The organism is Pseudomonas sp. Je.1.5.c (assembly GCF_051129895.1).
Classification (GTDB): Bacteria; Pseudomonadota; Gammaproteobacteria; order Pseudomonadales; family Pseudomonadaceae; genus Aquipseudomonas; species Aquipseudomonas urmiensis.
On record NZ_JBCPSP010000011.1, the window covers coordinates 57,138 to 114,808 of the forward strand.

General features: G+C 65.3%; 19 protein-coding genes (2 of these 19 cut by a window edge). 9 read left to right on the forward strand and 10 right to left on the reverse strand.

Annotation, left to right across the window (positions count from 1 at the left end; genetic code table 11):
• The 3 genes in view from AAZU54_RS11365 to AAZU54_RS11375 are tightly spaced (at most 3 nt apart) and all read left to right on the forward strand, a layout consistent with a single transcriptional unit that may run on beyond the window.
• On the forward strand, window positions 1-14 hold the final stretch of the coding sequence (locus tag AAZU54_RS11365; protein WP_186555687.1) for an efflux RND transporter periplasmic adaptor subunit. Its footprint begins 1,165 nt before the window's first position; only the last 14 of its 1,179 coding nucleotides appear in the window; its start codon lies beyond the left edge, outside the window; its stop codon occupies window positions 12-14.
• Window positions 15-1,979: a MacB family efflux pump subunit gene (locus AAZU54_RS11370; RefSeq protein WP_434727162.1), complete on the forward strand. Its 1,965-nt coding sequence runs from the start codon at window positions 15-17 to the stop codon at window positions 1,977-1,979.
• A 3-nt stretch (window positions 1,980-1,982) separates the two neighbouring features.
• Window positions 1,983-3,395, forward strand: coding sequence for an efflux transporter outer membrane subunit (locus AAZU54_RS11375; RefSeq protein ID WP_434727163.1), 1,413 nt, complete (start codon window positions 1,983-1,985; stop codon window positions 3,393-3,395).
• 27 nt (window positions 3,396-3,422) lie between these two features.
• Here AAZU54_RS11375 and pvdP read toward each other — a convergent pair whose 3' ends face one another.
• Window positions 3,423-5,051 carry a pyoverdine maturation tyrosinase PvdP gene (gene pvdP, locus AAZU54_RS11380; RefSeq protein WP_186555684.1) on the reverse strand — a complete coding sequence of 543 codons (1,629 nt, stop codon included), beginning with the start codon at window positions 5,049-5,051 and terminating at the stop codon, window positions 3,423-3,425.
• A gap of 222 nt (window positions 5,052-5,273) precedes the next feature.
• Between pvdP and pvdM the strand changes: the two genes are divergently transcribed.
• The 5 genes from pvdM (at window position 5,274) to AAZU54_RS11405 (ending at window position 13,098) form a co-directional block, all read left to right on the forward strand.
• Window positions 5,274-6,617, forward strand: coding sequence for a pyoverdine-tailoring dipeptidase-like protein PvdM (gene pvdM, locus AAZU54_RS11385; protein WP_186555683.1), 1,344 nt, complete (start codon window positions 5,274-5,276; stop codon window positions 6,615-6,617).
• Window positions 6,618-6,631: 14 nt separating this feature from the next.
• The gene (gene pvdN, locus AAZU54_RS11390) at window positions 6,632-7,918 is read left to right on the forward strand and encodes a pyoverdine-tailoring periplasmic protein PvdN (protein WP_434727164.1); all 1,287 of its coding nucleotides are present in this window, start codon (window positions 6,632-6,634) and stop codon (window positions 7,916-7,918) included.
• Between the two features lie 47 nt (window positions 7,919-7,965).
• The gene (gene pvdO / locus AAZU54_RS11395; protein ID WP_434727165.1) at window positions 7,966-8,865 is read left to right on the forward strand and encodes a dihydropyoverdine dehydrogenase; all 900 of its coding nucleotides are present in this window, start codon (window positions 7,966-7,968) and stop codon (window positions 8,863-8,865) included.
• Between the two features lie 34 nt (window positions 8,866-8,899).
• Window positions 8,900-10,558 (forward strand): cyclic peptide export ABC transporter, encoded by a 1,659-nt coding sequence (locus tag AAZU54_RS11400; RefSeq protein WP_186555680.1) that lies wholly within the window; start codon window positions 8,900-8,902, stop codon window positions 10,556-10,558.
• An 89-nt stretch (window positions 10,559-10,647) separates the two neighbouring features.
• Window positions 10,648-13,098 (forward strand): TonB-dependent siderophore receptor, encoded by a 2,451-nt coding sequence (locus AAZU54_RS11405; RefSeq protein ID WP_434727166.1) that lies wholly within the window; start codon window positions 10,648-10,650, stop codon window positions 13,096-13,098.
• 72 nt (window positions 13,099-13,170) lie between these two features.
• Here AAZU54_RS11405 and AAZU54_RS11410 read toward each other — a convergent pair whose 3' ends face one another.
• The 7 genes from AAZU54_RS11410 to AAZU54_RS11440 all read right to left on the reverse strand — a co-directional run bounded on the left by AAZU54_RS11410 (window position 13,171) and on the right by AAZU54_RS11440 (window position 55,296).
• A complete protein-coding gene (locus tag AAZU54_RS11410; RefSeq protein ID WP_434727167.1) occupies window positions 13,171-14,127 on the reverse strand; it encodes an alpha/beta hydrolase in 957 nt (318 codons plus the stop codon).
• A 60-nt stretch (window positions 14,128-14,187) separates the two neighbouring features.
• Window positions 14,188-24,591 (reverse strand): amino acid adenylation domain-containing protein, encoded by a 10,404-nt coding sequence (locus AAZU54_RS11415; protein ID WP_434727168.1) that lies wholly within the window; start codon window positions 24,589-24,591, stop codon window positions 14,188-14,190.
• A 170-nt stretch (window positions 24,592-24,761) separates the two neighbouring features.
• Window positions 24,762-32,648: an amino acid adenylation domain-containing protein gene (locus AAZU54_RS11420; protein WP_434727169.1), complete on the reverse strand. Its 7,887-nt coding sequence runs from the start codon at window positions 32,646-32,648 to the stop codon at window positions 24,762-24,764.
• Between the two features lie 2 nt (window positions 32,649-32,650).
• On the reverse strand, window positions 32,651-39,187 hold the full coding sequence (locus AAZU54_RS11425) for an amino acid adenylation domain-containing protein (RefSeq protein WP_434727170.1): 6,537 nt from the start codon (window positions 39,185-39,187) through the stop codon (window positions 32,651-32,653).
• Between the two features lie 165 nt (window positions 39,188-39,352).
• Window positions 39,353-40,336: a TauD/TfdA family dioxygenase gene (locus tag AAZU54_RS11430; protein ID WP_434727171.1), complete on the reverse strand. Its 984-nt coding sequence runs from the start codon at window positions 40,334-40,336 to the stop codon at window positions 39,353-39,355.
• 112 nt (window positions 40,337-40,448) lie between these two features.
• A complete protein-coding gene (locus tag AAZU54_RS11435) occupies window positions 40,449-41,849 on the reverse strand; it encodes an aspartate aminotransferase family protein (RefSeq protein WP_186555673.1) in 1,401 nt (466 codons plus the stop codon).
• Window positions 41,850-42,342: 493 nt separating this feature from the next.
• Window positions 42,343-55,296 (reverse strand): non-ribosomal peptide synthetase, encoded by a 12,954-nt coding sequence (locus AAZU54_RS11440; RefSeq protein ID WP_434727172.1) that lies wholly within the window; start codon window positions 55,294-55,296, stop codon window positions 42,343-42,345.
• Window positions 55,297-55,613: 317 nt separating this feature from the next.
• On the opposite strand from AAZU54_RS11440, the gene AAZU54_RS11445 reads away from it, so the two are divergent.
• Window positions 55,614-56,141, forward strand: a complete 528-nt coding sequence (locus tag AAZU54_RS11445) for an RNA polymerase factor sigma-70 (protein ID WP_186555671.1) — start codon at window positions 55,614-55,616, stop codon at window positions 56,139-56,141.
• 88 nt (window positions 56,142-56,229) lie between these two features.
• Here AAZU54_RS11445 and AAZU54_RS11450 read toward each other — a convergent pair whose 3' ends face one another.
• Together AAZU54_RS11450 and AAZU54_RS11455 are read right to left on the reverse strand one after the other, a co-directional pair.
• Window positions 56,230-57,243 carry a GNAT family N-acetyltransferase gene (locus AAZU54_RS11450; protein WP_434727173.1) on the reverse strand — a complete coding sequence of 338 codons (1,014 nt, stop codon included), beginning with the start codon at window positions 57,241-57,243 and terminating at the stop codon, window positions 56,230-56,232.
• 63 nt (window positions 57,244-57,306) lie between these two features.
• Window positions 57,307-57,671 carry the 3' portion of a substrate-binding periplasmic protein gene (locus AAZU54_RS11455; protein WP_392465284.1) on the reverse strand. It continues 436 nt past the right edge of the window, so 365 of the gene's 801 nt are visible here — the last part of the coding sequence; its start codon lies off the right edge, out of view; its stop codon occupies window positions 57,307-57,309.

A 57,671-nucleotide genomic window follows, 5' to 3' on the forward strand; every position in this document is an offset into this window, starting at 1 on the left:
CCAGTGGAGGATAAATGTCAATTCCCCTGATCGAGCTGAGCGACATCCGCAAATCCTATGGCGGCCTCGACACCCCCACCGTCGAGGTGCTGCGCGGGGTCAGCCTGAGCATCTACCCTGGCGAGTTCGTCGCCATTGTCGGTGCGTCCGGCTCCGGCAAGTCGACTCTGATGAACATCCTCGGCTGCCTCGACCGACCCACCAGCGGCAACTATCGCTTTGCCGGCAAGGATGTTGCCGAGCTGGGCAGCGACGCGTTGGCCTGGCTCAGGCGCGAAGCCTTCGGCTTCGTGTTCCAGGGCTATCACCTGATCCCCTCGGGATCAGCCCAGGAAAACGTCGAGATGCCAGCCATCTATGCCGGCATCCCACCTGCCCAACGCCACAGCCGAGCCAGCGTCCTGCTCGAGCGCCTGGGCCTGGCCAGCCGCACCGGCAACCGCCCCCACCAGCTCTCCGGCGGCCAGCAACAGCGCGTGTCGATTGCCCGGGCCTTGATGAACGGCGGCCACATCATCCTCGCCGACGAACCCACCGGCGCCCTGGACAGCCAGAGCGGCGCCGAAGTCATGGCCCTGCTGGACGAATTGGCCAGCCAAGGCCATGTGATCATCCTGATCACCCACGACCGCGAGGTGGCGGCCCGTGCACACCGGGTGATCGAGATCCGAGACGGCCTGATGCTCAGTGATTCGGCCGCAGATCGGCTGCCCGGCGCGCGTCACCCCGGCCTGCAAGCGCAGGAGCTACGCCAGCGCCTGGACCGCGGCGCCACCTTGCGCGGTGCCTGGAAGGGCGAACTGCTCGAAGCCCTGCAAGCCGCCTGGCGGGTGATGTGGATCAACCGCTTTCGCACCGCCCTGACCCTGCTCGGCATCGTCATCGGCGTTGCCTCGGTGGTGGTGATGCTGGCCGTCGGCGAAGGCAGCAAGCGCCAAGTCATGGCGCAAATGGCCGCGTTCGGCTCGAACATCCTCTACCTCAATGGCGCACCGGCCACCCTGCGCGAGCCCGCCGGCACCATCACCCTGGACGATGTCGCCGCCATCGGGGAACTGCCCCAGGTCAAGCACATCATGCCGGTCACCGGCGAGAAGATGATGGTCCGCCACGGCAACAACAGCCAGCAGTTCTACGTGGGGGGCAACAACACCTGGTTTCCCGAGATCTTCAACTGGCCGGTGGTCGAGGGCGCTTTCTTCAGCGAAGCCGACGAAGCCAGCGGCGCCGCTGTTGCAGTGATCGGGCAGAAAGTCCGGGAAAAAATGCTCGACCCCCAGGCCAACCCGCTGGGTCAGTACCTGCTGATCGGTAACGTGCCGTTCCAGGTGGTCGGCATTCTCGCCGGCAAGGGCGCCAGCTCCGGCGACCAGGATAGTGACGGGCGAATCGTCATACCCTACTCGTCGGCGGCCATGCGCCTGTTGGGTCATCGTGACCCGGACTACATCACCATCGCAGCAGCCGACTCCAGCCGGGTAAGCGAAACCGAGCGCGCCATCGATCACCTGCTGCGCCAGCGCCACCACGGCAAGCACGACTTCGAACTGACCAACGACGCCGCCCTGATCCAGGCCGAGGCCCGTACCCAGAACAGCCTGTCGCTGATGCTCGGCGCGATTGCCGCCATCTCCCTGCTGGTGGGCGGGATCGGCGTGATGAACATCATGCTCATGACGGTGCGCGAACGCACCCGCGAGATCGGTATCCGCATGGCCACCGGCGCACGTCAGCGCGACATCTTGCGCCAGTTCCTCAGTGAGGCGGTGATGCTGTCGATGGTCGGCGGCGTGACCGGTATCGTCCTGGCGCTGAGCGTCGGCGCCGGCCTGATGCTGGCCGGCATCCCGGTGGCGTTCGCCCTGCCCTCGATCCTCGGCGCCTTTGCCTGCGCCGTGATTACCGGCGTGCTGTTCGGTTTCATGCCTGCCCGCAAGGCCGCCCGCCTCGACCCGGTCAAAGCCCTTACCAGCGAATAACCTATGACATTGCCAAGCCGCATCAGTCTGCTGACCCTAAGCCTGTCCCTGGCCGCCTGCAACAGCCCCCCTGCCCCCAGCGCCGCCATCGAGCCGCCCGCCACCTGGCAGGCGGCAACTGACCAGACGGCACGCGGGTTTGCCGATGCCCAGTGGTGGCAAGCCTTTGCCAGTAGCGAGCTGGATCAGCTGATCGAACGCGCCCGGCGTGACAGTCACGACCTGGCAGCCGCCGCCGCCAGGGTGCGGCAAGCCCAAGCGCGGGCGACGATCGCCGGCGCACCGCTGCTGCCAGAACTGCAAGCGGGCCTGGACAGCAGCCGCCAACACCTGCTGCATGGCCAAGGCTACGAACAGCTCGATGTCGATAGCAGCGAACGCACCAGCACCTCGTTCGATGCCCGCCTGAGCGCCAGCTACGAGATCGACTTCTGGGGCGGTGTACGCGCCGCCCGCGACAGCGCGCTGCGTAGCCTCGACGCCAGCCGTTTCGATCGCCAGACCGTCGAGTTGACCCTGCTCAGCTCGGTTGCCAACAGCTACCTGAGCACCCTGGCGCTGCAGGAGCAACTGCGCATCGCCCGGCTGAACCTGGACAACGCGCGCAACGTCCTGCGCTTGGTCCAAGCGCGGCACAATTCAGGCTCGGCCACCCGCCTGGAACTTGCCCAGCAGCGTAGCCTGGTGGCGGCACAAGAACGCCAACTGCCCCTGTTGGAGCAACAGTGGCAAGACAGCCGCGTCACCCTGGCCACCTTGCTCGGCCAACCGGTTCAGCAGCTGGGGCAAAGCCAAGGGTCGATCAACGCGCTGCGCTGGCCCCGAATCGGCAGCGGCGTGCCCAGCGAGTTGCTGGCGCGGCGCCCGGATATCGCCGCCGCCGAAGCGCGCCTGGCCGCTGCCAGCGCCAATGTGCAGGTCGCCAGGGCAGCCATGCTGCCCAAGCTGACCTTGGGTGCAGACCTGGGCAGCGGCGCACGAACCCTGGTCGATGTCTTCAGCAGCCCCTACTACACCTTGACCGCCGGTCTTGCCGCACCCATTTTCAACAACGGCCGGCTGCGCGCTTCGCATCAATTGGCGCAGGCCGAGCAAGCAGAGCTGCTCGAAGACTATCGCGCCAGCATTGTCGCCGCCTTCGCCGATGTGGAAAAAGCCCTCAATGCCACCCATGGCGTCGAGCGCCAGAGGCAGTGGCAGGATCAAGAAGTGGAGCAATCGCGCATTGCCTTCGACCTGGCCCAGCAGCGTTACGCCGCCGGCGCCGAAACCCTGCTGACGGTGCTGGAAAGCCAACGCACCCTGTATCAGGCCCAGGACCAGCAGGCGCAGTTGCAGCTGAGCCAACTGCAGGCCAGCGTGGCCCTGTACAAAGCCCTCGGCGGCGGCTGGCAGGCCGCCCAGGCGCCACGCTAGCGCGCCTATCGGTGGCTGTCGCCTGGGTCAGAGCGAGCGTTGCCTGACCTTCAGGTGCCGCGCATACCAAGGACGGCGCGGCACCTTGCGCAGCAGGCCGTCAAAGCGCTCTTCGTCGGCGTAGATGATGCGCAGGGCCAGCTTCATGGTTTCCGGGTCCATCTCCACGCTGCGCCCTGGGCGCAAGCCCGGGACGCTGCTGCAGCCATGGGTGTCGGGCCCCAACCAGGGATCGGCCACCTGTACCCAGCGCCCCGCGGCGAACCAAGGCACGCCATTGACCTGCACGCGCACCACCTCACCCGGGTGGAAACGTTCATGGGCGCGAAACCAGTCCTCGATGCGATCGTCGATCCAGCCATGGAAGCGCCAAAACACCGGATTCACATGCGACGAGAACGGGTCGCCAAGAAAGTCGTTTTCGGCGCCGTACCAGCGCCCTGCGAAATCATCCGGCGTGCGCGCCATCGGCACCGGCATGCCGTTGACCGGGTCGCGCGGCACCGAAGCCCAGCGCATGTGCAACCAGTCATGCAAACCAAGCTCAAGCTCCGAGCCGAACTGCCCCAAGGTCAGTTTGGACAAGTATTGAGGGTCCGAGTAACGCGACTCCCAGACCTCGAAGTTGCCGTGAAAGGTCTCGGCGCTCTTGATGTCCCTGACCCACTGGGTGTACTCGTCATCGTCCGAGGCCAGCCAGGTCGGGGGCAAGGCATTGCCATCCTGGTTGTCGAAGTAACGCGCGAACCCCTGTCGATCACGCTCAAGCTCAGGCTGGGGTAGCGGGAACCGGGTCCATGACGGCAGGTCCTGGATGGCCCGCGCCGCGCCGAGCATGTGCCGGTGCATGAACAGGAAATCTTCCCCCGAGCCATTGCGGTCTTTATGCCGACCACGGGCGTCGCGCTCGCGCTCACGTGGCCCCGGCTGCCAACCCAGGCCACGTAGCGCCTGATGCTTATCCTTGGCCAGCTTGTGCCACTTGTCTCGCGATGCATGCCATAGCTGGTGGAACAGTCGATGCTCAGGCGTGATCAGCCACTCGACCAGTGATGCAGACAGCGCCGTGCGCTCGCGCGCCTCGGGAAACACCTGCTTGCTGGCCAGGAAGCGGTTGTCCTGCTCGGGCAACGCCAGTGGCCGATCCAGGCGCAGGATCCGCCCATTGAGGGTCGCCGGGCCGGCATTGCCGAACTCACCCCAGACCTCATCCAGCACCACCTGACACTCATAGCGTGGCAGCTGCCCCCCATCGTCGAGGGCAAACAAGCGCCAGCGCAGGGTCCCCGGCTTGTCTGCAGGCAGGTCACCGACGACCCGGTAGCGCGGCTGCTGGTCACTGCGCAAGCGCTCGGGCGTGTCCAGGAAGCCACGAATGGCCCGGCCGCGCTGGGCAACATCGAGAAACAACTCCAACGGCTGATGCTCAAGACCCTCAAGGCCTGCATCGCTGCCCTTCAAGGTCCAGCGCCAGATCCCGCGCAAGGTATCACCCAATTGCTGACCCGGCGTATCGGCAAGCTCCACGACCGCCTCGCCGGCTGTTTCGGGAAACTCATCATCAGCTGTGAGCTGGCGCTGCGCGTACCACGCTCCAGGTACCGCAACACCTGCCAGCGCCACACTTGCGATGAAGCCTCGTCGGGAAATCGTCATTGAACTACCTGTGCCAGTCGTTATGGCCGCAAGCACGGCCCATCGAAGGCTAAAACGTTGTGCGCAGGGGAAAATTTAACCCTGCCCGACCTCTGCGCAGGCGCACGCGAACACTGCCCCCAGCCCACCGCCGAGCGCTAAATTTCTTGCCTTTGCGCTCGTTCTCTCCAGGTAGCAATGGCCTCGAGCCCGAACCTCTGCGGCGAACCTACTGAGACCGAGATGACGACACCACGCTGGAAAAAAGCCCTGTACATCAGCCTGGCCACTACCCTGACCGTAAGTGCCGGGCTTGCCGCCTGGTACTACCTGGACAAGGACGGTTACCCCAAGGAGGTGGTGCGCCAGGCCAATGATCTGCAGGAACGGATTATTTCGTTTGATAGCCACATCACCCTGCCGCTGAGCTTCGGCACCGAAGGCAATGAAGCCGACCAGGACGGGCCGGGGCGCTTCGACCTGGTCAAGGCCGCCCGTGGGCGACTGTCCGGCGCCGCACTGACGATCTTCGCCTGGCCGGAATCCTGGACCGGCAACAATGGCCCGCACCGCCCTACCGACGGTTTTGTCGACGCCGCCCGGCACACCCAGGAGGTACGCTACAACGCCATCACCGCCATGGTCCGCGACTTCCCCAACCAGGTTGGCATCGCCTATACCCCGCAGGACATGCGCCGGCTGCATGGCGAAGGCAAGTTCGCGGTATTCATCAGCATGCTCAATGCCTACGCCCTGGGCGATGACATCGACCTGCTGGACAAGTGGGCCGCACGCGGTGTGCGCATGTTCGGCTTCAGCTATGTCGGCAACAACAGCTGGGCCGACTCTTCGCGCCCGCTGCCGTTTTTCAATGACACCGTCGACGCGCTGGGAGGCCTGTCCCCCCTGGGTCGCCAGGCGGTTCAACGGCTCAATGACCTGGGCGTGATCATCGATGTGTCACAGATGTCGGACCAGGCCCTGAGCCAGGTCGCCCAGCTCAGCCGCGCCCCGCTGGTGGCCTCGCACTCGGCGCCCAGGGCCGCGGTGGATATCCCACGCAACCTCAGCGACAAGGACATGCAGCTGATCAAGGACAGCGGCGGCGTGGTGCAAATCGTCGCCTTCGGCACTTACCTGAAGCCGCTGAGCGAAAAATCCCAGGATCGGCTCAATGCCCTGCGGGCACGCTTCAGCCTGCCGCCATTGCCTAACCAGGCCTACGCACTGATGCCCGGCGACCCGATCATCGCCGGCTGGCCGGAGCAGAAAGTCGGCGAGTATGCCGAAGCGCTGTACGCCATCCTCGATGAGGAACCGCAGGCAACGCTCAAGGACTATGGCGACGCCATCGACTACGCGGTGCGCAAGATCGGTATCGACCATGTCGGCCTCAGCTCCGACTTCAACGAAGGTGGCGGGATCGCCGGCTGGAACGATGCCAGCCAGGCACGCAACGTCACCGCGGAGCTGATCGCCCGGGGCTACTCGGAGGCCGACATCACCAAGCTCTGGGGTGGCAACTTCCTGAGGGTCTGGGAGCAGGTGCAACACGCTGCCCGTCCGACCACCACCTCCTCCCGTTGAACTGCGAGCCTTGCATGAACGATCGCCGTACTTTTCTCAAGCATGCCGGACTGCTGGCGGCCAGCTTGCCCTTGGCCAGCCAGTTGCTGGGCTCGGCCCAGGCCACCCCAAGGCCAACCACCGGCAGCGACCCGTGGGCCGCTTTTCGCCAGCTGTTCGACCTCGACCCTGACTACGCCCACTTCGCCAATTTCCTCATCACCTCACACCCCAAGCCTGTGCGCGAGGCCATCGAGGGCTACCGGGCCAAGCTCGATCGCCACCCGGCGCGCTGGGTTGACTGGGACACCCAGGAAGACTGGAAGCGCGAAGCCGAGGTTCGCGACTGGGCCGCTCGCTACCTGGAGGTCAAGCCGCGCCAGATCGCCCTCACCGGCAGCACCACCGAGGGCCTGGGGCTGATCTACGGCGGCCTGCGCCTGGCGCCTGGGCAAGAGATCCTGACCACCGAGCACGAACACTATTCAACCCGCAACATCCTCGCCTACCGTAGCCAGCGCGAAGGCACGCCGGTGCGCAAGGTGCGCCTGTTCCAGGATCCGGCCAAGGTCTCCGACGACGAGGTGCTCGGCACCATTGCCGCAGCGATCCGCCCGCAGACCCGGGTGCTGGGCATGACCTGGGTGCACTCAGGCAGCGGCGTGAAACTGCCGGTGGGCGAAATCGGCGCACTGGTGCGCGAGCTCAACGGCAAGCGTGACGATAGCCAGCGCATCCTCTACGTGATCGATGGCGTGCATGGCTTTGGCGTCGAAGACATGCGCTTCGCTGACCTGCAGTGCGACTACTTCATCTCCGGCACCCACAAGTGGATGTTCGGCCCCCGCGGCACCGGGATCATCTGCGCCGCCTCCACCGAGCTCAAGCACCTGACGCCAACCTTCGCGACCTTCTCGGAAAACGAAGACTTCGCCACCACCATGACCCCCGGTGGCTACCACGCCTTCGAACACCGCTGGGCGCTGGGCAAGGCATTCGAGCTGCACCTGCAACACGGCAAGGCCGCGATTGAGGCACGCATCCACGGCTTGAACGACTACCTCAAGGAGCGCCTGGCCGAAATACCCGCCATTGAGCTGGTGACGCCACGTAGCGCCCGGCATTCGGCGGGGTTCACCTTCTTCCGGATCAAGGGCCAGGATGCCGACGCCGTGGCCGCCGAGCTCAACCGCCAGCGCATCGTGGTCGATGCGGTCGATCGCGATGTCGGCCCGGTCGTGCGCACCGCCCCTGGCTTGCTCAATACCGAGACAGAAATCGATCGCCTGATCGAGGCGCTGCGCCAACGCCTGCGCAGCTGACTTTTCCACCCTTCTTGTTGTAGCCAAACGCTGACGGAAACCACTCCATGTCCGACGAACGCTTCACGTCATTGCCCTCTCCCGCGCGAACCTTGCGCCAGCTCAGCTGGTGCGCCGCCCTCGGCCTTGCCGCCAGCGCCCAGGCTGCGGACAGCCCCAAGCCGGGTAGCGTGTTCCAGGACTGCAAGAGCGCCTGCCCGCAAATGGTCGTGCTGCCTGCCGGCAGCTTCCTGATGGGCACTCCAGAGGATGAGCTCGGCCGCGAAGGCGATGAAGGCCCGCAGCACACCGTGACCTTTGCCAAACCCTTTGCCATCAGCCGCTACCACGTCACTGCCGGCGAGCTGGATGCCTACATCCGCGAAAGCGGGGTGAAGATCGCCGACGGCGATACCCGCCCTGGGCGCTTCTGCGCAGCCAGCAAACCCACCTACAAGCAGGGCCCGCGCCAGCCCGCGGTGTGCGTCAGTTGGTTCGATGTACAGGATTACGCCAAATGGCTGTCGAAAAAGACCGGGCATAACTACCGCATGGTCAGCGAAGCGCAGCGCGAATACGCCGCACGCGCAGGCTCCAGCGGCCCGTTCCCATTCCCCTTCGATAACAACGACCCGAGCAAATACAGCATCGCCCAGCACGCCAACACCTACGGCCCCACCGACGGCTACTCCTACACCGCTCCCGTAGGCAGCTACCGGGCCAATGCGTTCGGCGTCCATGACATGCACGGCAACGTCTACGAGTGGGTCGCCGATTGCTGGAACGATGGTTACCAGGGCGCGCCGGCCGATGGCAGTGCCTGGACCACCGGTGACTGCAGCGTGCGGGTCATGCGCGGCAACGACTGGGGCGAAGCGCCGGTGTTCTCGCGTTCCGGCAACCGCAACAACCGCGCCCCTGACGTGCGCGGCGATTTCCTGGGCTTTCGGGTCGTTCGCGAACTCTGATGACCCTTAACCCCGTGTGATTCAGGAGATACCAATGACCCGCAAACCTCGTGGCGCCGTCAGGGAACTGTTCGGCCTGCTCAAACCCTTCTGGCCCCTGGTGACGGTATCGATCGCGCTGGGCATGGTCGGCGGCCTCAGCGTCACCGCGCTGCTCGCCACCATCAACAGCGCCTTGCACAGCGACAGCGGCCTTACCCAGGGCGTGGTCCTGGGTTTTGCCGGGCTGTGCGTGCTGGCGCTGTTCAGTTCGATCTTCTCCGACATCGGCACCAACTATGTCGGCCAGCACATCATCGCCAGGCTACGCCGCGAGCTGGGTGAAAAAGTCCTGGCCGCGCCCATCGACCAGATCGAGCGCTATCGCAGCCACCGGCTGATCCCGGTGCTGACCCACGACGTCGACACCATCAGCGACTTCGCCTTCGTCTTCGCGCCGCTGGCGGTCTCGCTGACCGTGACCCTGGGTTGCCTGGGCTACCTGGCGAGCCTGTCGTGGCCGATGTTCCTGGTGATCGTCGTGGCGATCGGCCTGGGTTCGGTCATGCAGTTCATCGCCCGCTCGTGGGGCGTGCGTGGCTTCGAGAGCGCGCGCGAGGCTGAGGACGACCTGCAAAAACACTACAGCGCCATTGCCGAAGGCGCCAAGGAGCTGCGCATCCATCGCCCGCGGCGCAAGCGCATGTTCAGCCATGGCATCCAGGACACCGCCAACCGCATCTGCGCCACCCAGGTGCGTTCGATCAACATCTTCGTGGTCGCCAAGGCCCTCGGCTCGATGCTGTTCTTCGTGGTGATTGCCGTGGCCCTGGCCATGCAATCGTTGTGGCCCAGCGGCGACAAGAGCGTCACCAGTGGCTTCGTGCTGGTGCTGCTGTATATGAAAGGCCCGCTGGAACACCTGATCAGCACCCTGCCGATCATCAGCAAGGCGCAGATCGCCTTTCGCCGCATCGCCGAGCTATCGCGCCAGTTCTCCTCGCCCGAACCGCACCTGCTGCTGGACGACAGCCGCCCTTCGGCAAAAACCCTCGACAGCCTGCAGCTCAAGGACGTCAGTTATACCTTCCCACGGGTAGAAGGCTGCGAGCCGTTCCAGCTAGGCCCGGTGAACCTGACCATCAAGCAGGGCGAAATCGTCTTCGTGGTGGGTGAGAACGGCTGCGGCAAGACCACCCTGATCAAGCTGCTGCTGGGCCTGTATGCGCCGCAATCGGGCAGCGTCGTGGTCGATGGCCAGCCAGTGAGCGCGCAGAGCCGGGACGACTACCGCCAGCTGTTCACCACCATCTTCGCCGACTACTACCTGTTCGACGACGTCATCCAGGGCGACCAACCGGTGCCAGAGGATGCCACTGACTATCTCAAGCGCCTGGAGATCGATCACAAGGTCAGTATCCGCGACGGCGTGTTCAGCACCACCGACCTCTCCACCGGCCAACGCAAACGCCTGGCCCTGGTCAGCGCCTGGCTCGAAGAGCGGCCGGTATTGGTGTTCGACGAGTGGGCGGCCGATCAGGACCCGACCTTCCGCCGGATCTTCTACACCGAGCTGCTACCTGACCTCAAACGCCTGGGCAAGACCATCATCGTGATCAGCCACGACGACCGTTACTTCGATGTCGCCGACCAGCTGATCCACATGGCCAATGGCAAGGTCAAGCTCGAATCACGGGTTGCCGATTGCATTTAGTTTTCCGGTTTTAGCCGATGGGTGCGTCCTAATCAATAACAAGAACCACTCACACTTAACACCAGACACCTACATAGAGCTTTCGATAAATGCCAACACAACGCCTTCGTCCCCAGGCCTTGGCCCTGGTCATTCGCCGCACCCTGCGTCAAGCGGCGCCTGCCGCACTGGGCCTGAGCGCCCTGATGCCGCTATCGGCCATGGTCCAGGCCCAGCAGGTGCAATTCAACATTCCGGCGCAGTCGCTGGCCAGCGCATTGCTGGCGTTCGGCTCGCAATCGAACCTGCAGGTGCTGTATAGCCCGCAGGACGTCGAAGGCAAGCGCAGTGCCGCCATCTCCGGCGCCATGGAGCCAGCCCAAGCGCTGCCCAAGTTGCTCCAGGGCACCGGCGTCAGCTACCAGATCGAAGGCAACCAGGCCACCATCCATGCCCGGGAGGGGGGCAATGCGGTGGAACTGGGGGCAACCAACATCAATAGCCAGGGGCTGGGGCAAACCACCGAGAACACCGGTTCCTACACCACTGGCGCCATGCAGACCGCGACCAAACTGCCGCTGACACTGCGCGAAACGCCGCAGGCGGTCACAGTGATTACCCGCCAACGCATGGATGACCAGTCGATGCGCAGCCTCGACGACGTGGTCCAGGCCACCCCAGGCCTGCGCATGTCGGCGGCGCGCCCGGCCAACAGCGAGTACTTTTCGCGCGGTTTCCCCATCAGCAACCTGATGTTCGATGGCCTGCCGACCACCTACAACGCCGACTGGGTCGCGGCGGCCGACATGGCCCCCTACGACCGCGTCGAGATCGTCCGTGGGGCAACCGGCATGATGCAGGGTGCCGGCAACCCGTCGGCGGCCATCAACATGGTGCGCAAGCGTCCCACCAAGGAGTTCCAGGGCAGCGTCACCGGCTCCGCGGGCAGCTGGGACAACTACCGTGGCGAGCTGGACCTGAGCGGCCCGCTCAATGACAGCGGCAGCGTGCGTGGCCGTTTCGTCGGTGCCTACAACGACAAGGACAGCTTCCAGGACTATGCCGGCCGCGAGCGTGGCTTGTTCTACGGCATCACCGAGTTCGACCTGACCGACGACACCACCCTCACCGTGGGTGCGTCGAACCAGAACGACAACAACAACATCAACTGGGGTGGCCTGCCGGTCAACCGTGATGGCAGCCATGTCGGCTACTCGCGCTCCACCAACGTCGGCTACGACTGGAGCTATCAGGACATCAACAACACCACGCTGTTCGCCGAAATCGATCATCACTTTGCCAATGACTGGCGCTTGCATGTGGCCGCGTCCAAGAGCTGGTCCGACTTCGCTTTGCAAGGCGCCGTGTTCGAGCGCAAACGCAACGACGCAGGTGCCGAAATATTAGAGCAGCGCGTATTCAATCAGCGTCGGGACTATGACCAGTCCAGCTACGACATCTACGCCAACGGTCCTTTCAAGCTGTTCGATCGCCAGCATGAACTGGTGGTCGGTGCCAGCAAGCGTGAAGTCAAGACCACCGCACATGGCGGTACGATATTCATCCCGGTCGACAACCTGTTCGCCGTCAACCCAAGCGGTATCGCCCGACCCAATGTCCCCGACCAGTACGACCTGAGCGAGCATGTCGAGCAGGAAGGCCTCTACGTCACCACTCGGTTGAACGTCGCCGACCCCCTGAAGGTGATCATCGGCGCGCGCCTGGACTGGTATGACAATCAGTCGACCTACAATCAAATCAACGACGGCTACTACACCAACAGCGATTACAAGGTCACCCGTAACGTCACCCGTTACGCCGGGGTGATCTATGACCTGGATGACAACCACTCGGTGTATGCCAGCTATACCGACATCTTCATGCCGCAATCGGAGCAGGGCCTGGGCCGTTCCATCATTCGCCCGATCGAGGGCAAGAACTACGAGATCGGCATCAAGGGCGAGTACTTCGACGGTGCCCTCAATGCCAGCGCGGCGATCTTCCAGATCGACCAGGAAAACCGTGCAGCGGAGTCTGCCAATCAAAGGGGCTGCATCGACTACACCTGCTACGAGGCCTCCGGCAAGGTCAGGACCCAGGGTATCGACCTGGAGTTGATGGGCGCGCTGACGCCAAACTGGCAAGTGGGTGCCGGCTATACCTATTCGCAAACCAAGTTCTTGAAAGATGCCAACAAGGCCAAGGAAGGCAGCAAGTTCGACAGCGACCTGCCCGAGCACCTGTTCAAGCTCAGCACTACCTATACCCTGCCGGGTGAGCTGAACCAGTGGCGTGTCGGCGGTAACGTCTATAGCCAGAGCGGCATTTTCAACAAAGGTACCAGTACCTTCGGTAACTACCGGATCGACCAGGGCTCGTACGCCGTGGTCGGGCTGATGGTGGGCTACAAGGTCAACAAGAATCTCGATACCCGCCTCAACCTCAACAACATCTTCGACCGCAAGTACTACCAGGGCATCGCCGGCAACAATACCTGGAGCCCGTACGACGTATACGGCGACCCACGCAACTTCACCCTCACGGCCAAGTACAGCTTCTAAGCACCCCCTGGGGTAAAAAAATCCGCATCCCTCACAGGATGCGGATTTTTCATTTGCGCTTCGTGGGCGATCTCACAGCCTTTCGCGCAACGCCTCCACCACCAGCGCCAGCCCCTCTTCAGCCTCCTCGATGATCAAGCCCATGCGCATGAAGTCATGGGTCACGCCCGCCATCACCTGCAAGCTCACCGGCACCCCGCCCTCCTCCAGGTGATGCGCATAAGCCACGCCTTCGTCATGCAAAGGATCGCACTCGGCCACCAGCAGCAAGGCCGGCGCCGCCTGTGGCGATACCGCGCCGAGCAACGGCGAGAAGCGCGGGTCGAGACGGTCCGCAGGTTGCCGGGCGTACTGTCGGTAGAACCATTCGAGGGTCTGTTGTTCGAGCAGATAGCCGCTGGCATAGCGCTGCGTCGAATCGCGGCTGCGGCTGGCATCGGTCACCGGGTAGACCAGCACCTGCAGCCGTGGCGCGGGCAGCTGCGCCTGCTCAGCCAACTGGCTTGCCAGCACGGTGGCCAGGCTGGCGCCGACGCTGTCGCCCATCACCGCCAGACGGTTGCGCTCGATGCCCAGCTCAGCGGCGTTGTCGACCAGCCAGCGCCAGCCATCCAGCGCATCGTCGACCGCCGTCGGGAAACGCCACTGTGGCGCCAGGCGATAACCCACCGACAGCACGGGCACGCCCGCCTCTTGGGCCAGGTTCCAGCACAAGGCATCGTGGGAGTCGAGGCTGCCTACCACGTAGCCGCCACCATGCAGGTACATCACCGCCGCGCCCAACAGGTGCGGATCGGCCTCCGGTGGCCGGTAGAGGCGCGCCTGCAAGGCATGGCCATCGCGCGCGAGCAAGGTCAGGTTGTCGATCTGCTCGGGCTCCTCGGCCTTCGGCGCCATCAGCGCCGACGACTGCTCGAATTGCTCACGGGCTTGATCTGGGGTCAGCGCATGCATCGGCAGCACCTTGCCAGTCGTGCGGCCCTCCTCCACCAATTTCAGGTAGGCAGCCAGGTCAGGGTTCAGCGACATCGGTATTCTCCAAAAGGGGCTGCACCCGGCAGCCCCGTCAGCTCAAGTAACAGCAACAGTTCAGGCCTGGCCAGTGCTCGGCAAGCGCCCAAGGGCATGCTCCAGCGCGTCCAGCACGGCGGCGTCATGAGGAACCTGGAAGTGCCCGCAGGACAGCATCGGTGCATGGTCCAGCGACTGCCCGAGCTGGGCGGCCAGCGCCGCACGCTCATCCTCACGGCCAGCGACCCACCAGCTGCGGGGCAGTACCTTGACCCCCTCGCACACCTGCAGCTCACGTGACAGGCGCTTGAGGGTGCGCGCGGTGAGGAACACTTGAAGCAGCTCCTCGACCCCCAAACCTGCGCCTTCGGGTACATCGCCAAGGGCCTGGACGATCAACTCACGGGCGCCAACCGCGCTCTCTTGACGCGGATCGCCGCGATCTACCGTACGCGCTGCCGGTAGCGTGGCCTGGAGCAGTTCGTTCAAGTCATCCAGCCAGTGATCCGCCTGCAGGGCGGATTCGCGGCTCGGCACGAAGCTGTCCAACAGCGCCAGCAATTGCACCTGTTCACCTTCGCCCTCCAGCTGCGCCGCCATCAACGCCGCCAAGGTGCCACCGAGCGACCACCCCAGCAGCCGGTAGGGCCCTTGCGCCTGGCGCTCGCGCAGGCAGGCCACGTAGTCACTCGCCAAGGCCTGCAACGATGCCGCCTGCCAGCTTGCGTCGAGCAACTGCCGGGCCTGGATGCCGATCACCTGGCAGCGGCCGTTGAGTCGGCGTGCCAGTGGCTCATAGTCGAACACCGTACCGAAGCCGGCATGCACGCAGAACAGCGGTGCCTGCCCAGCGACTTCGCCATTGAGCGACAACAGCGGCGTCTGCTTGCCAGAGGCGGCGGTGAGCTGGGCGATGCTTGGCTTTTGCATCAAGTCACGCAGACGCAGGCTGAAACCATGTTTCTTCAAGGCCCGCGACTTGGCCACCACCTGCATGCTGAGGATCGAGTCGCCACCGAGCTCGAAGAAGTTATCGGTGATACCGACCTGCTCGACCTTCAGCACTTGCTGCCAGATCTGCGCGATGGCCCGCTCCAGGTCGTTGCGCGGCGGGACATGCTCGCTGCGCGCCTCGATTGCCGGCAGCGCGTTACGGTCCAGCTTGCCATTGGGGCTCAGTGGCAACTGCTCCAGTACCATCAGTTGGGCCGGCACCATGTACTCGGGCAACTCCCGCTTCAGCCGCTCGCGCAACTGCTCGGCAAGGTTGTCTTGAGCGTTGCCGACCAGGGTCACATAGCCCACCAGCTGTTTACCGCCCGGGCCGTCCCTGACCACCACTGCGGCCTGGCGCACCTCATCCATCTCGCTCAGGCGTGCCTCGATCTCACCCAGCTCGATGCGAAAACCCCGCACCTTGACCTGATTGTCCAAGCGCCCGAGGTAGTCGAAGGTGCCGTCAGGGCGCTGGCGCACCAGATCGCCAGTGCGGTACAGGCGCTGCCCCGGGCTGTTCGGGTCGGCCACGAAACGCTCTGCGGTAAGCCCCGGACGATTCAGGTAACCCCGTGCCACGCCCACTCCGCCCAGATACAGCTCTCCGGCCACACCGGGCGGCAGTGGATTGAGATCGGCATCCATGACATAGCCGCTGCGCTGGCCGACCAGATGGCCAATGGGCGCGTAGACTGCGCCGCAGGGCTGCTCAGGGCCGGCTTTCCAGATCAGCGGGGTGACCACGGTCTCGGTCGGCCCGTAGCCGTTGATGATGTAGCGCGGCCGGAGGAACTGGTGGGCCTGCTCATAGCTGGCCTGCGGCACCGCATCGCCACCGAAACAGTAGATGCGCATCGCGGGCGGGTTGCCATCCTCGCGCACCTGCTCGATCAACTGCTGCAAATACACCGGTGGGAAGGCCGCCACGGTGACGCCATGGCGATGCATGGCCTGGCAGGTCTGCTCCGGCGTCCATAGCTCATCACCGCGCAGCAGCACGCTGGCGCCGTGGGTCAAGGCCGTCAGCCAGCGTTCATGGGCGCCATCGAAGGCAAACGACATGAACAATAGCTCGCAGTCCGCCGGCGTCATCTCGTAACGCTCGCCCACTGCCTGGCAGTGCATGGCCAACGCCCCCTGGCTGACCACCACGCCCTTGGGCATACCGGTGGAGCCGGAGGTATAGATCACGTAGGCCAGGTTCTCAGGATCGACCGTGACCTGCGGCGCATGCTCCGGCCATTGCTCAGCAGCAAAATCGTCCAGATCAAGCGTGTGCAGGGTCGCCACGCGCGGCAAGTGGGCGATGGCCGCAGACTCGCAAAGCAACAGGGCGATACCCGAATCCTGCATCAGGTAGCTCAGGCGCTCCTTGGGGTAGGCAGTGTCGATCGGCACATAGGCCGCACCGGCCTTGAGCACCGCCAGCAACGCTACGATCAGTCGTTCACTGCGCTGCAAGGCGACCCCGACGCGAACCTCCGGGCCGACCCCTTCGGCGATCAAGGCATGGGCCAATTGGTTCGCCGCGCGATCGAGCTCGGCAAAGCTCAGGCTGCGCTGATCGACTTTGACCGCGGTGGCCGCGCCGTGTTGGGCTGCCCAATCCGCGATGCGCTGATGCACCAACTGCGCCGGCTGCGCGTGCTCGACCGGGGCCGGGTTCGCAGGTGCCTGAGCCAGCAACCCGAGGTTGCCCAGCGGCGCTTGCGCATCGAGGGTCAGCGCCTGCAACAGCGCCTCCATGTTCGCCCGGATACCTTCGACCGCCTCATCGCTGAAGCACTGGCGCAGGTACATGTACTCGATGATCAGCTGCTCCTCGACAATCACCATCAGGTCCATCGGGAAGTCAGTCAGGCCCGATCCGCCGACATCGCCGAACTGCAAGGTATCGTCCTGCCAATCACGCAGGGTGCGATCAAGCGGCTGGTTCTCGAAGACGATGATGCTGTCGAACAATGCCTGGCCACTGCGACCCGACCAGCGCTGCAGATCGCCCAGCGGCGTGTACTCGTGATCGCGCAGCTCCAGGTTGATCCGCTGCAGCTCTTGCAGCCACTGGCCGACCTGAGCTTGCGGGTCGACCTGGTGAATCACGGGCAAGGTGTTGATGAACAGCCCAAGCATGCTCTGCGCCCCTGGCAACGCTGCAGGGCGGCCCGCCACGGTGGCGCCGAAGGTGACGCTGCGCTGGCCACTGTAGCGACTGAGCAGCAACAGCCAGGCGCCTTGCACCAGAGTGTTGAGGGTAATCCGCTGATCCTGGGCGAACGCCTTCAACGCCTCGGTCTGCTGCTGGCTGAACCGGCTGTAGAGGGCGTAGTGTCCGCTGCCACGCCCACCACTTGCGAAGGCGTCCGCCAGGTAGGTTGGCTCCTGCAGAGCGGCCAGTTGCTGGCGCCAGAACACCTCGCTGTGGCGCGGGTCCTGCTGGCGCAACCAGCCGATGTAGTCGCGGTAGGGCACCACCTCGCCCAACGCCTGCCCCGAGTAGCAGGCGAGCACTTCGCCCATCAACTGCGAGGTGCTCCAGCCGTCGAGCAGGATGTGGTGATAGGTCCAGATCAGTTGCTGACGATCCTCGCCCAGGCGCACCAGCAACAGGCGCTGCAGCGGCGGCTGGTCAAGATCGAAGCCACGCTGGCGCTCTTGCTCGGCCAGGGCTTTGAGGGCGTGCTCGGTATCGTCGCGCCCACGCCAGTCCAGTTCGCGCAGCGGCACTGGCAGCTCGCGCAGGACGAACTGCAGCGGCTCGTCCAGGTCCTGCCAGAGCAAGCCGGTGCGCAAAATATCGTGGCGCGCCATCACCTGCTGCCACGCCTTTAGCAGACGCTCTGCCACCAACCCCTGCACCGGTACGCTCAGCTGGTTGACGTAAAGCTCATCCTCGCGACTGGCGTTCAGGCTCAGGAACAGCATGCCCTGCTGCATCGGCGACAGGCTGTACAGCCCATCCACCTGCGCATGCTCAAGCGGCAGCGCTTGCACCTGGGCCTCGCTCAAGCCATGCAGGGCCACCGGCTGCTGGGCAACCTCGCGCCATTGGCTGACGCTGTCGGCCAACTGCTCGATGGTCTGCTTTAGGAACAGGTCGCGGGGGGCGATGTCCAGGCCCATTTGACGGGCATGGCTGACCACCTGGATGGCGATGATCGAGTCACCGCCCAGGGCGAAGAAGTTGTCCTGGATACCGACCTGCGGCAGATCCAGCACCGTTTGCCAGATGTCCACCAACTGCTGCTCCAGCGGCGTACGCGGCGCCACGTGCGCGGCCCTGGCAGCACTGAAGTCGGCTGCCGGCAGCAGATTGCGCGCCAACTTGCCATTGGCCGTCACTGGCATGCTAGCCAGCAGCAACAGGTGCGCCGGCACCATGTAGTCGGGCAAGCCCTGAGCGAGGAACTGGCGCAGCGCCTCGCGCCATTGCCGCCCGGTCTCGCTGTCATCGGCGACCCGCTGCGGCTCGACCGGCACCAGGTAGGCGACCAACTGCTTGCCGCTCGGCCCGTCCTGAGCCAGCACCACCGCCTCGCGCACCTGCTCGTGCTCCATCAGGCGTGCCTCGATTTCCCCCAGTTCGATGCGCAGGCCGCGGATCTTCACCTGGTGGTCGATACGCCCGACGTAGTCGATCACGCCGCCCTCGCGGTAGCGCGCCAGATCGCCAGTGCGGTACAAGCGGCCACCCTGGGCGTCGAAGGGGTTGGGGACAAAGCGCTCGGCAGTCAACGCCGCACGCCCATGATAACCCCGCGCCAGCCCCACACCGGCCAGGTACAGCTCACCATTGACCCCACGCGCTGCCGGGCACAGGTCGGGCTCGAGGATGTGCGTGCGCAGGTTATCGATCGGTTGGCCGATCGGCACGCTCGCGCCCTGCTTGCCGGCGCAGGTCCAGTGGGTCACATCGATTGCCGCCTCGGTCGGACCGTACAGGTTGTACAGGCCAGCCTGCGGCAAGCGCTCCAGGCATTGCTGGGCCAGCGGCGCCGACAACGCCTCACCGCTGCAGACCACCCGGCGCACGCTCTGGCACTGCTCCACGCCTGTGCTGGCCATGAACGCCTGGAGCATCGACGGCACGAAGTGCAGGGTAGTGACTCGATGCTCGATGATGGCCTGGCACAACCGCTGCGGATCACGGTGATCACCCGGCAGGGCAATGGCCAGGCGAGCACCGGTCATCAATGGCCAGAAGAACTCCCAGACCGAAACATCGAAGCTGAACGGGGTTTTCTGCAGCACCGTGTCGCTGGCATCCAGCCCATAGGCGCGCTGCATCCACTGCAAACGGTTGAGCAAGGCCTCGTGGGTATTGCCAGCGCCTTTCGGTCGCCCGGTCGAACCCGAGGTGTAGATCACATAGGCCAGGTTGCCCGGCGCCAGCGTCAGCTGCGGTGAGCTGTCGACATAGGCCGCCAGCCAGCCTGGCGGCTGGTCCAGGCACAGGCTACGTACCGTGCTCGGAATGGGCAGGCGCGCGACCAGCGCCTGCTGGGTCAGCAGCAGGCCGATGCCACTGTCCTGCATCATGTACGCCAGACGATCAGCGGGGTAATCCGGGTCCAGCGGCACATAGGCGCCGCCTGCCTTGAGCACGGCCAGCAAGCCGATCACCAACTCCAGGCTGCGCTCCAGCGCAACCCCCACCAGCACTTCCGGGCCAACCCCTTGTTCGCGCAGCTTGTGTGCCAGGCGGTTGGCGCGCTGATCGAGCTCGGCGTAGCTCAGGGTCTGCTCTGCGAACAGCAGCGCGGGCGCATGGGGATGGCGCTGGGCGTGGTCCTCGAACAGCTGATGGACCAAACGCTCACCAGGATAGGCCACTTGGGTTCGGTTCCACTCGCCGACGATGCGCAGCTGTTCGGCCTCATCGAGCATCGGCAGTTGCACCACCGGCAGGTGCGGGTCGCGGCTCACCGCCTGCAGCAGGTTGCGCCAATGCCGCGCCATCTGCTCGATGGTCTGGCGATCGTACAGTTCGGTGGCAAAGGTAAACGCCGCAGCAATGCCGGCGGCATGTTCGACGGTGTCCAGGGTCAGGTCGAACTGGGTGCTGTGCAGCGCCCAGTCCACCGCCTCGATACGCAGCCCACTGACCTCACGCGGCGCGCCCTTGACCTCGGTCTGGTGGTTGAACATCACCTGGAACAATGGGCTGTGGTTGAGGCTGCGCTCCGGTTGCAGGGCATTGACCAACTGCTCGAAGGGCAGGTCCTGATGAGACTGGGCATCCACGGCCGTCTGGCGCACCTGTTCGAGCAGCTCGCTGAAGCGCTGGCGCAGGTGGAACTGGGCCTTGAGCACCTGGGTGTTGACGAAGAAGCCGACCACCCCCTCGGTTTCGCCCCGGGTGCGGTTGGCCACAGGCACCCCCACGCGGATATCCTGCTGCGCCGAATAGCGGTGCAACAAGGCCTGGAAGCTGGCCAGCAACAGCATGAACACCGTCACGCCTTGGGCTCGCGCCTGGGCCTTGAGTGCCTGCACCAGTTCATCGTCGAGCACCAGCCGCACCTGGTCGCCCGCTCGACTCGGTTGCGCCGGGCGTGGACGGTCGGTCGGCAGCTCCAGCACCGGCTGCTGGTCACCCAACTGGCCCAGCCAGTAATCCAGCTGCCGCGCTTGCTCGCCGGCCTCCATCCACTGGCGCTGCCAGGCGGCGTAGTCGGCATACTGTACCGCCAGCGCGGCCAAGCTGACCTCGCGGCCCTGGCTGTAGCCCTGGTACAGGCTGACCAGTTCGTCGACCAGTACCGCCATCGACCAACCGTCGGTGATGATGTGGTGCAGGTTGAGCACCAACACGTGCTCCTGCGCGCCCAGACGCAGCAGGTCGACCCGCAGCAGCGGGCCGCGCTCCAGATCGAACGGCTGGCGGGTCAGCGTTTCCACTGCCTCGCGCAGTCCATCGGCGGACACCTGCGCGTGGCCGATCTTCCACTCGAACGCCTGTGCTGCATGGATGACCTGGCGCACTTCGCCGGCCTCCTGGGCGAAGGTGGTACGCAGGCTTTCGTGGCGCGCCAGCAAGGTCTGGAAGGCACGGCTGAGCGCAGCAACGTCCAGCGCCCCTTGCAGGCGCAAGGCCGAGGCGATGTTGTAGGCGCTACTGTGCGGCTCCAACTGCCACAGCACCCACTGCCGTTGCTGGGCGTAGGACAGCGCCAGCGGCGCACCGCGCTCGAGCGCGACCATCGCCGGCTGCGCTTGGCTGCCAGCGGCGCGGGCGACCCGCTCGGCGAAGCCGGCCAGGTCCTGGGCCTCGAACAGGCTGCGCAGCGGCACTTCGATGGACAACTGCTGACGCACCCGGCCGACCATCTGCGAGGCCAGCAGCGAATGGCCACCCAGCTCGAAGAAATTGTCGCCAAGGCCGACCTGCTCAACCTTGAGCACACTGGCCCAGATCGCCGCCAGCTGCTGCTCAAGGGGCGTACGCGGCGCCTGGTGCACACGCTGCTGACGACTGAGGTCGACCGCCGGCAGCGCCTTGCGGTCGAGCTTGCCGTTGGGCGTCAGCGGCATGCGCTCGAGGAAGGTCAGGTAAGTCGGCACCATGTAGTCCGGCATCTGCCCCAGCGCATGGGTTCTGAGCGCCTGGCGCAAGACCTCCAGTTGCGCATCCTCAAGCTGCAAGGTGGCCGGCTCATGCGCGACGATGTAGGCCGCCAGTTGCTTGCCCAGCGGTCCATCGACATCGATCACGGCAATCTCGCGCACGGCCTCGTGCGCCTGCAGACAGGCCTCGATTTCGCCAAGCTCGATGCGGAACCCGCGAATCTTCAACTGATGGTCGATACGCCCCATGTACTCGAGCACACCGTCATCACGATAACGCACCAGATCACCCGTGCGGTACAGACGTCCGGCACCGAACGGATCCGGGATGAACCGCTCGGCGGTAAGGCCTGGGCGGTTCAGATAACCCCGTGCCAAGCCATCGCCAGCGATGAACAGCTCGCCGCTGACCCCCACCGGAACGGCCTCGAACTGGGCATCGAGGACATGGAAGGCGGTATTGCCGATCGGCCGTCCCAGCCACACCTGGTGGCTGTCGCTGACCCGTTCGAGCCCCGACCAGATGGTGGTTTCGGTCGGGCCGTAGAGGTTCCACACATGCCCGGCCTGGTCGATCAGGCGCTGGGCCAGTTCGCCGGTCAATGCCTCGCCGCCGCTGAGCAGCTTCTTGCCGCGCAGCGCTTGCGCCGGCGCATTGTCCAAGAGCATGCGCCAGGTCGAGGGCGTCGCCTGGATGACGCTGACCGCCTGCTGCTCGATAACCTTGAGCAGGGCGAAAGGGTCCTTGTTTTGCTGCTCGGCCAGCAGCACCACGCTGGCCCCATGCAGCAACGGCAGGTACAGCTCCAGCCCGGCAATGTCGAACGACAGCGAGGTCAGCGACAGCACACGATCGCTGGCGTCGATGCCGGGTTGCTCGGCCATGGTCCAGAGGAAGTTGACCAGCGCGCCGTGCCGCACACTGACGCCCTTGGGCCGGCCGGTGGAGCCGGAGGTGTAGATGACGTAGGCCGGATGATCCGCGGCTACCTCGATGGCCAGGTTGTCGCCCGGGTTGTGCGCGAACTGCTCTGCCTGGCTGTCCAGGCACAGGCAGGCCACCTGCGCCGGTACCTGTAGCCTCGCCACCACGGCGCTTTCGCTGAGCAGCAAGGCCAGGCCGCTGTCCTCCATCATGTAGGCCAGGCGTTCGCTCGGGTAGTCTGGATCGAGCGGCACATAGGCGCCGCCTGCCTTGAAGATCGCCAGCAGGCCGATGATCATCCGCGGGCCGCGGGGCATCGCCACCCCCACCAGCACCTCAGGCCCCACGCCCTGCTCGCGCAGGGTGTGGGCCAACTGATTAGCGCGCAGGTTCAGCTCGGCGTAGCTCAGCGTCTGCTCGCCCCAGCGTAACGCCGTGGCATCCGGGGTGCGCTGCACCTGCTGCTCGAACAGGCGATAGACACTCTGCCCGACCGGGTAGTCCATCGCCGTCTGGTTCCATTGCGCCGAGATCCGCTGGCGCTCGTCGTCTTCGAGCAGGGCCAACTCGATGACCCGCTGCCCCGGGTCACGACATACCGCCAACAGCAGGTTGCGCCAGTGGCGGCCCAACTGTTCGATGCGCGAGGCATCGAACAAGTCGGTGGCATAGGTCAGGGATGCAAACAGGCCGTCGGCATGCTCACTGGTGTCCAGGGTCAGGTCGAACTGGGTGGTGCGTGAATCCCACTCCAAACCCGCCACATCAAGGCCGCTGACCTGCGCCTGGACGGCGCTGCTGCGCGTCTGGTGATTGAACATGACCTGGAACAGCGGGCTGTGGCTCATGCTGCGCTCGGGCTGCAACGCCTCGACCAACTGCTCGAACGGCAGGTCTTGATGGGTCTGGGCCTGCAGGGCGGTCTCGCGCACCTGCTGCAGGACATCGACAAAGCGGCTGTGCACGTCGAAGTCGGCCTTGAGCACCTGGGTATTGACGAAAAAGCCGATCAGCCCCTGGATCTCGCTGCGGTTGCGGTTAGCCACTGGCACCCCGACACGCACCTGCGGCTGGCCGCTGTAACGGTGCAGGAGGGTCTGGAACGAGGCCAGCAGGAGCATGAACAAGGTCACCCCCTGCGCTTTGGCCAAGGCCTTGAGCGCCTGCAGCAGGTCGGCATCGATGTCGAGCGTGATCCGCTCGCCGCGGCCGCTGGGCACCACCGGGCGGCTGCGGTTGGTGGGCAGGCTCAGTACCGGTTGCTCACCGCCGAGGGTGTCCTTCCAATAGGCAAGCTGGCGCTCCTGCTCGCCAGCTTCCATCCAGTTGCGCTGCCAGATGGCGTAGTCGGCATACTGCACCGCCAGCGCCGGCAGGTTGACCGCCCGGCCCTGGCTGAAGCCCTCGTAGAACTGCACCAGATCGTTGATCAGGATGGGCATCGACCAGCCATCGGCGGCGATGTGATGCACGCTCAGCACCAGCACATGCAGGTTGGCGGCCAGTGGCAGCAGATGCATACGCAGCAACGGCCCCTGCTCAAGGTCGAACGGCTGGCCGATGCACGCCTCGACCTGCTGCCTGAGCCCTTCGTCGACAGCCTCAGGCGCAGTCGGCGGCAGTGGCTCGAGCTGCAGTTGGAAAGGCATCTGAGGATGGATGACCTGCACCACCCGTTCGCCGTCCTGGCGGAACGTCGTGCGCAACACCTCATGGCGCTCGATCAGCGCCTGACAGGCGCGTTGCAAGGCTTGAGGGTCCAGTTCACCGGCCAGTTGCAGCGCCGCACCAATGTTGTAGGCGCCACTGCTCGGGTCCAGTTGCCAGAGAAACCATTGCCGTTCCTGGGCGTAGGACAACGGCGTAGGGTCGGCACTGTCACGGGCGAAGATGCGCGTGACCCCATAGAGGTTGACACCCTGCCGCTTGAGCAAGGCGGCCAGGGCCTTGCGCTCCCGTGACGACAATGACTCTACGGAATCGAGCAATGCTTGCACTAGAACATCTCCTACCAGGGCACCGGTCCCCGCCTGCGAGCCAACCAGCCCGCGACATGCCGACGATGCTGCCGAACAAATGAAAGAGCCGGACAGGAGCCGGCTCTGGGTGTACTGAAGTTGACGAGCCAGGCCAGGCCCAGGGTGTTTCCTGGGCCTGGCCAACCGCGCTACAGGGTCAACTCGTCGATCTCCTCTGCAGTAAGACGTTTCAAGGCTGCCAAGGATTTAGCCAACTCGTCCTGAATCGCCTCGCCATGTCCCTGCCGGGCCGCAACGACCTCGCTGAACGCCGCCAGCGTCGGCTGCTCGAACAACTCGCGCAGGCTGACTTCGGTATTCATCTGGTTGCCCACCCGGGCCACCACCTGCACCACCAGCAGCGAATGCCCGCCCAGCTCGAAGAAGTCGTCGTCAAGGCCGATGCGCTCAACGCCCAGCACCTCGCTCCAGATCTGTGCCAACTGCTGCTGCACGGCGGTGACCGGCGCCTGGTACTGCTGCTGCGAAGTGCTTGCATCCGGCGCTGGCAAGGCCTTGCGGTCAAGCTTGCCGTTGGCGGTCAACGGCAGGCTGTCGAGCATCACCCACAAGCCGGGGACCATGTAGCCCGGCAGGCTGCTACGTAAGTGCTCGGCGAGCACGGCGCGCAGCTCCATCGCCTGCGCGCTCACCTGCCGGGGCACCCAATAGGCGACCAACTGCTTGCTGCCGGCCACCTGCACATCCACCACCACGGCGCTGTGCACCGCCTCGTGGGCCAGCAGCCGCGACTCGATCTCGCCCAGTTCGATCCGGTAACCGCGAATCTTCACCTGGAAGTCGGCCCGCCCTACGTACTCCAGCACCTGGCCATCGGCGCGCACCCGCGCCAGATCGCCGGTGCGATACAAGCGCTCACCCGGGCTGTGGCTGAACGGATCGGGCACGAAGCTCAAGGCCGTGCGCACCGGGTCGCCCAGGTAGCCGCGCCCTACCCCCACGCCGGCCACATGCAACTCGCCGGTAGCACGCGCCGGCATGGGTTCGAGCAGGTCGTTGAGCACGTACAGACGGTTGTGATCGGTGGCCGTGCCGATCGGCAGATGCACGGACGGGGCATCATCGAGCACGCGGTACAGCGCCACGTCATCGGAACACTCGGCCGGCCCGTAGGCATTGACCAACTCGATCTGTGGATAGCGCTCGCGCCAGCGCCGGGCCAGGGCCGGCGGCATGGCCTCGCCCGTGGTCAGCAGGTAGCGCAGGTTGGGCAGCGCACGGGCCGGCAGTTCCAGCATCGCCTGGATCATCGCCGGGACGCACTCAAGCACCGTCACCCCCGTGGCCTCGACCTGCTGCAACAATGCCTGTGGGTCCTGGGCGACAGCGTCGGGGAAGATCTCCACACGACAACCGCGCAGCGCTGCCGTGAGCAACTGCCACACGCAGATGTCAAAACTCTGCGAGGCCGTCTGGGCGATGACGTCATGCTCTTGCAGCCCCAGATAGGGCAGCTTGCTCAACTGGTTGTTGAGCATGCCGGCCTGCTCCACCATCACCCCCTTGGGCACACCGGTCGAGCCGGAGGTGAAGATCACGTACGCCAGCAACTTGCCGGCTGCCTCGGGCAATGGCTTGAGCGGTGCACGCGAGGCGAGGGTCTGCACCTGCTCCCACACCAGCAGCGCCGGTGGCTGGTCCAGCTCGGCGAGCAGCGCTTGGGCCAACGGCGCGCAGCGCTGGTCGCAGACCAACAGCGCCGCGCCACTGAGGCCGAGCACCTCGCCCAGGCGCCGCAGCGGCAGCGAAGGGTCCAGCGACAGGTAGCCCGCACCGGCCTTGAACACACCGACGATCATGCCCAACAGCGACAGGTCGCGCTCGCCCAACACCGCAACCAGGCCATCGGCGCCGACCCCAGCGGCCTGCAACCTCAGCGCCAGACGGCTGGCCTGCACATCCAGCTCCTCATAGCTCCACTGGCGCCCACTGCAACGGGCTGCCGGCAGTTGCGGCACCCGCGCCACGGTGGCATCGAAGAGCCGCGCATAGCCCTGCTGCAGCGCTTGCGGCAAGGCCTCTGGGGTCACCCGGGCCTGCTCCTGAAGCCGCGCTGCTACCTGGTGGAAGTCCGCATCCAGCTGCTCGCTCAAGGCCAGCAACAGGGCCTGGAAGTCGGCCAGCAATACCGCGATGGTGTCGCCATCGAACAGGCGCTGGTCATACGACAGGTGCAGGCCCAGCACTTCTCCTGGATAGACCACCACCGTGATCGGGTAGTTGGTGTGGGTGCGCGAGCTGCCCGCCTTGACCTTCATGCTCGACGCCTGCGCACCGACGCTGGACTCCACCGGCGCGTTCTCGAACACGAACAGGCTGTCGAACAACGCCTGGCCACTGCCGATCTCGCTGCACGCCTGGATGTCGACCAGCGGCAAATGCTCGTGCTCACGCAGGTTCAGGTTGTATTCGAGCAGCGACTTGAGCCAAGCCTTGGCGCTCAGGCCTGCTTGCGCCCCTGGCAGTTTCACCCTGAGCGGGATGCTGTTGATGAACAGCCCGACCGTGGTCTGCATCTCTGGGAACTCGACCGGTCGGCCCGCCACGGTGACCCCGAACAGCACATCCCGATCACCGCTGTAGCGCTGTAGCAACAGCGCCCAGGCGCCTTGCACCAGGGTATTGACCGTCAGTTGCGCCGCCTGGGCGCGCTGCGCCAGCTGGGCACTTTGCTCACGGCTCAGGTACACCAGTTGGTCAGCGACGCTGCCCTGAGCCTGCTCGCGCGACGGCGCGCGGTCGAACGGCAGCGCGGTGGGACGCTCGAAGCCCGCCAGCTCCTGGCGCCAGAAGCCGCGCGAAGCGTCACGGTCCCAACGCTGCAACCAGGCGATGAAATCGCGGTAACGCGGCGGCGTCGGCAAGTGCACCGTCTGCCCGCCCAGCAAGCCCTGGTAGACCTTGAAGAACTCATCGACCACCCCCATCCGGCACCAGGCATCGAGCAGCACGTGGTGGTTGCTGAAGACAAAGCCGAAGCGGTCCGCCGCCAGCTGGATCAGGCGCAGGCGGAACGGCACTTCTTTGTCCATGGCAAAGCCGCGCTGCAACTCTTGTTCAAGCTCGGCCTGCAGCGCCGGCTCGTACTCGGCGGGCGACAGGTGGCGCCAGTCGAGCACCCGCAAGGCAGGCTCGGTACGCCGATGGACAATCTGCACCATGCGCTCGCCCAGGTCCCAGCAGAACGAGGTACGCAGGACATCATGGCGGGCGATGACCATCTTCCAGGCCTGGTTGAAGGCGTCGATGTCGATTGCATGGTCGACCTGGTAGCAGTACTGCATCAGGTAGATACCCGACCCCGGTTCCAGCAGGGTGTGCATCAACAGCCCTTCCTGCATGGGCGACAAGGGGTAGATATCTTCGATGTCGCGCGCCGCCACCGGCAGGCGATCGAGTTGTGCCTGGCTCAGGCCGGCCAACGGGAAATCAGCGGGGGTCACGCCCTGGGCGCCATCCTCCATGCAGTGCATGATCACCTCTTCCAGCGCCTGCTCAAGGGCGCGGGCCAAGCCCTGGATGGTCTCGGCGCGGTACATCTCGCGGCTATAGGTCCAGTCCAGACGCAGTTCGCCGTCATAGACCTGGCCGTTGACGCTGAGCCAGTTACCCAACGGTGCATCCTCGCCCTGGCTGCGCCCGGCGCTTTCCCCGGCCGGCACGAACAGCGCACCGGAGTCCTCGCTGAAGCTGCCGTCGAACTGCCCCAGGTAGTTGAAGGTCACCCGTGGCTGGGCGACGTCGGCCAGTTGGCGAGCGAACTCGGCATCCCCCAGGTAGCGCAGCACACCATAGCCAATCCCTTTGTTGGGCACCTGCCAGAGTTGCTGCTTGATGCGCTTGATGCTGTCGCCGACACTGCCTTGCGGGCTCAGGCGCACCGGGAACAAGCTGGTGAACCAGCCGACCGTGCGGCTCAGGTCCAGGTCGTCGAACAAGTCCTCGCGGCCGTGGCCTTCGAGCTGAATGCTCACCGCTGGCTGTCCGCTCCATTGGCACAGTACGCGGGCCAGGGCGGTGAGCAGCAGGTCATTGACCTGGGTGCGATAGGCCGCCGGGGCAACCTTCAGCAGCTTGTGGGTCAGGGCCTTGTCCAGGCGCGAACTGGCATGGGCTGCTTCACGCAAGGTGGCAGCAGCCCCCGGCGTGTCGCAGGGGAACTGCGCATCCTCCTCACTCAAGGCCTGCAACCAATAGCTGCGTTCGGCCAGCAAGGCATCGCTGCGCGCATACTCGGTCAGCCGCTGCGCCCACTGCCTGCAACTGGCAGAACGCCCCGCCAGGCTGATCGGCTGGCCTTGGCTGGCCTGCTGGTAGGCGCTTTGCAGGTCCTCGAGGAGGATCCTCCAGGACACCCCATCGACCACCAGGTGATGGATCGCCAGCAGCAGCCGCTGCTGACCGCCAGGCAGTTCGAACAGCACGGCCCTGACCAATTCGCCACGCTCCAGGCTGAGGCTGGCTTGGATCTGGGTGGCGTGCGCTTCGAGCGCCGACGGCTGGTTCAGCGTGACCACTTGCAACAAGGCTTCGATAGCCTGCCGACGTGGCTCGACCTGCCACTGGCGGTCATTGCAGGTGAAGCTCAGGCGCAAGGCTTCATGCTCGTTGAACACTGCCGTCAGGGCCTGGTCCAGCGCCTTGGGCTGCAAGCGCTGCAATGGCGTGAGCAACACGGCCTGATTCCAGTGGTGGCGCTGTTCGATGGAGGTGTCGAAGAAGCGCGCCTGGATCGGCAACAGGGCGAGCGCCCCGCCCGCCTCTGGCGTTGCGACAGCGGCGGGCTTGGGCTTGTCTTGCACCAGCTTGGCCACCTGGGCCAACGCGGTGATGGTCTGCTTCTCGAACAATTGCTTGGGCGACAGCTTGATTCCCTGGCGCTTGGCCCGGGCGATGATCTGCAGGCTGAGGATGGAGTCGCCGCCCAGTTCGAAGAAGTTATCGCCCGTGCCGACTTGTTCCAGCTTGAGCACATCGGCCCAGATCGCGGCGAGCTTCTCTTCTATTTCACCGACCGGTGCCACGTAAGCCTTGCTGGCAATTTCCGGCTTGGGCAAGGCGCGTTTGTCGAGCTTGCCGTTGGCGGTCAGCGGCAGACACTCAAGCAGTACGACGTGGGCGGGCACCATGTAGTCAGGCAGGCGCGCTTGCAGTTGGCTCAGCAACTCAGTTGCCGAGCTCGCGGGGGCCACCACATAGGCGAGCAGTTGCAGGCGCTCCGGGTCGCCCTCCAGCGCCATCGGCACGACCACCGCGTCCTGCACGCCGGGCAGGCCACGCAGCAACTCGCCGATCTCGCCGGGCTCGACCCGATAGCCACGGATCTTCACCTGCTCATCGGCGCGGCCAAGAAACTCCACCTTGCCCTGCTGCAAACGGGCGCGGTCGCCAGCACGGTACAAGCGCGTGCCCTGGCCGGTTGGGTCGGGGACAAATCGCTCGGCAGTCATCGCTGGGCGGCCCAGATAGCCCTGGGCCACACCCTTGCCGCCCAGATACAGCTCACCGGCAACCCGCTCGGCAACCGGGTTAAGCGCCGAATCGAGCAAGCACACATGGCTGTTGGGCAAGGGCTTGCCGACCGGCACGGTACGCGTACCGGGCTCAAGCTCGGTGACCTCGTGGCTGAGAATGCCGACGGTGGTTTCGGTAGGGCCATAGTGGTTGACCAGCCGACAGTCAGGCCTGAGCTGAGCGACCTTTTCCACCAACGACCATGGACAGGCCTCGCCCCCGACGATCAACAGCTGGCGCGGCAGCACCTTCTGCGGCTCGCTGGCCTGCAGAAGCCCTTGCAGGTGGCTTGGGACGATTTTCAGTACATCGACCTGATGCTCGGCCATGTAGCCGGCAAACGCGTCCGGATCGAACGCGTGCTCGCGCGACAGCAAATGCAGCAGCCGGCCACCCGCCAGCGCCCCGAACAGCACGGTATGGCCCAGGTCGGCGGCCACGGTGGAAACCATCGCCATACTGGCGCCTGCTGGCAGCTGCAAGCGCTGCTCGATGCCCTGCACATAGTTGGCCAGGGTGCCATGCGCCACCACCACGCCCTTGGGCTGGCCGGTGGAGCCTGAGGTGTAGATCACATAGGCCGGCTGGGCAGGCACCACGGCGGTATCGAGCGGCGAATCCGGGCAATGCCGCCAGGCGTCAGCATCGAACGGCAACGCAGGGCAGCCCTCGAAACCGCTCAGGGCAACCTGCGGATCTTGCAGCAGCAGGACCGCACCACTGTCGCCGACCAGCTGCGCCAGCCGTTCGACTGGCTGGGCGCTGTCCAGCGGCAGGAACGCGGCGCCGACCTTGAGCACCGCCAGCAAGCTGATCACCCATTCGACCGAGCGCTCCTGGCACAGGGCAACCAGGTCACCCGGTGCCACCCCCAGGGTTTGCAGATGGTGGGCCAGCTGGTTGGACTGCCGGTCAAGCTCGCTGTAGCTCAGTTGCTGGGCGCCAGCACGCACTGCGGGTCGCTCGCTAGCGCCCTGCACCGCCTGGCGCCACAGGGCCAGGAAGTCTTCACAGGGGAACTCGGCCTGCTCACCTGGCAGCAGTGCCCGCTGGCCTTCGGTATGAGCCAGCAAGCGGCTGGAGGGGGTATCGACCAGGCGCTGCAGCAGCGCATGCAGCGCGCCGACCATGCGTTCGATCGTGCTGGCCTTGAACAGGTCGGTGGCATAGGTGAAGTACGCCTGGATCTGTTCGCCGCTGTCGGTAAAGTCGAAGGCCAGGTCGAACCGGGCGTCGGCGCCGCTCAGTGGATACTCCTCGACGCTCAGGCCGCTAAGGGTCTTGCTCTGCTCGCTGCCAGCCGCCTCGCCAGCGACATTCTGGTTGAGCTTGAACTGGAACAGCGGGTTATGGCTCAGGTTACGCTCAGGCGCCAGCGCATCGACCAACTGCTCGAAAGGCAGCTCCTGGTGCGACTGGGCCTCGGCCACCACTTGGCGGACCTGCTCGAGCAGGCTGTCGAAGGTCGCCTGTTCATCGACCTGGACCCGCAGCACTTGGGTATTGATGAAAAAGCCAATCAGGCCTTCGAGGTCTTTGCGATTACGCCCAGCGTTGGGCACGCCGATGCGAATGTCGTCCTGACCGCTGTAACGCGACAGCACCACCGCCAGCGCCCCGAGCAGGACCATGAACACCGTCTGCCCCTTGCTCTGGGCCAGGCTGCGCAGCGCGCTGGAGAGTGCCGGCGGCAGGTCGGCGCGAACCACGGCGCCTTGATAGCTGGGCTGAGCCGGGCGTGGAAAGTCCAGCGGCAGGTCCAACAGCGGCTGTTCGCTGCCCAGCTGCGCCTGCCAGTACTGCAACTGCCGCTCGCCTTCGCCCGCTTCGAGCCAGGCGCGCTGCCAGATCGCATAGTCGGCGTACTGAATCGCCAGCGGCTCGGGGTTGAGCGGCTGGCCGGCGACCAAGGCATCGTAGAACGAGACGAAGGTCTGCACCATCAGTTCGCTGGACCAGCCGTCACTGATGATGTGATGCATGCACACCGTCAATACATGATGGCTGGGGTCGACCTGGAACAGCTTGACCCGCAGCAAGGGCTCATTGAACAGGTCGAACGGACGGCGCAGCTCGTCGCGTACCAAAGTATCCAGGTCAGCTGCGGCCACCTTGACCTGCGCCAGGGCCACCGGCGACTGGTCGAGGATCTGCTGGTAGCATTCGCCCTCCTCCATTACCAGGCGGGTGCGCAGGGTCTCATGGCGTTGCACCAGCAACTCCAGGGCCTTGGCCATGGCCGCAACGTCCAGCTCACCTTCCAGGCGAACCGCCATCGGCACATTGTAGAAAGCGCTGGTCGGCTCCAGTTGCCAGAGGAACATCAGCCGTTGCTGGGCATACGACAGCGGGATCCGCGCGACCTCGTGGCGGGTGGCGGCGATCGGCAGCAGCTTGAAGCTCTGGCCACTGGCGCTCATCTTGTCGAGCACCTGGCGACGTTGTTCCAGCGGCAGTGCGACGAAGCGCTTGGCAATTCGTTCAGCAGTTGTCTTGTCCATGTTCAAGCCTCCGTCAATTCATTCATCAGTTGCTCGATATCGGCGAGGCCTTCTTCGCTCAGGGACTGGCCGGCGCTTTCCAGCGCCAGGGCAAATGCCCCCAGTAGCGGGGTTTCGAAGATGAGGCGGATCGGCATATCGATGCCCAATTGGCTGTTGATACGTGAGATGGCCTGGGCCGCCAGCAGCGAATGGCCGCCCAGTTCGAAGAAGTTGTCGTCCAGCCCGACGCGCTCAACGCGCAGCACATCGGCCCAGATCGCCGCCACCTGCTGTTCGGTGGCGGTCTGCGGGGGCACATAGCGGGCCTGCAGCTGGGTCAGGTCGGGGCGCGGCAAGGCCTTGCGGTCAAGCTTGCCATTCGGGCTCAGCGGCAGTTCTGCCAGCCAGATCAGGCAGGCCGGGACCATGTAGTCCGGCAAGCTGCCCTGCAGTTGCGCGCGCAACTCTGCCAGCAGCGCCTGCTGGGTCTGCGCGTCGGCCTGGGCCACGGCAGGGTCGGCAGGCACCAGATAGGCGACCAGTTGCTTGCCCAGGGCACCCTCGATGTCGATCACCAGCGCGTCGCGCACACGCTCATGCTCGATCAGGCGCGCGCCAACCTCGCCCAGCTCGATGCGAAAACCGCGGATCTTGACTTGATGATCGATGCGCCCGGCGTATTCGATGCTGCCCTGCGCCAGGTAGCGAGACAGATCACCGGAGCGATACAAACGGCTGCCGTCGGCGCCGAACGGATCAGGGATGAAGCGCTCGGCAGTCAGTGCGGGGCGACGGTGATAACCCCTTGCCAGCAGATCGCCGCCAATCATCAACTCACCAATGGCGCCGTTGAGTACCGTGCCGCCACTGTTGTCCAGCAGGTGGATGGAGCGTCCGGCCAGTACCGCACCGATCGGCATGACCGACGGCAACGCAGGCGCCGGATCACCCAGATAAGGCGTGCAGTCGTGGGCGGTGACCGTGACCGTTGCCTCGGTCGGGCCATAGGTGTTGAGCAGGTGCACATGCCCCAGGCCTGCTGCTTTCCACGCCGCCAGCCCCTCTGGAGGCATCGCTTCGCCGCCGGCATGGAACTGATGCAGCCGCCCGTAATCGCGCGGCCCACGCTCGGCGAAGTCTTTGGCAAGCATGAACCAGTAGGCCGTGGTGACGTCCACCACGCTGATGTCGTTGGCGATCAGCTCGCGGTAGAAGCGCTCGCTGTCCCACAGCTCAGGTCCGCGAATAACCACCGAGGCGCCACAGATCAGCGCCGGATACAACTGCTCGACGAAGCCGTCGAAGTTGAACGTGGCGAACTGCAGGATCCGATCGCGGGCTGTGAGATTGAAAAAGCCCAACGACACCTGCGCATGCTGGCTCAGCGCACCCTGGCTGATCGCCACGCCTTTGGGGCGGCCGGTGGAGCCTGAGGTGTACATGACATAGGCCAGCGAAGCCGGCTCGATCAGCACGCTCGGGTTGGTTTCGATGGCGCCCTCGAAGGGTTGATCCAGGCACAGCCGAGTGACCCCAGCGGGCACCGGCAAACGCTCGCTCAGGGCAGTTTGGGTGAGCAGCAAGGCCAGACCGCTGTCTTCGATCATGTAGGCCAGGCGCTCGGCCGGATAATCAGGATCCAACGGCACATAGGCCGCGCCGACCTTGAGGATCGCCAACAGCCCGGCGACCATCTCCAGGCCCCGCTCCAGCGCCACCCCGACCAGCACCTCAGGGCCTGCGCCCAAGGCCTGCAGGCGGTGGGCCAGGCGGTTGGCGCGTCGGTTGAGTTCGGCATAGCTCCAGTGCTGGCCATCATGCAGCACGGCGATGGCGTCGGGGGTCTGCGCGACCTGCGCCTGGAAGCGGTGCGCCAACGCGGTGTCGAGCAAGGGCCCGGCCGGCCCCTGCGACCACTGTTGCTCAACCACCCGGCGCTCCTGCGGCGAGGCCAGGGCCAAGCGGTCCAGACTCGCTTGAGGTGCGACCACCAGGGCCTGCAGCAGGTTCAGCCAGTGCTCGCCCATCCGCTCGATACGGGCCCGGTCGAACAAGTCGCAGGCATAGGTGAAGGTTGCCAGCACGCCGTCGGATCGTTCCACGGTATCGAGCGATACATCGAACTGCGCACTGCCCTCGTCCAGGTCGACCTCCTCGACCACCAGGCCATCCAGGCTCTGGCCGGTGACCTGCTCGCCGAGGTCGCGCAGGTGGTTGTACATCACCTGGAACAAGGGGTTGTGGCCCAGCCCACGCTCAGGCTGCAAGGCTTCGACCAGCGCATCGAACGGTACGTCCTTGTTGGCCTGGGCTTGCAGGCTGGCTTCTTTGGTCTGGGCCAGAAACTGCTCGAAGCTGGTGCTGTAGTCCACCTCCAGACGCAATACCAGGGTGTTGACGAAGAAGCCGATCAAGCCCTCGAGCTCCAGCCGGTTACGGTTGGTCATCGGCACGCCGATGTTGATCTTCTCACTGGCACTGTAACGGGCCAGCAGCAGCGCGAACGAGGCCAGGAAGACATGGAACAAGGTGGCGTTGCCGGCCACCGCCAGCTGACGCAAGCCTGCGGTCAATGCGCCGGGCAGGTGAATGTCCAGCCGCCCGCCCCGATAGCTCTGCACCGCCGGACGCGGTCGGTCTGCCGGCAGCTGCAACACGCTGAAGTCATCCTCCAGGCGTGCTTTCCAGTAACCGAGCTGATCCTCCATCTGCCCTTCGCCAAGCCGCTCGCGCTGCCAGCTGGCATAGTCGGCATACTGCACCGGCAGCGCTGCGAACAGCGGCAGCGGCGCGCCCTTGGCATGGTGGTTGTAGAGCGCAATACACTCGCGAACCATGATGCCCATCGACCAGCCGTCAGAAACGATATGGTGCAAGGTCAGCAGCAACAGGTGCTCATCGGCGCCGACTTGATAGAGCTTGACCCGTATTAGCGGCCCTGCGGCCAGATCGAACGGACGCTGGATCTCGGCCTGCAAGAGCGCGGTCAGCGCCTCGTCCGGCAACTGGCCAAGCCACTGCTGCTCAAGCTTGACCTCAAGTTGCTCGCTGATGCGCAGGCCCGGCACCCCTTGGTACTCTTCGAAGCGGGTGCGCAGGGCTTCATGGCGCTGTACCAGCGCATTGATGGCAGCGCTCAACGCGCCCGGGTCCAACGCGCCGCGAATGCGCACCACCATGGGGGTGTGATACGCCGAGCTGTGCGGATGAATTTTCCAGAACAGCCACTGCCGGTACTGGGCATGGGACACCGGCAGCACCTGGTCGCGCGCCAAGCTGATGATCGGCGCATCGCTGACCTGGCCGAGTGCTGCGACCGCTTCGCTGAAGCGGCGCAGATCGCCAGTGTCGAACAACAGCCGCAACGGGATATCGATCCCCAGCTGGCGCCGGGCACGGGAGACGATCTGCGTGGCCATCAACGAATGGCCGCCCAAGGCGAAGAAATTGTCGCCCAGCCCAACCTGCTCGACCGCCAATACCTCCCGCCACAGGCCTGCCAGGCCGATCTGCAATGGGCTGACGGGCGGCTCATAGTGTGGCGCCCGGCATTCCTGCTCCGGCTGCGGCAAACGGGACAGGTCGACCTTGCCATTGGCGGTCAGCGGCAGGCTGTCGAGAAACAGCACACGCGCGGGAATCATGTGCTCCGGCACGGTCGCCTTGAGCGCCCGCTGCAGGGAGTCCTGCGCCGTGGCGTGATCGGCGCTGCGCTGCACCAGCAAAGGCGCGACCACGTAGGCGATCAGTTGTAACTCATTGGCCTGAGCCCGCGGTCGAACCAGGGCTTTTTCGACGCCTTCAAGCCCCTGCAGACAGGCCTCGACTTCACCCGGCTCGACCCGATAGCCACGGATCTTGATTTGCTGATCACGCCGACCGACGTACAACAGGCGCCCCTCGCGATCACGGCTTACCGCATCACCGCTGCGGTACATGCGCGCCCCTGGCTCGCCCGACGGATCTGGCACGAAGCGTTCCGCAGTCAAGCCCGGGCGGCCGATGTAACCACGGGCAAGACCGGCCCCGGAAATGCACAGCTCGCCTTTGGCCTGACCCGGTGCGGTCTGCAGGGAGGCATCGAGGACCTGCACACGGCTGTTGAGCAACGGCGTGCCCAGCTGGGCGACTTGCCCCGGCAGCAGCTCGGCGGTCAGCACACCGACGGTGGTTTCGGTCGGACCATAGTGATTGATGATCTTCAGCTCAGGGCGCAACGCGGCGATCCGCGACAACAGCGCCGCTGGACAGGCCTCACCCCCCAGGACCAGGCAGCGCTGCGGCAGTACCCGCGCATCGCCACAGGCATCGAGCAATGCCGCCAGGTGCGAGGGCACGATCTTCAGGGCGTCGATGGCTTGATCACTGAGGTAGCTGGCAAAGCCATCGGCGTCCAGCACCGCATCACGTTGCAGCAGGTGCAGGGTCTTACCCGTGCTCAATGCGCCAAACAGCATGGTATGGCCGAGGTCGGCGGCGGGCGTGGAGATCATCGCCAGCTGTTCGAGCGCAGCCAAGGGCAGGCGCTCGGCCAAGCCATCGAGGTAATTGGCCAAGGCCGCATGGGACACGCCCACGCCCTTTGGCGTGCCCGTGGTGCCTGAGGTGTAGATGATGTAGGCAAGGTTGTCGCCCTGCACCGACGCCGGCACCTGCAGCACTGGCGCCTGATCTGGGCAAGGCGCATCGAACGCCACTTGCCGCACCTGTGGGCCAAGGTTATCCATGCCGCCCTGCGGCCCCACGACCAGGGATATGCCGGCGTCACCCAGCATGAACGCCAGACGCTGTCCAGGCTGGCCCGGCTCCAGCGGCACATACGCAGCGCCCGCCTTGAGAATCGCCAGCAAGCCAACCAGCATGTCGACCGAGCGATCAGCCCACAGCCCCACCGCCTGCTCGCTACCCACCCCCAGCGCCTGGAGTTCAAGGCGCAGCGCTTCGGCGCGCAGCTCCAACTGCTGATAGCTCAGCGAGCCCTGACTGCTGACGGCCGCGAGGCGATCCGGGTGCGCCGCCGCCGCTTGGGCGAAGCGCTGATGAACCGGCAGCGGCGCGGGTCGCTCGATCGACGGCAGCGGCACTGGCGCAGCGGCCAGCGGCCAATCGCCAAGCGCCGAGCCGTCATCCTGGCTGAGCGCGGCCAGCAGGCGCAGCCAGTCCTGGCTCATGCCGGCGATGGTTGCCTGGTCGAACAGGTCAAGGGCATAACTGAAGGCCGCGCGCAGCTCCCCAGCCACTTCCACGGTGTCCAGCGTCAGGTCGAAACGGGCGATGTTCTTGCGCAGGTCGAGCTTCTCCAGAACCAGGCCGGAGCCGGTCTGGATGGCGCCTACGTCGGCCACCTGCGCTTGATGGTTGAACAGCACCTGGAACAGCGGGCCATGGGCCGAGTTGCGCTCCACCCCCAGCACTTCGACCAATTTGTCGAACGGCACGTCCTGGTGGGCCTGGGCCTGGGTCGCGCACTGGCGGACCTGGCCCAGCAGTTGGGCGGTGTCATGGGTCGGATCTATGCGGGTCTGCAGGACCTGAGTATTGATGAAGCAACCGATCAGCCCTTCCACTTCGCTGCGATTGCGGTTGGCGATCGGCACCCCGACGCGCACCGTGTCATGCCCGCCGTAGCGATACAGCAAGGTCTTGAAGGCTGCCAGCAGCACCACGAACAAGGTGACGTTGTGGCGCTTGGCGAGGGTCTTGAGGCGCTCGGCCAGGTCCGCTTCGATCGCCACCTCCAAGCGCTCGCCACGATGACTGGGGCGGGCTGGCCGCGGACGATCGCTGGGCAGTTGCAGGACGGGATGCTCGTCGCCAAGGTGCGCCAGCCAATAGGCCAGCTGACGCTCCTGCTCGCCGGCCTCCAGCCAGCTGCGCTGCCACAGGGCAAAGTCGCGGTACTGGATGTCCAGCGCGGCCAGGGCCGATGCGCTCCGGGCGCTAGCCGCATCGTACAGCCTGACCAGTTCGTCGATCAGGATGCCCAGCGACCAGCCATCGGCAATGATGTGGTGCAGGGTGATCAGCAACAGATGCTCCTGCTCGCCGATGCGCAGCAGACGCACACGCATCAGCGGTCCATTGACCAGATCGAATGGCGCTACCGATTCTTCCGCGCAGGTCGACTCGATGCGCTGTTGCTGCGTCTGGCCTTGCAGGTGGCCAAGGTCCAGCAGCTGGACCGCGACCTGCAGATGCGCCTGTACGCACTGGCGCACCTGGTCATCGGCTTCGCGAAACACCGTGCGCAGCGCCTCGTGTCGCTGGACCAGGGTGTCGATGGCGCTTTGCAGGGCGGGCACGTCGAGCACGCCGCGCAGCTTGACCGCCAGGGGCAGGTTGTAGGCGCCGCTGTGCGGATCGAGCTGCCAGGCGAACCACATGCGCTGCTGGGCGTAGGACAGGCTGTCGCGGGCCGGCACCTGCACCCCCGCCGCGATCGGCAGGAGGGCGAAATCCACCCCCTCGCCCTTCATCGCATCCAGGAACAGACGACGCTTGCCAGCGGGCAGCTCGATGAAGCGTCGAGCCAGTTTGAGTGAATCTTGGGCATTCATACTGTCGGTCCTTACTGATCTGCGGCTCGGCCTTGGGCAAAGCGTTTTCAGTAGAACGAGCAGATGAGAAGTGAATTTAGCGGCGTGGCGCAGGCCTGTGTGCAAGCGCCAGGTTGTACGCCACCTGATACGGTGGCGTACGGTGGGAGCCGCGCCAAGGAAGCCTCAGCGAGCCTTCTCGCTGTGCCCCTGCGCCATGGCGACGACGACTTTGCGCGGCCCGGTGAACGGCGCCCGAGCGTGAGCGGCGAGCATGTTGTCGAGCATCAGCACATCGCCCTCCTGCCACGGGAAGCTGATCGCGCACTCGTCCAGCACAGCGCGAATGCGCTCAAGCACTTCATGCTCGATGGGCGTGCCGTCACCGTAGTAGACATTGCGTGGCAGGTCCTCCTCGTCGACGATCTCAAGCAGGCTTTCGCGCACCTCGGCCGGTAGATTGGAGACGTGGAACAAGTGCGCCTGGTTGAACCAGACCTGATCGCCGGTCCACGGATGAGTGGCCACCGCCTGACAGACCTGACGGGTGCGCAGTTCGCCGTCGTCTTTCCACTCCCACTCAATGTGGTGGGCACGGCAGTAGGCTTCGACCACACTGCGATCTTCGGTGTTGAACACCTGCTCCCAGCCCACATCCAGGCCATTGCCATAGTTGCGGACATACATCAGGCGCTTGCTGGTAAAGCGTTCGAGGATGTCGGCCGGCATCCGCCGATAGACTTCGCGGCTGTCGGCGATCGGCGTTTGGCCGCCGGTCTGGGCGGCGATCACGCTGTAGAACCAGATACGCATCGGCCAGTCGAGGCTGTAGGCCTGTTCGTTGTGCAGCGGGATACTCTGGTGCGCCGGGTATTCGGTGGAGGTATACACCCCTTGGGTCACATTGCTGCGCGGGGTGGAGCCGAACTCGTAATTGAGCAGCGGATGACCGAACGCCTGGGCGAACTCGCGAAACGCCGCGACCTCCCCCACTTCGAAACCGCGAAACAATATCCCTGCGCAGTGATCCAGGTGCTGCGCCACGATCTCCTTGAGCTCGTCGAAGCTCTCCAGCAGCCCAAGCCCTGGCTCGGGCGCTTCGACCAGCAGCGGCAGCGAGCCGCGCTCAGGCATCAATGGCCGCACCTTGATATCGGCAAGTTCACTCATCTGTGTCTCCCCATCCGCGTCACACGCCACGGCTAAGGTGGCGTGCGCCGCGCATTGGCGTTAATCGTATTCATCACGGGCAGGCCGCCCGCGTTACTTGGGCAAAACCTGTTCAGGCGCTGCGCACCGCTACTGCCAACGCCGCGGCAAACCGTTCTGCGACCTCGTCGATCTGCTCGGCACTGATGATCAACGGCGGCAGGAAGCGCACCACCGCGCCATGGCGGCCGCCCAGCTCAAGGATCAAGCCGCGCTTGAGGCACTCGCGCTGCACCTTGGGGGCCAGCTCGCGCGCTGCCGGTGGATGGCCCAAGCTATCCAGCGCGCCTTGCGGGTCGACCAGCTCGACCCCAAGCATCAAGCCGCGCCCGCGAATATCGCCCAGCTGCGGGTACTGGCGCTGCAGATGCTGCAAGTGGCCGCGCAGGCGCTGGCCCATGGCCTCGGCGTGCTCGGCCAGGCGATGCTCGACCAGGTAATCGATCACTGCGGAGCCTGCGGCCATGGCCATCTGGTTGCCGCGGAAGGTGCCGGCATGGGCGCCTGGGGTCCATTGGTCCAGCCACTCGCGGTACACCACCACCGCCAGCGGCAGGCTGCCACCAATGGCTTTGGACAAGGTCACCACATCCGGGACGATGCCGGCGTGCTCGAAGGCGAACATCCGCCCGGTGCGGGCAAAGCCGCTCTGGATTTCGTCGACGATCAGCGCCACCCCGGCCTGCTCGGTGATCCGCCGTACACCGCGTAGCCATTCGATGTCAGCCGGTATCACCCCGCCTTCGCCCTGCACCACTTCGAGAATGACCGCCGCTGGCAGCGGCACCCCGCCCTCCGGGTCGAGCAGCAGGTTTTCCAGGTAGTGCAGGTTGGCCCGCACACCCGCCTCACCGCCCAGGCCGAACGGGCAGCGGTAGTCATAGGGGTACGGCATGAACTGCACGCCATTGCCGAGCAACGCGCCCAGGGGTTTCTTCGGCCCGTGGCTGCCCATCAGGCTCAATGCGCCCTGGGACATGCCGTGGTAGGCACCCTGGAATGCCAGCACGGTGCTGCGCCCGGTGGCGGTACGCACCAGTTTCAGCGCAGCTTCCACCGCATCGGTGCCGGTCGGGCCGCAGAACTGGATCTTCGCCTCGCGGCGCAAGGTTTCGGGCAGGATGCCGAACAGGTCCTGGACGAAGCGGTCCTTGACCGGCGTGGTCAGGTCGAGGGTATGCAGCGGCAGCTCGTCCGCCAGCACGCGCTGAATCGCCTCGACCACCACCGGATGATTGTGCCCCAAGGCAAGCGTGCCAGCACCGGCCAGGCAGTCGATGAACTGGCGGCCTTCGACGTCTTCGACATACAGGCCACGGGCGCGCTTGAGTGCCAGGGGCAGGCGTCGTGGGTAGCTGCGGGCGTTGGATTCCTGTTGTTGCTGGCGCACCAGCAGCGGCGAATCGGTGAACTCATACAGCGGTTGCGGCGCTGCGCCTGGCAGGATCTGGGCAAGGCTGGTAGCGGTCGACATCGGAGAATCCCTCGCAAATGAATGGTGGGCCCGCCACGTCCCTGTAACCAGATATGTGTCGGGTGAGCATCGTTTGGAGAACGCTTCAGCGCAGGGAGGATTTAGTGATTGGCTAGCAAGTTTTGTCGCCTCCACGGGCCTCTTCGCGGGCAAGCCCGCTCCCACAGGTACCGCGCTGGCTTCGAGGTCAACGGGGTGCCTGTAGGAGCGGGCTTGCCCGCGAAGAGGCTAGTGTCGCCACCACAAAACCTGGCTGTGAGCAGCGTTTGGAGAACGCTTCAGCGCAGGTGGGATTTCAGTGATTGGCTTGCATGTTTTGTCGCTTCCACGGGCCTCTTCGCGGGCAAGCCCGCTCCCACAGGTACCGCGCTGGCTTCGAGGTCAACGGGGTGCCTGTGGGAGCGGGCTTGCCCGCGAAGAGGCCGGTCGTGACACCACAAAACCGGGCTGGATGCCGAACTCGGCAGCCAGCCCTTAGCTCAGGCGCCGGCAGTCAAAGCGCCTCCAGCTCGGCCATCAGGTCACTGAGCCGGTCGACCTTGTCGTCGTCCAGCGCCGTGTCCTGCAAGCCCTGCACGTAGCTGGCCAGCTCCTCTACCGTGCTGCACTCGAACATCGCGCGCAACGGCACGTTGAGCTGCAGCTGCTTCTGCACCCGCGAGGCGATCTGGGTCGCCAGCAACGAATGCCCGCCCAACTCGAAGAAGTTGTCGTGCACCCCTACCCGCTCGGCCTTGAGCACATCGGCCCAGATCCCGGCGAGGGTCTGTTCCAGCTCGTTGCGCGGCGCCAGGTAGGCCTGGCTGTGCTGGCTAGCGATGTCGATGGCCGGCAGCGCCTTGCGGTCGAGCTTGCCGTTGGCGTTGTGCGGCAGGCTGTCGAACCAGCCCCAGTGCAGCGGCACCATGTACTCCGGCAGATCGGCGCGCAGGCGTTGCTTGACCTGTTCGAGCAGCGCGGCGTCGGCGACGATGCCCTGATGCGCGACCAGATAGCCCACCAGGTGCTTGCCGTTGGCGCCCTCCTGCACGCCTACCGCCGCATCGCGAATCTCGCCCTGCTCGTGCAGACGGGCTTCGATTTCGCCCAGCTCGATGCGATAACCGCGGATCTTCACCTGATGGTCAATGCGCCCGACGTACTCGAGCACGCCATCCGGCCGGCGCCGCGCCAGGTCGCCGGTACGATACAGACGCTCACCCGGCGCGCCATAGGGATGCGGGATGAACGCCAGTGCCGTGCGCATGGGATCGCCGACATACCCACGGCCAACCCCGGTACCGGCGACACACAACTCGCCCACCGCGCCCAAGGGCACCAGCGCCTGGTCCTCGTTCAACAGGTACAGGCGGTTGTTGTCGGTCGGCGTGCCAATCGGCAGGTAGCTGCCCTGGGTCGATTGCGCATCGACGCGGAAGAACGCCACGTCATCCGAGCATTCCGCCGGTCCATAGGCGTTGACCAGGCCAATCGCCGGATAGCGCTGCAGCCACTGCGCGGCCAGCTCAGGCGGCATGGCCTCGCCGGTCGGCAGCATCCAGCGCAGGCCATCCAGGTGCTGGTGATCGTTGGCGAGCATGCCCTGGATCAGCGACGGCACGCTTTCCAGCACGGTGATGCCGCTGGCCTGGACATGCGCCAGCAAGCCTTGCGGATCATGGGCGATGGCATTGGGCACGATCTCTACCCGGGCGCCGAACAACGGCGCGGCGAGGAACTGCCAGACCGAAATGTCGAAACTCTGCGAGGCGGTCTGGGCGATCACGTCCTGCTCATCCAGTACCAGGTACGGCACCTTGCTCAGCTGGTTGTTGAGCATGCCGCGCTGCTCGACCATCACCCCCTTGGGCAGTCCGGTGGAGCCGGAGGTGTAGATCACATAGGCCAGGTTGTCTGGCCCACTGTGAATGCCCAGGTCATGGCTGGCCACGGCGCTGCCCTGGACGTCTTCCCACACCAGCAGTTTCGGTCGTACCGCACCCGCCACTTCATCGAGCAACTGGCGCGCCTGGTCGGCTTGCGCAGCGCTGCACACCAGCACTGGCGTGCGGCTCAACTCGACGATGCGCTGCAGGCGCGCCGCCGGCAAGCCAGGATCCAGCGGCAGGTAGCCGGCGCCGGCCTTGAAGCTACCGACGATCATCCCCAGCAAGGGCAAGCCACGCTCGGCCAGCAGCGCCACCGGTTGATCGAGGGTCACCCCCGCCGCGACCAGGGCATGGCCCAGGCGGTTGGCCGCCAGGTTCAGCCCGGCATAGTCGAACGAGGCCTCCAGGCAGCGCGCGACGATCCGCTCGGGATGCGCGGCAACCCGCGCCTCGAACAGCTCCACATAGCTCTGTTCCAAGCTGTAGGCATGCTCGGTGCGGTTGCACTCATCGAGCAGCAAGCGTTGCTCCTCGGCGCCGAGCAATGGCAGCTCGGCGACATCGCCGTCGAAGCCTTCGACCAGCGCCAGCAGCAGGCGCTTGAACTCGGCCAGCAAACGCTCGACGGTCGGGTAGTCGAAGTAGCGCTGGTCGAACGACAGGTGCAGGCCCAGGTCATCGCCCGGGTAGCACACCGCCGTCAGCGGGAAGTTGGTGTGGGTGCGACCTGAGTCGGAGCTGGCGTTGAGGTGCTGGGCGTGATCGAGCACGGCGGTTTCCACCGGCGCGTTCTCGAACACGAACAGGCTGTCGAACAGCGCCTGGCCCTTGGGCAGCTCGCTACGCTCCTGGATCGCCACCAACGGCAGGTACTCGTACTCGCGCAGTTCCATGTTGCGCTCCAGCAGGCCTTGCAGCCACTGGCGCACGCTCTGGCGCTGGCCGGCTGCCGGCAACTGCACGCGCAGGGCGACGCTGTTGATGAACAGGCCAACCGTGCGCTGCATCTGCGGCAGGCTGACCGGACGCCCAGCCACCGTCACCCCGAACACCACGTCACGCTCGCCGCTGTAGCGCGCCAGGAGCAAGGCCCAGGCCGCCTGGGCGAAGGTGTTGATGGTCAGCTGGTGAGCCTGGGCCAGCTCGCGCAGACGCACCCCTTGCGCCACGTCCAGGCGGGTGTAGCAGTCGCCGACGATCATGCCGTCGCCGGCATGGTCATGGCGCAGCGGACGGTCACTGGGGAGCGCCGTGGCGCGCTCGAAACCGGCCAGGTTGGCCTGCCACCACTGGCGCGCCTCCTCGAGGTCCTGGCGTTGCAGCCAGCCGATATAGTCGCGGTAGCGCGGCGGCACCGGCAGTTGCGCCTGGCGGCCTTCGCCGAGGGCCTGGTAGATCTCGAAGAAGTCGTTCATCAACAGCGAGCGGCACCAGGCATCGATCAGGATGTGGTGGTTGCTCATCATGAACCAGTAGCGCTCATCGGCCACACGCACCAGGCGCAGATGGAACGGCGCCTGGCTCAACAGGGCAAAGCCGGCTTCGCGTTCTTCTTTATGCAGGGCCTGCAGGCGCGCTTCCTGGGCCTGCGCGTCGAGGCCGCGCCAATCCTGGTAATCCACCGGGGTCTTGCCCGGCTTGTGGATGATCTGCAGCATCGCTTCGCCGGCATTCCAGCTGAACGAGGCGCGCAGGGCTTCGTGGCGTGCCACCACCGCTTGCCAGGCCTGGGCGAAGCGCTGCGGGTCGAGCGCGCTGTTGATCCGGTAGCGGTCCTGCATGTAGTAGATGCCGGTGCCCGGCTCGAGCAGGGTGTGCAGCAACATGCCTTCTTGCATCGGCGTCAGCGGGTAGACGTCTTCGATCTCGGCCGCGGCGATGGGCAGGCTGTCGATCTGCTCCTGGCTCAGTTGCGCCAGGGGGAAGTCCGACGGGGTGAAGCTGCCGTTGCCCTCTGCCAGGCAGTGCTCGACCAGCGCCAGCAGTTCACGGCGATAGGCCTCGGCCAGCTCGGCGATGGTGCGCGCGTTATACCGCTGGTTGCTGAAGGTCCAGCGCAGCTGCAAGGCGCCGCCATAGACCTGGCCATCGACGCTGAGCCAGTTGGGCAGCGGCGCGTCCAGGTCATGGGCCAGGCCTGCTGGCGCATCCAGCGGCTGGAACAACGCCGCTGCATCGAACTGCTGGTCGAACTGGCCCAGGTAATTGAAGGTGATCCGCGCCTGGGGCAAGGCCGCCATGCGCTCGCGCCCGGCATCATCGGCCAGGTAGCGCAGCACGCCATAGCCAAGGCCCTTGTGCGGCACCTGGCGCAGTTGCTCCTTGATACGCTTGATCGAGCCTGCGCGGGCTTGCTCGCCCTCGCCCAGCTCGGGGCTCAAGGCCAAGGGATAGGCATTGGTGAACCAACCGACGCTGCGGGTCAGGTCGAGGTCTTCGAACAAGCCTTCACGACCATGGCCTTCGAGCTGCACCAACACCTCGCTGTCACCACTCCAGCGGCACAGGGTACGCGCCAGGGCAGTCAGCAACAGGTCGTTGACCTGGGTGTGATAAGCGGCGGGTGCCTGTTGCAGCAGCTGGCGGGTCTGCTCGACATCCAGGCTGATCGCCAGGGTCTGGGCATGACGGTGCAGGTTGGCGCCTTGCGGATGATCACACGCCAGCTCGTGGCGGACACTGGCCAGCTGGCCTTGCCACCAATCGAGCTCATCACGCAACGAATCGCTACCAGCATAGGCCGCCAGGCGCGCCGCCCAGTCGCCCATCGCGTGGGTCTTGGCCGCCAGCGCCTCACCGCGGTACAACGCCTGCAAGTCTTCGAGCAGCACCCGCCAGGACACACCGTCGACCACCAGGTGGTGGATCGCCAGCAGCAGGCGTTGGCCGCCCTGCCCGTCGCTGACCAGCAAGGCGCGCAACAGCGGCCCCTGCTCCAGGTCGAGGCTGCGCTGCACATCGCTGTACAGCGCCTGGCAGTCGTCGAGATTTGCCACGGTAGCGGTCCACAGCAAGGGCTGGGCGCTTGGCTGGGCGTACCGCCCCTGCCAGCGACCGTTCACCTGGGTGAAATTCAGCCGCAGGCTGTCGTGGTGAGCGAGCAAGCCCGCCAAGGCCTGCTCCAGGGTTTGCGCCTGCAACGGTTGGCGCACCTGCAACAGCACGGCTTGGTTCCAGTGCTGCGGCTCGGGCACTTGGCTGTCGAAGAACCAATGCTGGATCGGCGTCAGCGCAGTGCTGCCCTGGCGCTGGCCTTGCTCGATGTCGCTTGGCGCCTCGCTGCGGCTGACCACCGCCGCCAGGGTCTGGATGGTCTGGTGCTGGAACAGGTCACGCGGGGTGAACTGCAAGCCCAGCTGCCGCGCCCGGCTGACCACCTGGATCGACAGGATCGAATCGCCGCCCAGTTCGAAGAAGTTGTCCTGCACGCCCACCCGCGCGACGTTGAGCACCTCGCACCAAACCTGCGCCAGTTGCGCTTCCAGCTCGTTGGCCGGGGCCTGGTAGTGCTGCTGCGCCTGCTCCAGGTCCGGCGCTGGCAATGCGCGGCGATCGAGCTTGCCGTTGCCCATCAGTGGCAGCTGTGCAAGCAGTACCAGGTGCGCAGGCACCATATAGTCCGGCAGGTGGCGGCGGGCATGCGCCTTGACCGCTTCGCGCAGGCTGGCCTGGGTTTGGCTGTCGGCATTGGCCTGCTCACAGAGCAGATAACCGACCAACTGCTTGCCGCCCGGCAGGTCGAGCGCCAGCACGACTGCCTCGTCGACCTCGGCATGTTCTTGCAGGCGGCTTTCGATCTCGCCCAGCTCGATGCGGAAACCGCGGATCTTAACCTGCTGGTCGGCGCGGCCAACGTACTCCACCAGACCGTCAGCGCGCAGACGGACCAAGTCGCCCGTGCGGTACAGACGCCCCCCATCATGGCTGAACGGATCCGCGACGAAGCGCTCGGCAGACAGCCCCGGCCGGTCATGATAACCCTGAGCCAAGCCGGCACCGCCGACATACAGCTCGCCGATGCCACCTTGCGGCAGCAGCGCCAGGTCTTCATCGAGGATGTACGCGGTACGCGCGCCGATCATCCGGCCAATCGGCACACTGCCGGCATCGGCGGGCAGCGTCTGCGGGGCCACGCAGGCCAGCGGCATGACCACGGTTTCCGTCGGCCCATAGGCATTGAAGAGCTGCTCTGGGGTGAACGCCTGGCGGATGCGTTGCAGGTGCTCACCCGTCAGCGCTTCGCCACCGGTAATGACCAGGCGCACCGGCAATTGCTCGCCAACACTTGCCAGGTACTGGGCGAGCTGGCTGCCGTAGCTTGGGGTGAAACCGAGGATGCTCACCTGCTGCTCGCGCACCAGTTGGCAGATGTCCTCGGCGCCCCACTGGCCTTGGGCGCGGATCACCACCCGCGCACCGCACAGCAACGGCGCCAGCAAGCGCTCGGTGGCAGCGTCGAAGTTGATCGAATAGAAGTGCAGTTCGCAGTCGTCGCTGCGCATGCCGAAGGCGGCGATCACCGCCTGGCAGTGCATGCCGATTTCCCCATGGCTGACCACCACGCCCTTGGGCTTGCCAGTGGAGCCGGAGGTGTAGATCAGGTAGGCCTGGTGCTGCGGCAGGTTGAGGTTAGCCAACGGCCCATCGCTGTAGCTAGGCAGTGACGCTGCGTCATCTTCCAGGCACCAGCGCGCTACGCCCGCAGGCAACTGGCCGATACTGTCGAACAGCGCACGCTGGCCCAACAGCAAGCCGATGCGGCTGTCCTCGATCATGTAGTGCAAGCGATTGAGCGGGTATTCCGGGTCCAACGGCACGTAGGCGCCCCCAGCCTTGAGGATCGCCAACAGACCAACGACCATTTCCAGCGAACGCTCCAGGGCCAGGCCGACGCGTACCTGCGGCCCGACACCACGCTCGCGCAGGGCACGCGCCAGGCGGTTAGCTTGCTGGTCGAGCTGGGCATAGCTCAGGTGCTGGCCAGCGAAGGTCAGCGCACGGGCGTGCGGCGTGCGCTCGGCCTGGGCGGCGAACAGGCCGTGCAGGGTGTGGCCCAGGTCGAAGTCATGCTCGCCCTGCAATTGGCCGACCAGCACTTGTTGCTCGGCGCCGCTGAGCATCGGCAGTTCGCACAGGCGTTGCTGCGGGTTGTCGATCAGGCCGATCAACAGCTGCTGCCAGTGCTCGGCCATGCGCACGATGCGCGGCTCGTCGAACAGGTCGCAGCTGTAGGTCAGGCAGCAGCCCAGGCGACCGTCGAGGTCGGTGACTTCCAGATACAGGTCGAACTTGGTCGCGCTGGCGTCGTTGACCAGGTAGTCGACCTGCATGCCGGCCAGCTCGCGGCTCTGCTGGAAGGCCCAACGCTGAACGTTGCACATCACCTGGAACAGCGGGTTGTAGGCACTGCTGCGCGGTGGCTGCAGGGCTTCGACCAACTGATCGAACGGCAGGTCCTGGTGCGACTGGCCTGCAACGATGGTCTGGCGCACCTGTTCGAGCAGCTCGGCGCCGCGCATCTGGCCATCGAGCTCGCAGCGCAGCACCTGGGTATTAAGGAAGGCGCCGATCAGGCCTTCGCTTTCCGGGCGAATGCGGTTGGCCACCGGCGCGCCGATGCGCAGGTCGCGTTGGCCGCTGTAGCGGTGCAGCAAGGTCGCCAGGGTAGCGGTCATGGTCATGAACAGGGTCAGGCCACGTTCGCTGTTGAAGGCGCGCACGCGGGCGGCCAGGGCGGGGTCGAGGTCGAAGCGATACAGCGCGCCCTGGTGACTCTGCACTGCCGGGCGCGGGCGGTCCGTCGGCAACTCCAGCACTGGGTGTTCATCGCCCAGGCGCTGTTGCCAGTAGGCCAGTTGCCGTGCGCCTTCGCCCCCTTCCAGCCACTGGCGCTGCCACACGCTGTAGTCCAGGTACTGCACCGGCAACGGCGCCAGGGGCGATTCGCGGTCGTCGACGAAGGCCTCGTACAGCTCGCCCAGTTCGCGGGCGAAGATGTCCATGGCCCAGCCTTCGGTGACGATGTGATGCAGGGTCAGCACGAAGTAGTGCTCACGCTCCTGGGCCTTGACCAGGCAGGCACGCAGCAATGGGCCGCGCTCCAGGTCGAACGGCTGGTGGGCCTGGGCGTCGGCCAATGCCTGCAGACGTTGTTGGCGCTGCGGCGCTGGGGTGGCGCTGAAGTCATGCCATTGCACCTTGAGCGCGCTGTGCTCGGCCACACACTGGTACGGCACGCCATCGATGCTGGGGAAGGTGGTGCGCAGGGTCTCGTGCCGGGCGATCAGTGCATGCAGGGCGCGCTCGAAGGCATCCACGTGCAAGGTGCCACGCAGGCGAGCCATGCCGCCGACGTTGTAGGCGGGGCTACCGGGCTCCATCTGCCAGAGGAACCACATGCGTTGCTGGGAATACGACAGCGGCACCGCCTGACGACGGTCGACCCGGGCGATCTCGCCCTGCTGGTTACGTTCGCCACGTTCGCGGATGCTGGCGATTGCGGCGCAGAACGCTGCCAGCTCACTGGCCTCGAACAGCACCTTCAGCGGCAGCTCGACATCCAGTGCCTGGCGGGTCCGCGAGACGATCTGGGTGGCCAGCAACGAGTGGCCACCGAGGGCGAAGAAATCATCCTGCAGGCCGACTTGTTCCAGGTTGAGCACCTCACGCCAGATGGCCGCGACCTGCTGCTGCAGCTCGGTCTGCGGCTCGACATGCTCACGCTGCTGCCAAACCGGTGCCGGCAGGGCTTTGCGCTCGACCTTGCCGCTTGGGCCCAATGGCATCTGCGCCAGATGGATCAGTTGCGCCGGGACCATGTACGCCGGCAAGCGCTCGGCCAAGGCAGCCAGCAGCGCAGCGCTTTGCTCGACGCCGCTGTAGTAGCCGACCAACTGCGCGCCGACGGCATCCTGGTGGATCAGCACCACCGCCTGTTCGACACCCGCCTGGGCCAGCAGGCTCGCCTGCACTTCTTCGGGCTCGACGCGAAAACCACGCACCTTGACCTGCTGGTCGAGACGCCCGAGGTATTCCAGGGCACCCTGCTCAACCCACCAGCGGGCGCGGTCGCCACTGCGGTACAGGCGCTCGCCGTTACCATCGGCTTGCGGCACGAAGCGCTCGGCGGTCAGCCCCGGTCGGCCCAAATAACCGCGGGCCAGGCCCACCCCACCCAGATACAGCTCGCCGGCAACACCCGGCGCGCTCAGCTCCAGCTGATCATCGAGGACCCGGCACAGCACATTGGCCAGCGGCCGGCCAATCGGCGAGCGCTCGCCGTCCGCGCTCTGGCAATGCCAGTGGCTGACGTTGATGGCGGTCTCGGTCGGGCCATAGCGGTTATGCAACTGCACCTGGGGCAGCAGCTGCAGGACGCGCTCGCGCAGGTTGGCCGACAACGCCTCACCGCCAGAGAACAGCCGACGCAGGCTGGTGCAGTTGGCGGCCAGTGGTTCCTGGACGAACACCTGCAACAGCGGCGGCACGAAGTGCAGCGTTGTCACCCCATGCTGCTGGATCAATTGGGCGATGCGCTGCGGGTCGCGATGCTCGCCAGGGCCTGCAAGGACCAGCTTGCAGCCGGTGATCAGCGGCCAGAAGCACTCCCACACCGACACATCGAAGCTGATCGGCGCTTTCTGCATCAGCACATCGCTGTCACCGAGCGCGTACGTGGCTTGCATCCACTGCAAGCGCTCAGCCAAGGCCGCGTGGGTGTTGCCGACGCCCTTGGGCTGGCCGGTGGAGCCGGAGGTGTAGATCACATAGGCGAGGTTGTCGCCGTCCAGGTGCAGACCCGGCGCCTGGCTGGGCCAGCTGTCCAGGTGCAATTGATCGAGGGCGATGGTGCTGACCCCAGCCACCTGCGGCAGGCGTTCGAGCAGGTTGCTGTGGCTCAACAGCAGGCTGGCCTGGCAGTCGCCGAGCATGTAGGCCAGGCGCTCTGGCGGATAGTCGACATCCAGCGGCACGTAGGCGCCACCGGCCTTGACGATCGCCAGCAGGCCGACCAGCAACAGCGGCGAACGCTCCACGGCGATGGCCACGCAGGTGTCGGGGCCGACGCCCTTGTCGCGCAGGTAATGCGCCAGGCGGTTGGCCTGCTGGTGCAGGCTGGCGTAGTCGAGGCTGCCGCCTTCCCACACCAGCGCGGTGCGTTCAGGCGTCAGCCGCGCCTGTTCGTTGAGTTGCTCGACCAGCAGGCGCTGCGCCACGGGCGCGGGCGCCTGGCCCCAGCCCAACAATTGTGCGCGGGCCTGTTCATCGAGCAACTGCACCTCGCCCAAGGTCAACTGTGGCTGCGCGCTGACCTGTTCGAGCAACGCCAGTAGGTGATTGGCCAGGCGCTTGATGGTGCTGGCTTCGAACAGCTCGGCGGCATAGTCGAAGGCCAGGCTCAGGCGGCCCTGATGATCTTCTTCACTGTGCAGCTGCAGGTCGAACTTGGCTTCGCGGCTGTGCCATGGCAGCTCTTCGGCGAGCAAGCCGGGCAGACGGCGCAGCGCCGACAAGTCGCGTTGCTGGTGGTTGAACATGACCTGGAACAGGCCCTGCTCGCGGGCCTGCGGCAAGGCTTCGAGCAGTTGCTCGAACGGCAAGTCCTGATTGGCCTGGGCGTGCAGGGTCGCCTGGCGCACCTGGGCCAACAGCTGGGCGAACGACTGCCGACCATCGAGCTGGGCGCGCAGCACCTGGGTATTGATGAAGAAGCCGACCATGCCCTGGGTTTCCAGGCGCGGGCGGTTGGCATTGGGCACGCCGACGCGGATGTCGCCCTGGCCGGTATAGCGGTGCAGCAGGCCTTGCCAGGCGGCCAGCAGGACCATGAACAGGCTGGCCTGCTGCTCGCGGGCCAAGTCCTTGAGCGCGTCGGCAAGCTTGGCCGGGACTTTCACACTCAGGCGTGCCGCGCGCTTGTCTTGTTGGCTGGAGCGGGGGTGGTCGCTGCCTAGGTCGAGCACCGGCAGTTCATCGCCCAGCTGCTGTTGCCAGTGTTCGAGCTGACGCGCGGCCTCGCCTTCAGCCAGCCACTGGCGCTGCCAGATAGCGTAGTCGGCATAGCCCAGCGGCAGCGCCGCCAGGCTCGCCTGCTGGCCCTGGCAGCGGGCCGCGTAGAGGCGGGCGAACTCGTCGAGCAGAATATTCAGCGACCAACCGTCGGCGATGATGTGGTGCAGGGTCACCCACAGTTGATGATCCTCGTCATCCAGCCGCGCCAGGGTCACCCGCAGCAACGGTCCTTCGATCAGGTCGAACGGCTGCTGCGCCTCGGCTTGACGACGGGCAGCGACTTCAGTCGCATCCAGCCCGTGCAGATCGACCTGCTGTAGAACCAACCGCTGCTCAGGCAGCACCCGTTGCAGGGCCTGGCCATCGATCTCGCTGAACACCGTGCGCAACGATTCGTGGCGGGCCACCAATGCCTGGAAGCTGTGCTCCAGGGCGGCAACATCCAGCTCGCCGCGCAGGTGCAAGCCAGCCGGGATGTTGTAGGCAGCCGACGTCGGCTCCAGTTGCCACAGCAGCCACAGGCGATTCTGCGCCAGCGATTGCGCCAATGCCTGGCCACGGCCCAGCGTGTCGATGCGGCCATTGCCCTGTCCGCCCTCGGCGAGCAGCGCGGCCACGGCTGCACTGTAGTCGGCCAGCAGCGGCGCCTCGAACAGCGTGCGCAGGCTCAGGTTGATGCCCAACGCGTCGGCCAGCCGCGCAGTGACCTGGGTGGCGGCGATGGAGTTGCCGCCCAGCAGCAGGAAGTGATCGTCTGGCGCAACCGCCTCGACCTTGAGCAATTCGCGCCAAATGGCGGCAATGCGGGTTTGCAGTTCATCAGCCGGCGCAGCGTCTAGCGTCTGCTCGGCGACGGCCGGGAAGCGTGCGTAGCAATCCAGGCTGCCATCGTCCATGCGCAGGCGACAGGCTGAACGTTGCAGTTTGCCGCTGGAGGTCTTGGGCAAGGCACCCGGGTTGAGCAGCAGCACCACTGCCGGAGCCTGGCGGCAGGCGTCGGCGATGACCTGGCGCAGGGTCTTGATCAGCTCTTGCGGCGTGTGCGCCTTTTGCACATTGCGGCTGATCTCCACGGCAACGCCAATGCCCTCCTCGCCTTGATCATCAACGGCGAACACCGCCACCCGGCCCTTGCGCAGCACATCGACCTCGCGCTCCAAGGTCTGTTCCAGGTCCTGCGGGTAGAGGTTCTGCCCGCGCACGATGAGCATGTCTTTCAGACGCCCAGTGACGAATACCTCGCCCTCGCGCATGAAGCCCAAATCGCCGGTACGCAGCCAGGTCTGGCCGTCCAGCTCGACGAAGGTGCGCGCGCTGGCCTCGGGATTGCGCCAGTAGCCCAGGGCGATGCTCGGGCCACTGGCCCAGATTTCACCGACCAGGTTGTCGCCCAGCACGCGTTGGCGCTGCGGGTCGACGATGCATAGCGCATGGCCTGGCTGGGGGTAGCCGCAGCTCATGAGCACGCTGCCTGTGCCTGGCTCGGCGCGGTGGCTGGCAAACGCTTGGGCGTCGATCTCCAGCGCGGCAATGCCCTGGCCACGACGGCTGCCGCTGACGAACAGGGTCGCCTCGGCCAGGCCATAGCTGGCGAAGTAGCTCTGCGGGTCGAAACCGCACACCTGGAACTTGCTGGCGAAGGTCTCCAGGCTGTCCTGGCGGATTGGCTCGGAGCCGGAATAGGCCACGCGCCAGCGGCTCAAGTCGAGCCCAGCCAAGGCCGCCTCGCTGACCCGCTCGCTGCACAAGCGGTAGGCGAAGTCCGGGCCGCCGCTGATGGTGCCGCCATATTCGCTGATCGCCTGCAACCAGCGCTGCGGCCGCGCCAGGAAATACCCCGGCGACATCAGCACGCACGGCACGCCGCTGAAGATCGGTTGCAGCAGGCCGCCAATCAGGCCCATGTCGTGGTACAGCGGCAACCAGCTGACGATCACATCGTCCGGGTTCAGGTCGATGCCAAAGCCGTGGCGAATCAGTTGCTCGTTGGCCACCAGGTTGCCGTGGCTGACCTGCACGCCCTTGGGCAGCGCGGTGGAGCCGGAGGTGTACTGCAAAAAGGCGATGTCACTGCCGGCCAGCTGCGGCTGGCGCCATTGATCGGCCAGGGCTGGGGTCAGAGGGTCGACGGCCAGCAGCTCAGGCGCGGCGTCACCGGCCAGAGCCTCAAGGCCCTGCAAACTGTCACACAGCGCCTCTACCGTCAGCAGCAAACGCGGTTCGGCATCGTCGATGATCGACAGCAGGCGCTCTTGGTGATGACGGCGCGACGACTCTGGCGGATAGGCCGGCACCGCGATCACCCCGGCATACAGGCAGCCGAAGAATGCCGCGACGTAGTCCGGACCACTGGGGAACAGCAACACCGCCCGATCGCCAAACTCGGCGCGCTGTTGCAGCGCCGCGGCGATGGTTCGCGCACGCAGGTCGAGGTCCCGATAACTGAGTACGGCCTGCTCGCGAGGATCATCGGCCAGAAAGCGCAAGGCGATCCGGTCCGGGGTCTGCGCGGCGCGTTGGGCCAAGGCCTGGACCAGCGAGTGCGGGAGTTCGAAGGCGTCCGTCATGGGGTGTTCCTGCCAGTGTCTGGGTGAGTCGCACCGAACGCCGCCACGCAAGGTTGGAGGGCAGGGTTCGGCAGCTGGATGTACACAGGGGAACGGATGGGCGAGGCAAATAATTAACTGCGCAGAGGGCGGAACAGCGCGTCGCGCGGCTAGCGCGAAGTGAACCGGTTCACGCGGGTAAGCTTAGAACCAATACGAATGGAGTCTCATTAACTTTCGTATTTGACAATCATTATCATTGGGAATAGCTTGTCGACCGTCGTTGGAAGCATGCAGTTACAGGTTGCTTCCTTTCCTCAGAGAACAAGGTGATTTCCATGGCGGAACAACTATCCACAAGTAAGTGCGATTCACCATTACTCCAAGCATTCGTCGACAACCGCAACATCCTGGTCAAAATTGCCGCGCGCATCACCGGCTGCCGTTCGCGTGCCGAAGATGTGGTACAGGATGCCTTCTTTCGGCTCAGCGCAGCGCCGCAGATCACCTCCTCGTTCAAGGCTCAGTTGAGCTATCTGTTCCAGATCGTGCGCAACCTGGCGATCGATCACTACCGCAAGCAGGCGATGGAGCTGAAGTACTCCGGCAGTGAGGAAGAAGGCCTCAACGTGGTGATCCAGAACGCCTCGCCGGAAGCCACCCATATCAACCTGGCGGCCCTCGAACACATTGCCGAGGCGCTCAACGAGCTGCCCCAGCGCACCCGCTACGCCTTCGAGATGTACCGCTTGCACGGCGTACCGCAGAAAGACATCGCCAAAGAGCTCGGCGTCTCGCCGACCCTGGTCAACTTCATGATCCGCGATGCCCTGATCCACTGCCGCAAGACCGCTACCCGTCACTGAGCTGCGGCAAGCACAAGCTGCAAGAAAAAGCCGCACACCGCACCGCTTCTACTTGCAGCTTGCCGCTCCAAACTTGCAGCTCGAGCCGCTAGGCGAGCGTGCAGTGATCGAAGAAACGCTCGCGCCCCAGGATCATCAGTGCCGCGCGCTTGTGCGGAAAATCGAACTCCTTCTCGCAGTGAAAGCACTGATCGTGCATGTAGCCGATCATCTTGGCGTTGTCGGCCCGCGGCTCGGCTACCACCCGCTGGGTGCGCGGGTCATCCAGGAACAGGTAATGCACCAGCGCCGACATCCAGCTGGCGACCTTGTGCGGCCCGCGATGGTTTTCTTCACCTACCAGCATGTGGATGCCGCGGTCATAGTCCTCGGCTGGGTAGAACGGCGCGATGCGGTCTTCCTTGGCCCAGTAGGCTTCGAAGTAGGCGAACGGCTGATCATCGAAGCAGCCGATCAGGGTGAGGGTATGGGGGTCGGCTTCAAGTTTGCTCAAGTACTCGCGGTGCTGCTCGAGGCTGCCCTGCTCCTGCCAGAAGTGCGCCACTCGCGGGTTGTTCTGCCAGCGGTTGTAACGCTCAAGATCGTGCTCGATCTCAAGCGTGCGCAGCGACACCCAGGCCCCCAGGCGTGCATCGAAACGTCGATACACTTCACCGCGTGGCTTGGGTGCTCGTAGCGGGTGGCGCTTGCCGTTGCTGATGTGCATTTGCTGGGGATAGACGCCGTCATGCGACTCGCCCAACCACGGCTGGGGCAACTGCCAGAACAACGTGCGTTCGCTGCGGTACACGCCGGCGTCTTCGGTCGCCAGCAACAGGCCGCTGGCTTGGGCTTGCGCCAGCGGATCGCTCAGGTGCCAGTGCAGGCGCTGGCATGCAGGGTCGCGCGCAAACAACCAGTAGCAGGCAGCCCACAGCGCCTGCTGGCGGCGCTCGCCACAGATCGCTTGCACGTGCACCTCAAACACCTCGCCGGGCACCAGCCGGAGCTGGATCAGCGGGCGTCCTTCAAGGGTCAAACTCAGCCGACAGTCGCCCTCATCGGCACTCAAACTGCGCCAACGTGGCAGGGACAGCGGCTGTGAAGCGGCATCGAACGGCATGGTCTTGGCTCACCGGAAATGAAAGAGAGGCTCACTCCTGAAACGTGGCCACTGCCGGCTAATTTAGTCGACGGGGGCTGCGACGGTGATTCGGTAGGGCTGAAAAATGCGCAATAGCTCGCCATTTTCACGCAGGCGCCGCATGAGTTGCGCGAAGGCCTGGGGGCTGATCGGCGCTTGCGGTCGCAGCAAGGCATAGTGATGGTAGACCTGGTCGACCCGCTCGGAAGCCATCAATTGGCTGCGGCTGTCGGGGTTACGTGCCAGGAAATCGCTGAAGAACGAGCGCGTGACCAAGGCAATATCGGCCCGCCCGCGCTGGACCATCGACAGGTTGCTGTCATGCGAATAGGTCAGCGTCGCGCCGTAGGTCTGGCGCAGGTAATGCGGATCGGAGTTGAACTCGGCGAAGGCGTAGTGATAGCCGT

Excerpts from the sequence above, each read along its gene's own strand:
- AAZU54_RS11410 (WP_434727167.1), bottom strand. The coding sequence starts at position 14,127 with ATGTCGCTGAACCCTGACCTGGCTGCCTACCTGAAATTGGTGGAGGAG.
- AAZU54_RS11420 (WP_434727169.1), bottom strand. The coding sequence starts at position 32,648 with ATGGACAAGACAACTGCTGAACGAATTGCCAAGCGCTTCGTCGCACTG.
- pvdP (WP_186555684.1), bottom strand. The coding sequence starts at position 5,051 with ATGACGATTTCCCGACGAGGCTTCATCGCAAGTGTGGCGCTGGCAGGT.
- AAZU54_RS11375 (WP_434727163.1), top strand. The coding sequence starts at position 1,983 with ATGACATTGCCAAGCCGCATCAGTCTGCTGACCCTAAGCCTGTCCCTG.
- AAZU54_RS11370 (WP_434727162.1), top strand. The coding sequence starts at position 15 with ATGTCAATTCCCCTGATCGAGCTGAGCGACATCCGCAAATCCTATGGC.
- AAZU54_RS11440 (WP_434727172.1), bottom strand. The coding sequence starts at position 55,296 with ATGACGGACGCCTTCGAACTCCCGCACTCGCTGGTCCAGGCCTTGGCC.
- AAZU54_RS11425 (WP_434727170.1), bottom strand. The coding sequence starts at position 39,187 with ATGAATGCCCAAGATTCACTCAAACTGGCTCGACGCTTCATCGAGCTG.
- pvdO (WP_434727165.1), top strand. The coding sequence starts at position 7,966 with ATGTCCGACGAACGCTTCACGTCATTGCCCTCTCCCGCGCGAACCTTG.
- AAZU54_RS11435 (WP_186555673.1), bottom strand. The coding sequence starts at position 41,849 with ATGTCGACCGCTACCAGCCTTGCCCAGATCCTGCCAGGCGCAGCGCCG.
- AAZU54_RS11400 (WP_186555680.1), top strand. The coding sequence starts at position 8,900 with ATGACCCGCAAACCTCGTGGCGCCGTCAGGGAACTGTTCGGCCTGCTC.
- pvdM (WP_186555683.1), top strand. The coding sequence starts at position 5,274 with ATGACGACACCACGCTGGAAAAAAGCCCTGTACATCAGCCTGGCCACT.
- AAZU54_RS11405 (WP_434727166.1), top strand. The coding sequence starts at position 10,648 with ATGCCAACACAACGCCTTCGTCCCCAGGCCTTGGCCCTGGTCATTCGC.
- AAZU54_RS11445 (WP_186555671.1), top strand. The coding sequence starts at position 55,614 with ATGGCGGAACAACTATCCACAAGTAAGTGCGATTCACCATTACTCCAA.
- pvdN (WP_434727164.1), top strand. The coding sequence starts at position 6,632 with ATGAACGATCGCCGTACTTTTCTCAAGCATGCCGGACTGCTGGCGGCC.
- AAZU54_RS11450 (WP_434727173.1), bottom strand. The coding sequence starts at position 57,243 with ATGCCGTTCGATGCCGCTTCACAGCCGCTGTCCCTGCCACGTTGGCGC.
- AAZU54_RS11430 (WP_434727171.1), bottom strand. The coding sequence starts at position 40,336 with ATGAGTGAACTTGCCGATATCAAGGTGCGGCCATTGATGCCTGAGCGC.